This window comes from Streptomyces sp. NPDC017529, assembly GCF_044329785.1.
Classification (GTDB): Bacteria; Actinomycetota; Actinomycetes; order Streptomycetales; family Streptomycetaceae; genus Streptomyces.
The window spans coordinates 608,094-648,847 of record NZ_JBIRJY010000002.1; the positions used below are offsets into that span (position 1 = coordinate 608,094).

General features: G+C 72.4%; 35 protein-coding genes, 1 pseudogene and 1 riboswitch (1 of these 37 only partly in view). Of the genes and pseudogenes, 17 read left to right on the plus strand and 19 right to left on the minus strand.

Features of this window, described 5'->3' with window-relative positions:
• A protein-coding gene (locus ACH4K4_RS06500; RefSeq protein WP_398165220.1) for a hypothetical protein crosses the window boundary here: on the minus strand, nucleotides 1-530 show its 5' portion. 64 nt of this gene lie to the left of the window's left edge; 530 of the gene's 594 nt are visible here — the first part of the coding sequence; the start codon lies at nucleotides 528-530; its stop codon lies off the left edge, out of view.
• Nucleotides 531-704: 174 nt separating this feature from the next.
• On the opposite strand from ACH4K4_RS06500, the gene ACH4K4_RS06505 reads away from it, so the two are divergent.
• Together ACH4K4_RS06505 and ACH4K4_RS06510 are read left to right on the plus strand one after the other, a co-directional pair.
• Nucleotides 705-1,661, plus strand: coding sequence for a pirin family protein (locus ACH4K4_RS06505; protein WP_398165221.1), 957 nt, complete (start codon nucleotides 705-707; stop codon nucleotides 1,659-1,661).
• A 95-nt stretch (nucleotides 1,662-1,756) separates the two neighbouring features.
• On the plus strand, nucleotides 1,757-2,893 hold the full coding sequence (locus tag ACH4K4_RS06510; protein WP_398165222.1) for an AI-2E family transporter: 1,137 nt from the start codon (nucleotides 1,757-1,759) through the stop codon (nucleotides 2,891-2,893).
• Here ACH4K4_RS06510 and ACH4K4_RS06515 read toward each other — a convergent pair.
• Nucleotides 2,806-5,097: a SpoIIE family protein phosphatase gene (locus ACH4K4_RS06515; protein ID WP_398165223.1), complete on the minus strand. Its 2,292-nt coding sequence runs from the start codon at nucleotides 5,095-5,097 to the stop codon at nucleotides 2,806-2,808. The genes ACH4K4_RS06510 and ACH4K4_RS06515 overlap by 88 nt on opposite strands.
• 162 nt (nucleotides 5,098-5,259) lie before the next feature.
• Here ACH4K4_RS06515 and aspS point away from each other — a divergent pair, with 162 nt between their 5' ends.
• From aspS to ACH4K4_RS06530, 3 genes and pseudogenes are all read left to right on the plus strand, one after another.
• Entirely contained in the window at nucleotides 5,260-7,023 is a 1,764-nt protein-coding gene (aspS, locus tag ACH4K4_RS06520) for an aspartate--tRNA ligase (RefSeq protein ID WP_398165224.1), read from the plus strand.
• 70 nt (nucleotides 7,024-7,093) lie between these two features.
• Nucleotides 7,094-7,286, plus strand: a pseudogene (locus ACH4K4_RS06525) (Uma2 family endonuclease); the annotation flags it as partial.
• Between the two features lie 57 nt (nucleotides 7,287-7,343).
• Nucleotides 7,344-7,901 (plus strand): Uma2 family endonuclease, encoded by a 558-nt coding sequence (locus ACH4K4_RS06530; protein ID WP_398165417.1) that lies wholly within the window; start codon nucleotides 7,344-7,346, stop codon nucleotides 7,899-7,901.
• A 73-nt stretch (nucleotides 7,902-7,974) separates the two neighbouring features.
• Here the strand turns inward: ACH4K4_RS06530 and metG are convergent, their stop codons facing one another.
• The 5 genes from metG to ACH4K4_RS06555 all read right to left on the minus strand — a co-directional run bounded on the left by metG (nucleotide 7,975) and on the right by ACH4K4_RS06555 (nucleotide 14,556).
• Nucleotides 7,975-9,684: a methionine--tRNA ligase gene (gene metG / locus ACH4K4_RS06535; RefSeq protein ID WP_398165226.1), complete on the minus strand. Its 1,710-nt coding sequence runs from the start codon at nucleotides 9,682-9,684 to the stop codon at nucleotides 7,975-7,977.
• 94 nt (nucleotides 9,685-9,778) lie between these two features.
• The gene (locus ACH4K4_RS06540) at nucleotides 9,779-10,558 is read right to left on the minus strand and encodes a class I SAM-dependent methyltransferase (protein ID WP_398165228.1); all 780 of its coding nucleotides are present in this window, start codon (nucleotides 10,556-10,558) and stop codon (nucleotides 9,779-9,781) included.
• A gap of 64 nt (nucleotides 10,559-10,622) precedes the next feature.
• Complete coding sequence (locus ACH4K4_RS06545) at nucleotides 10,623-12,185, minus strand: MFS transporter (RefSeq protein ID WP_398165229.1); 1,563 nt, start codon at nucleotides 12,183-12,185, stop codon at nucleotides 10,623-10,625.
• Nucleotides 12,186-12,256: 71 nt separating this feature from the next.
• Nucleotides 12,257-12,949 carry a hypothetical protein gene (locus ACH4K4_RS06550; RefSeq protein ID WP_398165231.1) on the minus strand — a complete coding sequence of 231 codons (693 nt, stop codon included), beginning with the start codon at nucleotides 12,947-12,949 and terminating at the stop codon, nucleotides 12,257-12,259.
• A 380-nt stretch (nucleotides 12,950-13,329) separates the two neighbouring features.
• On the minus strand, nucleotides 13,330-14,556 hold the full coding sequence (locus tag ACH4K4_RS06555; protein ID WP_398165232.1) for a VWA domain-containing protein: 1,227 nt from the start codon (nucleotides 14,554-14,556) through the stop codon (nucleotides 13,330-13,332).
• 531 nt (nucleotides 14,557-15,087) lie between these two features.
• Between ACH4K4_RS06555 and ACH4K4_RS06560 the strand changes: the two genes are divergently transcribed.
• From ACH4K4_RS06560 to ACH4K4_RS06575, 4 genes are all read left to right on the plus strand, one after another.
• On the plus strand, nucleotides 15,088-16,374 hold the full coding sequence (locus tag ACH4K4_RS06560; protein ID WP_398165234.1) for an alpha/beta hydrolase: 1,287 nt from the start codon (nucleotides 15,088-15,090) through the stop codon (nucleotides 16,372-16,374).
• 123 nt (nucleotides 16,375-16,497) lie between these two features.
• Nucleotides 16,498-17,169: an ABC transporter permease gene (locus ACH4K4_RS06565; protein WP_398165235.1), complete on the plus strand. Its 672-nt coding sequence runs from the start codon at nucleotides 16,498-16,500 to the stop codon at nucleotides 17,167-17,169.
• Entirely contained in the window at nucleotides 17,166-17,840 is a 675-nt protein-coding gene (locus ACH4K4_RS06570) for an ABC transporter permease (protein ID WP_398165236.1), read from the plus strand. The genes ACH4K4_RS06565 and ACH4K4_RS06570 overlap by 4 nt, the downstream gene beginning before the upstream one ends.
• A complete protein-coding gene (locus tag ACH4K4_RS06575; protein WP_398165237.1) occupies nucleotides 17,837-18,790 on the plus strand; it encodes an ABC transporter substrate-binding protein in 954 nt (317 codons plus the stop codon). Before ACH4K4_RS06570 ends, ACH4K4_RS06575 begins: the two co-directional genes overlap by 4 nt.
• A 28-nt stretch (nucleotides 18,791-18,818) precedes the next feature.
• Here the strand turns inward: ACH4K4_RS06575 and ACH4K4_RS06580 are convergent, their stop codons facing one another.
• Nucleotides 18,819-19,976 carry an ABC transporter ATP-binding protein gene (locus ACH4K4_RS06580; protein WP_398165239.1) on the minus strand — a complete coding sequence of 386 codons (1,158 nt, stop codon included), beginning with the start codon at nucleotides 19,974-19,976 and terminating at the stop codon, nucleotides 18,819-18,821.
• An 86-nt stretch (nucleotides 19,977-20,062) separates the two neighbouring features.
• Nucleotides 20,063-20,998 carry a non-homologous end-joining DNA ligase gene (ligD, locus tag ACH4K4_RS06585; protein ID WP_398165240.1) on the minus strand — a complete coding sequence of 312 codons (936 nt, stop codon included), beginning with the start codon at nucleotides 20,996-20,998 and terminating at the stop codon, nucleotides 20,063-20,065.
• Nucleotides 20,999-21,269: 271 nt separating this feature from the next.
• Here ligD and ACH4K4_RS06590 point away from each other — a divergent pair, with 271 nt between their 5' ends.
• On the plus strand, nucleotides 21,270-22,211 hold the full coding sequence (locus ACH4K4_RS06590) for an NADP-dependent oxidoreductase (protein ID WP_398165241.1): 942 nt from the start codon (nucleotides 21,270-21,272) through the stop codon (nucleotides 22,209-22,211).
• Nucleotides 22,212-22,248: 37 nt separating this feature from the next.
• Here ACH4K4_RS06590 and ACH4K4_RS06595 read toward each other — a convergent pair whose 3' ends face one another.
• The 3 genes from ACH4K4_RS06595 to ACH4K4_RS06605 form a co-directional block, all read right to left on the minus strand.
• Nucleotides 22,249-22,602: a hypothetical protein gene (locus ACH4K4_RS06595; protein WP_398165243.1), complete on the minus strand. Its 354-nt coding sequence runs from the start codon at nucleotides 22,600-22,602 to the stop codon at nucleotides 22,249-22,251.
• 98 nt (nucleotides 22,603-22,700) lie between these two features.
• The gene (locus ACH4K4_RS06600; RefSeq protein ID WP_398165245.1) at nucleotides 22,701-23,816 is read right to left on the minus strand and encodes a cation diffusion facilitator family transporter; all 1,116 of its coding nucleotides are present in this window, start codon (nucleotides 23,814-23,816) and stop codon (nucleotides 22,701-22,703) included.
• A gap of 191 nt (nucleotides 23,817-24,007) precedes the next feature.
• A complete protein-coding gene (locus ACH4K4_RS06605) occupies nucleotides 24,008-24,241 on the minus strand; it encodes a hypothetical protein (protein WP_398165246.1) in 234 nt (77 codons plus the stop codon).
• A gap of 296 nt (nucleotides 24,242-24,537) precedes the next feature.
• Between ACH4K4_RS06605 and cbiE the strand changes: the two genes are divergently transcribed.
• The 3 genes from cbiE to ACH4K4_RS06620 are packed head-to-tail and all read left to right on the plus strand — an operon-like array spanning nucleotide 24,538 to nucleotide 27,210.
• Nucleotides 24,538-25,839 carry a precorrin-6y C5,15-methyltransferase (decarboxylating) subunit CbiE gene (cbiE, locus tag ACH4K4_RS06610; RefSeq protein ID WP_398165248.1) on the plus strand — a complete coding sequence of 434 codons (1,302 nt, stop codon included), beginning with the start codon at nucleotides 24,538-24,540 and terminating at the stop codon, nucleotides 25,837-25,839.
• A complete protein-coding gene (gene cobM, locus ACH4K4_RS06615; RefSeq protein ID WP_398165249.1) occupies nucleotides 25,836-26,591 on the plus strand; it encodes a precorrin-4 C(11)-methyltransferase in 756 nt (251 codons plus the stop codon). Before cbiE ends, cobM begins: the two co-directional genes overlap by 4 nt.
• Before the next feature lie 40 nt (nucleotides 26,592-26,631).
• Entirely contained in the window at nucleotides 26,632-27,210 is a 579-nt protein-coding gene (locus ACH4K4_RS06620) for a cysteine hydrolase family protein (protein WP_398165251.1), read from the plus strand.
• A gap of 3 nt (nucleotides 27,211-27,213) precedes the next feature.
• On the opposite strand, the gene ACH4K4_RS06625 is transcribed toward ACH4K4_RS06620, so the two are convergent.
• Nucleotides 27,214-28,383: a cobalt-precorrin-5B (C(1))-methyltransferase gene (locus tag ACH4K4_RS06625; RefSeq protein WP_398165252.1), complete on the minus strand. Its 1,170-nt coding sequence runs from the start codon at nucleotides 28,381-28,383 to the stop codon at nucleotides 27,214-27,216.
• Between the two features lie 17 nt (nucleotides 28,384-28,400).
• Here ACH4K4_RS06625 and ACH4K4_RS06630 point away from each other — a divergent pair, with 17 nt between their 5' ends.
• Nucleotides 28,401-29,201, plus strand: a complete 801-nt coding sequence (locus ACH4K4_RS06630) for a cobalt-precorrin-6A reductase (protein WP_398165253.1) — start codon at nucleotides 28,401-28,403, stop codon at nucleotides 29,199-29,201.
• On the opposite strand, the gene ACH4K4_RS06635 is transcribed toward ACH4K4_RS06630, so the two are convergent.
• The 3 genes from ACH4K4_RS06635 to ACH4K4_RS06645 form a co-directional block, all read right to left on the minus strand.
• The gene (locus tag ACH4K4_RS06635; RefSeq protein WP_398165418.1) at nucleotides 29,099-30,019 is read right to left on the minus strand and encodes a GyrI-like domain-containing protein; all 921 of its coding nucleotides are present in this window, start codon (nucleotides 30,017-30,019) and stop codon (nucleotides 29,099-29,101) included. The two genes, ACH4K4_RS06630 and ACH4K4_RS06635, sit on opposite strands and share 103 nt — an antisense overlap.
• 107 nt (nucleotides 30,020-30,126) lie before the next feature.
• On the minus strand, nucleotides 30,127-31,467 hold the full coding sequence (locus ACH4K4_RS06640; protein WP_398165254.1) for a hypothetical protein: 1,341 nt from the start codon (nucleotides 31,465-31,467) through the stop codon (nucleotides 30,127-30,129).
• A gap of 25 nt (nucleotides 31,468-31,492) precedes the next feature.
• Nucleotides 31,493-31,960: a hypothetical protein gene (locus ACH4K4_RS06645; protein ID WP_398165255.1), complete on the minus strand. Its 468-nt coding sequence runs from the start codon at nucleotides 31,958-31,960 to the stop codon at nucleotides 31,493-31,495.
• 63 nt (nucleotides 31,961-32,023) lie between these two features.
• On the opposite strand from ACH4K4_RS06645, the gene ACH4K4_RS06650 reads away from it, so the two are divergent.
• Nucleotides 32,024-32,473: a hypothetical protein gene (locus ACH4K4_RS06650; protein WP_398165257.1), complete on the plus strand. Its 450-nt coding sequence runs from the start codon at nucleotides 32,024-32,026 to the stop codon at nucleotides 32,471-32,473.
• A 28-nt stretch (nucleotides 32,474-32,501) separates the two neighbouring features.
• Nucleotides 32,502-33,047: a glycine-rich domain-containing protein gene (locus ACH4K4_RS06655; protein WP_398165258.1), complete on the plus strand. Its 546-nt coding sequence runs from the start codon at nucleotides 32,502-32,504 to the stop codon at nucleotides 33,045-33,047.
• A 160-nt stretch (nucleotides 33,048-33,207) separates the two neighbouring features.
• Here the strand turns inward: ACH4K4_RS06655 and ACH4K4_RS06660 are convergent, their stop codons facing one another.
• Genes ACH4K4_RS06660 through cobG form a run of 3 tightly spaced genes read right to left on the minus strand, consistent with a single transcriptional unit; the run spans nucleotide 33,208 to nucleotide 36,738 of the window.
• Complete coding sequence (locus ACH4K4_RS06660) at nucleotides 33,208-34,722, minus strand: precorrin-2 C(20)-methyltransferase (protein ID WP_398165260.1); 1,515 nt, start codon at nucleotides 34,720-34,722, stop codon at nucleotides 33,208-33,210.
• Nucleotides 34,719-35,351 carry a precorrin-8X methylmutase gene (locus tag ACH4K4_RS06665; protein WP_398165262.1) on the minus strand — a complete coding sequence of 211 codons (633 nt, stop codon included), beginning with the start codon at nucleotides 35,349-35,351 and terminating at the stop codon, nucleotides 34,719-34,721. Before ACH4K4_RS06665 ends, ACH4K4_RS06660 begins: the two co-directional genes overlap by 4 nt.
• 19 nt (nucleotides 35,352-35,370) lie before the next feature.
• On the minus strand, nucleotides 35,371-36,738 hold the full coding sequence (cobG, locus tag ACH4K4_RS06670) for a precorrin-3B synthase (protein WP_398165420.1): 1,368 nt from the start codon (nucleotides 36,736-36,738) through the stop codon (nucleotides 35,371-35,373).
• A gap of 105 nt (nucleotides 36,739-36,843) precedes the next feature.
• Nucleotides 36,844-36,916, plus strand: a riboswitch (cobalamin riboswitch).
• A gap of 56 nt (nucleotides 36,917-36,972) precedes the next feature.
• Here cobG and cobN point away from each other — a divergent pair.
• The gene (gene cobN / locus ACH4K4_RS06675) at nucleotides 36,973-40,644 is read left to right on the plus strand and encodes a cobaltochelatase subunit CobN (RefSeq protein WP_398165263.1); all 3,672 of its coding nucleotides are present in this window, start codon (nucleotides 36,973-36,975) and stop codon (nucleotides 40,642-40,644) included.
• The last annotated feature ends 110 nt before the right edge of the window (nucleotides 40,645-40,754 follow it).

The following is a 40,754-nucleotide window of genomic DNA, read 5'->3' on the forward strand; positions in this document are numbered from 1 at the left end:
CCCAGCCCGTCCGCCGAGGCGCAGGTGTAACCCGTCGCGGAGGTACCCGCGACGTCGGTGTCGGAGTTCGTCTCGCACGTTCCGGCGATGGCCAGGGCTTCCTCCAGGCTCATCCCGGTCCGCAGCCGGTCGTACTTCTCCTTCGTCATCGACCCCTTCCCGACCTTGTCGCCGCCCAGACCCACCTGGCTCTTGGCGGCCAGCCGGCCGTTGGTGAAGGTGAACGTCGCCGCACTGAAGGACTCGGCACCCTGGCAGGTCAGCACCTTGCCCCGGACGCCCGCCACCTCGTCCTCCGCCGAGGACTCGCAGGGGCCGGTGATCGCGGTGACTTCCCGCTCGGTCATGCCGGTACGGACCCGGTCGTACATCTCCTTGGTGATCTTGCCCTGGCCGGCGGACGTGGACTGCGTCGCCGAGGGGACGGATCCGCCGTTCTCCTCCTTGCCGCCGCCGGAGCCGCCGGCGGAGACGACCACGACGACGATGATGATCACCGCCACGACGGCCGCGGCGATGCCGCAGGTCATACAGCCCTTGCGGCGGTGGCGGTGGTGGAGTGGGGGAAGTGGTGTGCTCCGTACCGCTTCCGAGCCCGACGGCGGCGTGCTGTGCGGCGGCCGGGTACCCGGGGGAATGGTGGGTGCCTTGCAGGTTGTTCAGGGTTCAACTAAGTTGAACGGTGAACGTCCGAGGAGGCCGTCATGCCCGCAGTGACCGTAGAGAATCCGCTGACCTTGCCGCGCGTGGCGGCGCCCGCCGACGCGCGGCCGCGGGCCGTGCTCGCCGTTGCCACGGCGCCCGGCGGCTTCGAGGGGGAGGGCTTCCCGGTACGCCGTGCCTTCGCCGGCATCGACTACACGTACCTGGATCCGTTCATCATGATGGACCAGATGGGCGAGGTGGAGTACGCGCCCGGCGAGCCCAAGGGCACGCCCTGGCACCCGCACCGCGGCTTCGAGACCGTCACGTACCTGATCGACGGCAGCTTCGTGCACCGCGACTCGCACGGCGGCGGTGGCGTGATCAACGACGGTGACACCCAGTGGATGACGGCCGGCTCCGGCCTGCTGCACATCGAGGCGCCGCCGGAGGAACTGGTCATGACCGGCGGGCTCTTCCACGGCCTCCAGCTGTGGGTGAACCTGCCGAAGAAGGACAAGATGATGGCGCCGCGCTACCAGGACATCGGTGGCGGCCAGGTCAAGCTGCTGACGTCGGCGGACGGCGGCGCGCTGCTGCGGCTGATCGCGGGCGACATCGACGGTCACGAGGGGCCGGGGATCACGCACACGCCGATCACGATGATGCACGTGTCGGTCAACCCGGGTGCCGAGGTGACCATCCCGTGGCGCCAGGACTTCAACGCGCTGGCGTACGGGCTGGCCGGACGCGGTACCGCGGGTCCGCTCGGGCGCCCGTTCCGTACCGGGCAGTCCGTCGTGTTCGGGCCCGGCGGCGACTCGCTCACCCTCCGGGCGGACGCCACGCAGGAGTCCCGCAGCCCCAACCTGGAGGTCGTCCTCCTCGGCGGGCAGCCGATCCGCGAGCCGATGACGCACTACGGCCCGTTCGTCATGAACACCCACGCCGAACTGGCCCAGGCCTTCGAGGACTTCCAGGCCGGACGGCTGGGCAAGGTGCCGGCCGCGGGGCACTGAACACGGCACCGAACGGGACACCGAACCGGCACGGGACCGCTCCGCTCGCGGCGGAATGCCGCCACCGCCGGGCGGCCCCGTGATCCACTGGCGGGGTGCGAAACGATCTGAGTTCCCCGGACCGTCAGCCACTGCTCCCGGTCGCCGCCCGCCGCGCCGCGGCCTGGTGCGGCGTGGGCCTGCTCGTCGCCGCCGTGGCGGCCGTCGGCGTGTGGCTGTGCGTGACGCTGAGCACCGCCGTCACGCCCGTACTGCTCGCCCTGCTCGGCAGCGCGCTGCTCGGGCCGGTCTACCGGCGGTTGGTGGCCATGAAGCTCAACCGGTCGCTGGCCGCCGGGCTGACCTGCGCGCTGCTGGTCGTGGTGGTCGGCGGCGCCGGGTACATCGTGGTCAGCGCGCTGATCGACACCGGTGACCAGATCCTCGCCTCGCTCAAGGACGCCGCCAAGGAGGTGTCCCGGCACTTCGGCGCCGCGGGCACGTCACTGGACGACATCGTCTCCAATGCCAAGCCCTTCATAGGGAAGTTCGGCGGGACCGCGGCCAGCGGGCTCCTGGAAGGCGTCGGCGTCGTCGCCGCCACGATCGGCGCGTCCGTGCTCGCCCTGTTCCTGACCTTCTTCTTCCTGCGCGACTCGGACAAGGCCGTCCGCGCGCTGCACGACTGGGCGCCCGGCGACTCGGCGCCGCAGCTGGAGCAGATGGCCCGGCGCGGTTTCCAGGCCATCGAGGGCTTCATGCGCGGTACGACGCTGATCGCGCTGATCGACGCCGTCGGCATCACCATCGGCCTGCTGATCCTCCAGGTGCCCGGCGCGATCGGCCTCGGCGCGCTGGTCTTCGTCGGCGCCTACATCCCGTACCTGGGCTCGTTCCTGTCCGGCTCGGTGGCCGTGCTGGTCGCGTTCGCCGACGACCGCGGCCCGGCGATCGCCGTCTGGACGCTCGGGATCGTCCTGGTCGTGTTCTTCCTGGAGGGCCACATCCTCCAGCCGATGGTGCAGAGCCGTACGGTCCAGATGCACCCGGCGATCGTGATGCTGGCGATCACCGCGGGCGCCAGCGTCGCCGGGGTCATAGGGATGCTGCTGTCCGTGCCGCTGACCGCCGCGGCTTTCGGCGTGCTCTCCGAGCTGCGCCGGCACTACGCCGCGGGCTCGGGCAGCGAGTCGTCGGGAAAGGCGTCCAGGTCCGGCAGCGACGGCTCGGCGCCGCCCGCCGCGTCCTCGTAGAGCTCGAACCACGTCGACTTGCCGTCGCCGCGCGGGTCCACGCCCCAGGCGCCGGCCAGCAGCTCCATGAGCACCAGGCCGCGCCCCGATGAGGCCAGCTCGCCCGGGGTGCGGCGGTGCGGCAGCTCGTCGCTGCCGTCGGCGACGTCGACCCGGATGCGGCGGCTGCCCGTCTCGCCGGTGATCTCCGCGACCAGCAGCGCGTCGCCGTCGGTGTGCATCAGGACGTTGGTGACCATCTCGGAGACCATCAGGACGGCGGAGTCCACCTGGTCCTCGTCGGCCCAGTCGTGCAGCACGTCGCGGACCTGGTTGCGCGCCTCCGCTATCCGCTCGGGCTCGGCCTGCTTGACGGTGAGGACGGTACGCCGGACGGGCCGGTGGGCCGCCGACCCGCCGGTGCCGACTCCGCAGCTGCCGCCCGCGCGGCACAGCAGCAGCATGGCTATGTCGTCCTCGCGGCGGTCCACGAAGGGCCCTGTGGTGTGGTGCGAGGAGGGGCCGTGCACGGCCTGGACGAGGGCGTCGGCGAGTTTCTCCAGGCCGGCGGCGTCCTCCAGCGTCGGTACCGGCGTACGGCCGTCCGAGGTGGCCGCGCCGCCCGTGCCGACCACGGTGCCGACGCCGTCCGTGGCGGCTTCCTCCGCGGCGGCGGCGATGTCCTGCGCCCCGTACGTCTCGATGATGTGCCGCAGCCGCGCCCAGCCCGACTCCAGGTCGTGCCCGCCGGTCTCGATCAGCCCGTCGGTGCAGACGAGCATGGTCTCGCCGGGCTCCAGGACGAGCCGGGTGGTGGGGTAGTCGGTGTCCGGGACGATGCCCAGCGGCAGGCCGCCCGCGGTGGGCCGGACCAGTACGGTCCCGTCGGCCATCCGGATGGTCGGGTCGGGGTGCCCGGCCCGTGCGATGTCCAGCAGGCCGGTTGCCGGGTCCACCTCGATGTAGAGGCAGGTGGCGAAGCGCGGGTCCTCGCCGCCGAACTCGGTGTCGTTGATGCCGGACAGGAAGCGGGAGGCGCGGGAGAGCACCGCGTCGGGGTGGTGGCCTTCGGAGGCGTAGGCGCGCAGGGCGATCCGCAGCTGGCCCATCAGGCCCGCGGCCCGTACGTCGTGGCCCTGTACGTCGCCGATGACCAGCGCGATCCGGCCGGACGGCAGCGTGATCATGTCGTACCAGTCGCCGCCCACCTCCAGGCCGCCGCCGGTCGGCACGTACCGCGCCGCCACCGTCATCCCGGGGATGTCCGGCTGCACGGTCGGCATCATGCTGCGCTGGAGGCCGTCGGTCAGCTCGCGCCGCGACTCCTGGTCGCCGGCGCGGGCCAGCGCCTGGGCGAGCATCCGGGCGACGGTGGTGAGCACCGCGCGTTCGTCGGGCGTGAAGGCGACCGGCGTGCCGAAGCCCGCCATCCAGGCGCCGATCGTGCGGCCCGCGCTGACCAGGGGGAGGAAGGCCCAGGACGCCCGGTGGAAGGCGGCGGCCAGCGGCCAGGTGGCGGGGTAGCGGCGGCGGTAGTCGTCGGGGCTGGGCAGGTAGATGGCGCGGCCGGTCCGTACCACCTCGGCGGCCGGGTAGTCGGTGTCCAGCGGCATGTCGACGAAGGGCGCGATGTCGCCCTGCTTGTGCCCGTGGTGGCCGATGACGGAGATCCGGTCGCCCTCGATGCCGAAGACCGCCAGGCCGTCGGGGCTGAAACCGGGCATGGACAGGCCGGCGGCGACGCGCAGCACCTCGGCGGTGGAGTGCGCCTCGGCGAGCGCCCGGCCGGCGTCCAGCAGGAACGCCTCGCGGGAGCGGCGCCAGTCGCCGGAGGCGGGGGTGTGCGGGGAGGCGGTGCCGGGCTGCGTCTCGGGGATCTCCTGGAGGGTGCCGACCAGCTCGTAGTCCGTGTGGTCGGTCTCGCTGCGCAGGAAGGCGCGGGAGCGGCTGCGGACGGTGCGCAGCACCCGGCCCTCGCTGTCCATGACGCGCAGCCGGGCCTCGGCGATGGTGCTCTCGGTGACGGCGAGGTTGACGATGCCGGTGATCTCGGCGAAGTCGGCGGGGTGGAGGCGGGCGCGCACCGCCGCCTCGGACAGCTCGGCGGGCTCCGCGGGCAGCCCCAGCAGCCGGGCGGTCTCGGTGTCGAGGTTCACCTGCCCCGAGACGTTGTCCCAGCGCCACAGGCCGGTCGCGGTGGCGGCCAGGAGGTCCTTGGTGCGCATTGCATCACTTTATGTGGGTTTGAGGGGAGTCGACCAGCGCGGCGGGCAGGACCATCATCCCATGGTCATTCTGACGCGTATATGTCAACCGAGGGCGATGGGCCGACCGGTAACCTGGAGCGGAAACTGTCACATCCCCACTTGCGACGACTTGGATGAGCGATGCATCGGTACCGGTCCCATAACTGTGGCGAGCTCCGAGCCGCGGACGTCGACACCGATGTTCGCCTCAGCGGCTGGCTGCACAATCGACGTGACCTGGGCGGCATCCTCTTCATCGATCTGCGCGACCACTACGGCCTGGTCCAGCTCGTCGCCCGTCCCGGCACCCCCGCCAACGAGGCGCTCGGCTCGCTGACCAAGGAATCCGTCGTACGGATCGACGGCAAGGTCAGCGCGCGCGGCGCGGACAACGTCAACCCCGACCTGCCGACCGGCGAGATCGAGATCGAGGTCACGGCCGTCGAGGTGCTGGGCGCCGCCGAGCAGATCCCCTTCACGATCAACGCCGAGGACGGGGTCAACGAGGAGAAGCGCCTCGAATACCGCTTCCTCGACCTGCGCCGCGAGCGGATGCACCGCAACCTGATGCTGCGCACCGCCGTCATCTCCGCCATCCGGCACAAGATGACCGCGCTCGGCTTCAACGAGATGGCGACGCCGATCCTGTCCGCGACCTCCCCCGAGGGCGCCCGCGACTTCCTGGTCCCCTCCCGTCTGCACGCCGGCAAGTTCTACGCGCTGCCGCAGGCCCCGCAGCAGTTCAAGCAGCTGCTGATGATCGCGGGCTTCGACCGCTACTTCCAGATCGCGCCCTGCTTCCGCGACGAGGACGCCCGCGCCGACCGCTCACCGGGCGAGTTCTACCAGCTCGACGTCGAGATGAGCTTCGTCGAGCAGGAGGACGTCTTCGGCCCGATCGAGAAGCTGATGACCGAGCTGTTCACCGAGTTCGGCGGCGGCCGCACGGTCACCTCGCCCTTCCCGCGCATCCCCTTCCGCGAGTCGATGCTCAAGTACGGCTCCGACAAGCCGGACCTCCGCGCCGAGCTGGAGCTCGTCGACGTCTCGTCGGTCTTCGCCGGCTCCGGCTTCAAGGCCTTCGCCGGCAAGCACGTCCGCGCCCTGGCCGTACCGGACACCGCCGACCAGCCGCGCAAGTTCTTCGACCAGATGGGTGACTTCGCCGTCCAGCAGGGCGCGAAGGGCCTGGCCTGGGTCCGCGTCGGCGAGTCGAACGCCCTCACCGGCCCGATCGCCAAGTTCCTCACCGAGGACGACGTCAAGGCGCTGGTCGAGGCCCTGGACCTGAAGCCCGGCTCGGCGGTCTTCTTCGGCGCCGGCGAGTTCGACGAGGTCTCCAAGGTCATGGGCGCGGTCCGCGTCGAGGCGGCCAAGCGCACCGGTCACTTCGTCGAGGACGAGTTCCGCTTCTGCTGGATCGTCGACTTCCCGATGTTCGAGAAGGACGAGGACACCGGCAAGATCGAGTTCTCCCACAACCCGTTCTCCATGCCGCAGGGCGGCCTGGAAGCGCTGGAGACCAAGGACCCGCTGGACATCCTGGCCTGGCAGTACGACATCGTCTGCAACGGCGTGGAGCTGTCCTCCGGCGCCATCCGCAACCACGAGCCGGACGTCATGTACAAGGCGTTCGCCATCGCCGGTTACGACAAGGAGAGCGTCGAGGCCGAGTTCGGCGGCATGCTCCGCGCCTTCAAGTTCGGCGCCCCGCCGCACGGTGGCATCGCCCCGGGCGTGGACCGCATCGTGATGCTCCTCGCCGACGAGCCCAACATCCGCGAGACCATCGCCTTCCCCCTCAACGGCAACGCCCAGGACCTGCTGATGGGCGCACCGACGGAGGTCGAGGAGTCGCGGCTGAAGGAGCTGCACCTGTCGATCCGCAAGCCGCAGGTGAAGTAGTTCGTTCGTACGTGTGGAGGGCCCGCGATCGTGTGATCGCGGGCCCTTTCGCGTGCCACGCTCCGGAAACTTCGTCGGTCAGGGTGAGTGGGCGGATGCCGAGGGAGTGCTCATGGCCGTTGAGGTGACTTCCCGTGACTACGACACCAGTCGCCGGGACCGCGAGGAGAAGCCCAAGGCGTACGCCGAGACCGGCATCCCGGTGTACCTGCTGATCGACCGGGGACACCTGCGAGGTCAAGGCGCACTCGCAGCCCGACGGCGTGTGGTGGCGGCCCTATGCTGGGCCGAGAACGGGCGGGGCGGTGGAAGGAACTCCGATGGACAACAACGCACTCATCAAGATGTGGCACGAGTTGGACGTGCCCGATGGCCTGCACGTCGAACTGCTCGACGGCGAACTTGTCATGCAGGCAAACCCCGGTCACTTCCACGACCTCCCCGGACGCACCTTCGTACGCCACACTCCGGAGCCTTTCGAGGCATGGAACGAGCGAGGGCTGCTGGTGGCCGACGACTACCGGCCGCGGGCCGATGCCGTCGTCATCCGGTCTGCTGACTGCCCAGCCGACAACGAGGCCGACTGGCCCGCGCAGATCGTCCTCGCGGTCGTCGAGACGGTCTCCACGACTCGTGCGGCCATCCGGCGCGACTGGGACGAGAAGCGGGAGCGCTATGCGCAGGTGGGAATCCCCGTCTACCTGGTCGTCGACCCCAACGACGCCACATGGCACATCCTCCAGCTCGACGGCCGCCATTACGTCGAGACCGCGAAGGGCATCTTCGGCCAGGAGATCCCCATGCCGGAGCCGATGGGCTTCACGGTACGGACGGCGGGCTGGCACCCGTACGGCGGGACCGGCGGTACGTCCGCGTAGGCGCCGCCCGCTCATGCCGAGGGCCCGGAACCGGTGACCGGTTCCGGGTCCTCGCCCTACGTCGTCGGCCCGCCTACTCCGCCGCCCCGAACCGCTCCCGGTACGCCGCCAGGTCATCCTCCGTGATCTTCGCGAAGAGCACCGGCGGCACCGTGAACGCCGTACCGGCCGGGACCGAGGCCAGCGCGCGGGCCTCGTCCGCCGTGACCCAGGCCGCCGTGTCGCCGTCCAGCGCGAACGCGCCCCGCATCGCCTTCGCCGCCGCCGGGATGAACGGCTCCGAGACGATCGCGTACAGGTGGATCAGGTTCATCGCGGTCCGCAGCGTCAGCGCCGCCGCTTCCTGGTCGGTCTTGATCTCCAGCCAGGGGGCCTTCTCCTCCAGGTAGGAGTTGCCCGCGCTCCACAGCGCGCGCAGGGCCGCCGCCGCCTTGCGGAACTGGAGGGCCTCCATGTGGCCCTCGTACTCCGCCAGCAGCTCGGCGATCTGCTCGCCGAGCTTCCGCTCGGCCTCACCGGCCGCGGCGCCCGCCGGCACCTCGTCGCCGAAGCGCTTGCGGGAGAAGGACAGCACCCGGTTGACGAAGTTGCCGAGGGTGTCGGCCAGGTCCTTGTTGACCGAGGAGGAGAACAGCTCCCAGGTGAAGGAGGTGTCGTCGGACTCCGGCGCGTTGGCGATCAGGAAGTAGCGCCAGTAGTCGGCGGGCAGCAGCTCCAGCGCCGTGTCGGTGAAGATGCCGCGCTGCTGCGAGGTGGAGAACTTGCCGCCGTAGTAGGTCAGCCAGTTGAACGCCTTGAGGAAGTCGACCTTCTTCCACGGCTCGCGGGTGCCCAGCTCGGTGGCCGGGAACATCACCGAGTGGAACGGGACGTTGTCCTTGGCCATGAACTCCGTGTAGCGCACGTCGTCGGCCTCGTACCACCACGACTTCCAGTCGCGGGTCGCCGGGTCGGCGTCCGCCCACTCCTTCGTCGCGCCGATGTACTCGATCGGCGCGTCGAACCAGACGTAGAAGACCTTGCCCTCGGCGGCCAGCTCCGGCCACACGTCGGCCGGGACGGGCACGCCCCACTCCAGGTCACGGGTGATCGCCCGGTCCTGGAGGCCCTCGGTCAGCCACTTGCGCGCGATGGACGACGCCAGCGTCGGCCAGTCCTCGCTGCTGTCGTCGATCCACTGCTCGACCTCGCCCTGGAGCTTGGACTGGAGCAGGAAGAGGTGCTTGGTCTCGCGCACCTCCAGGTCGCTGCTGCCGCTGATCGCCGACCGGGCGTCGATCAGGTCGGTCGGGTCCAGGACGCGGGTGCAGTTCTCGCACTGGTCGCCGCGGGCCTTGTCGTAACCGCAGTGCGGGCAGGTGCCGACGATGTAGCGGTCCGGGAGGAAGCGCTCGTCGGTGACCGAGTAGACCTGCCGGATGGCGCGCTCCTCGATGAAACCGTTCTCGTGCAGCTTGCGCGCGAAGTGCTGGGTCAGCTCCACGTTCTGCTGCGAGGAGCTGCGCCCGAAGTGGTCGAACTGCAGGTGGAAACCGTCGTAGATCGCCTTCTGCGCGTCGTGCTGCTGGGCGCAGAACGCGTCGACGGGCAGCCCCGCTTCCTTGGCCGCCAGCTCGGCGGGCGTGCCGTGCTCGTCCGTCGCGCAGATGTAGAGCACCTCGTGGCCGCGCCGGCGCATATACCGCCCGTACACGTCGGCCGGGAGCATGGACCCCACCATGTTGCCCAGGTGCTTGATCCCGTTGATGTACGGAAGGGCGCTGGTGATGAGGTGTCGAGCCATTGCCGGCTGCTCCCAAGTCGCTACGGTGAGTGAGGTTTTGTTCTACGGAACGTCAATATCGTACTGGACGTGCCCCGGGCCGCCGCGCCCCGTTTTACGGTTCGGGATCGTCACGGCGGGCGGTTTCCTTGCGTGCCACCAGCAGCCGCCAGCCGGGGCTGCCGTCGGGGCGGCGGGCGGCCCCCGGTACCGGGCGCAGGACCACGGTGAAGCCCGCGGCGAGCAGGTCGGCGCGTACGTCGCGCAGCCGGCAGGTCCGGTAGTACATGACGAACGGCGGACGCCACAGCAGGTTGCGTACGCGCATCACCGCGTCGAAGCCCGACAGCGTCCAGTACAGCGCGGAGCGCGGGTGCGGGGGCGCGGCGACCGGGAAGGCGAACGTACCGCCCGGGCGCAGCGCCCGGTGGACGCCGGCGAACACCGCGGCGCGCTCGCCGGGCAGGAAGTGACCGAGCGCACCGAAGGTGACCGCGAGGTCGAAGCCGCCGGTGAAGGGGAGGGCGCGGGCGTCGGCACGGACGTAGCGGGTGGTGGGGGAGGCGGTGCCGGGGGGCGCTGCCGTGTTCTCACCGGTCTTGTCGGCCTCCTGGGCCGCGGCCAGCATGCCGGCGCTGAAGTCGACCCCGGTGACCCGCTCCCGGCACAGCGACCGCAGTACGCCCAGGCCCGCGCCGGTGCCGCAGCAGACGTCGAGGCCCGAGGCGAACGGTCCGAGGCCGCGCAGTGCCTCGGCGGTCGCGTCGAGGACCCGGTCGGGCGTGCGGAAGGGCGTGTGATCGAACTTCGGGGCCAGCAGGTCGTAGCCGCGCTCCACGGAGGAGAGCGCCTGCGCGGTCAGCTCGCGGAGCGTCGGGCCCTGGGGGGAGAACACGGGGCCAGGGTACTGAGGCGGGGGCGCGGGCGTACGGGAGGGCGCGGCAGCGCGCTGCGCTCCGCTACCGGGCGGGCGCTTCCGCGTCCTCCGGGGCCGTCCCTGAAGCCCCGGCGCCCGGTGCGTGACCGGACGCCTTCCCGTTCACCATGACGCCCGCGACCACCGCCGCCAGCAGCATGATCCCCGCACCCCACCCGATCGCCACCGTGAACCCGTGCACGACCCCGTCCTTCACGACGCCCTCCCGCATCCCCGGCGTGAGGCGCCCGCCCGCCTCCTTCGCCGCGTTCGCCAGGTGGCTGCCGATGTACGTCGCGCTCGTGGACGTGGCGATCGTGTTGAGCAGCGCCGTACCGATCGAACCGCCCACCTGCTGCGCCGTGTTGACGGTCGCGGACGTCACCCCGGAGTCCTGCGGCGCGACCCCGGACGTGGCCGTGGCCATCACCGGCATGAAGATCAGGCCCATGCCGAGGCCGACCAGCAGTTCGGCCGGCAGTACGTGTGACGCGTACGCGGGCTCGGCGGTCAGGAACGTCAGGTAGAACAGCCCCGCGGCGGCGAGCACCGTCCCCGGGACCATCAGGACGCGCGGCGGGAGGAGGTGCAGCAGCCGGGCGGATATCTGCGTCGATCCGATGATGATCGCCACGGTCAGCGGCAGAAACGCCAGGCCGGTCTTCACCGGCGAATACCCGAGGATCACCTGTAGGTAATACGTCATGAAGAGGAACATCCCGAACATGGCGACGACCGCCAGGCCCATGGTCAGGAACGCCCCGGCACGGTTCCGGTCCCGTACGACGTGCAGCGGCAGCAAGGGGAACCGCGCCCGCCCCTGCCACCAGGTGAAGAGCGCCAGCAGCGCCACCCCGCCCACCAGCAGCCCGATGACCAGCCCGTCTCCCCACCCCCGCGGCTGCGCCTCGCTGCACCCGTAGACGATCGCGACCAGTCCGCCGCACCCCAGCACCACGCCCGGCACGTCCAGCCGGGCGCCGCCGTGCCCCCGGCGGTCGTGCAGGAAAACCCACGCCCCGGCCAGCGCTATGAGCGCTATCGGCACATTCACGTACAGGCACCAGCGCCAGTCCAGGTACTCGGTCAGCAGGCCGCCCGCGATGAGTCCGATGGCCGAACCGCCGCCGGCGATGGCACCGTAGATGCCGAACGCCTTGCCCCGCTCTTTCCCGTCCGTGAACGTCGTCGTCAGCAACGACAGCGCGGACGGCGCGAGCAGCGCCGCGAACACGCCTTGCAGCGCCCGCGCACCGAACAGCAACCCCTGCCCGGTGGCCGCACCGCCCAGCGCCGACGCCACCGCGAACCCGACGAGCCCCACCGTGAAGGCCCGCTTGCGCCCCACCAGGTCGGCGATCCGCCCGCCCAGCAGGAGCAGGCCGCCGAACGCGAGCGTGTACGCCGTGATGACCCACTGCCGGTTCGCGTCCGACATATGCAGTTCCCGTTGCGCGGAGGGCAACGCGATGTTCACGATCGTCGCGTCCAGCACCACCATCAGCTGTGCCAACGCGATGACGACCAGTCCCCACCACCGCCGGGGATCCGGCGCCCCGGCCGTTCCGGTCCGCCCCTGCGGCGTCCGGCTCTGGCTCTGGCTCATAGCGACCCGCCTCCGCGACTCGACAGCCGGCGGCCACCCCGTGAAGCGGGCGGCCGCAGCACCCGTCCAGCCTAGGCGCCGGTCCGGTCCGCTGCCTGTCGGCCGCCCGCCGCCTTCGCCCCGCCGTCGAGCGGGACCCGCACCTCGCCGCGGATCTTCACCGTCTTCTGCGCGAGCGCGTTCAGGTCGACCGAGTAGGGGTCGGCGTCGATGTGCTCCCCGTCCGTCTCCAGGACGTTGCCCGTCGTGCTCGAATCCGCCCATATACAGAACGGCACGGTGATCTTCTGGCCCATCTGGCGCTTCACCATGACGCCGCAGTCCACCGAATCCTTGGTGCCGCCCGGGCTGTACTTGGAGTTGGGCACGGCGACCTCGGCCCCGTCACCCTTCTTCATCCCGGAGATGGTGGAGTCGATCGTCTGGCGCGGGTCGCTGATGTCCCCGTACATCGTCATCAGCACCAGGGCCTTGGCCCCGGACGCGTACTGACCGCCCGCCACCTTCATGTTGCGCGCGTACGCGCCGTCGTGCGGCACCTTCGCGCCCACCGAGTCGCTCAGGTCCTTCGCGAGGGTGTACTCCCCGCCCAACAGCGACTTCGGTACGACCGTTTTGTACTTGGGACCCGCGTCGGCACCACCACCGCCACCGTTCGTGGCCACCACCGCCACGATCGCGCCGACCACGGCGAGCGCCACCACGCCGCCGATGATCCCCAGCACCTTCCCGGTGTTGCTCTTCGGCGGAGGCGGCGGTCCCATGGGCGGCCCCATCGGCGGCGGGCCGCCCCAACCCCCGTACCCGGGCGCCTGCGGCAGCTGCCCGTAAGGTGCCGGGCCCCCGGCCGGCTGCTGAGCGCCGTACGGCGCCTGCGGCTGCCCGTAAGGAGCCTGCGGCTGTCCGTACGGGCCTTGCGGCGCGCCCCCGTACCCGTGACCGGGCTGTGGCGGCTGTGGCGGCATGCTCATGCGTTTTCCACTTCTTCTTACGCGGACCCCCGCTGGTCTCCACCCCGTGTGGTGATTGCCGTAACACCTTTGCACACGGCGCTGACAGTGCCGCCCGAGACCTTGGGCAAAAGCACCGGCCGCGGCGGGGCCGACCGGCCCGGCCGCGGCCGGTGAAAGGGGAATACAGGTGGTCAGGAGGGGAGGATGCCCGCGGTGCGGGCCTCGGTGAGCCACTCGGGGAACTCGACCATGAGCTGCTGGTAGAGGTCGGCGTCGGCGAGGGACCTGGGGTCGCGGCCGGCGTGGAAGAAGCCCGCGTTGTCCACCACGCGCTTCTCGGGTACGGCCAGGTCGTCCAGCTTGCGGAGGAAGTCGAAGCCCTTGGCGTCCGGGTCGCCGAAGCCGACGAACTGCCAGAAGATGGGCAGCTTCGCGGCCTCGCAGAGGGCCTTTTCGGCGGCCGGCTTGGAGGTGGGGGCGCCGTCGGTCTGGAAGATGACGAAGGCGGGGTCGGTCGCGCCGGACTTCTCGTAGTGCTCGATCACGGCGTTGATGGCCCAGTGGTAGTTCGTACGGCCCATGTGACCGAGGCCCGCGTGCAACTCCCCGACGCGGCCCTCGTAGTTGGCCAGGTCGATCTCGGCGGTGCCGTCCACGTCGGTGGAGAAGAAGACGACGGGTACGGTGCCGTCGTCGTCCAGGTTGGCGGAGAGGCCGAGGGCCTGCTCGGCCAGGTGCTGGACGGTGCCGTCCTTGTAGTAGTTGCGCATCGAGCCGGAGCGGTCGAGGACCAGGTAGACGGCCGCGCGCTGGGTGCCGAGCCCCTGCTTTTCGAGGGAGACCCGCGCGGCCTTGTAGAGGCTGACCAGGCCGGGTGCCTGCGACTCGACCTTGGCGAGGGAGACGCTCGCGGCGGGCTCGGTGACCGCTACGGGCTCCGGCTCGGGCTCGGGCTCGACGGCGGGCTCGGTCTTCGGCTCGGTGGCCGCCACAGGCTCCGGCTTGGCGGCCTCCGGCTCCGGCTCCGGCTCCGGCTTCGCCTCAGCCTCCGGCTTCGCCTCGGCCTCCTCCGTACGCTCCGGCTTCGGGGTGTCGAAGGCCTGGGTGACGAGGTCGGAGACCGGCTCCTGGGAGGGGGCCGGGACGGTGGCCGGGTGCGGGGTGCCGGTGGAGGGGGCGTCGTCCGGGTTGCGGTCGGCCGGGGTGCCCTGGGCGGGCAGGGAAGCGGCCGGTGCGTCGGTGGGGGCGGTGCGTGCGGTGGGGACGACGGGTGCGGCGGGTCCCGGGGCGGCCTCTTCGCGGGCCTCCGGGATCGTCGCCGCTTCCGGCGTCCGATCGCCGCTCTCCGCCGCGTTCGATTCCTCGCGGGCCGCCTTGGAGCGACCGAAAGCGTTGCGCAGCAGACTCCGAATGCCCATCGGCGTACCTCTCTAGCGTGTGTGGGGTGCGGCGAATGTCCTAGAAGCGCGGACATGTCCCTGACCAGGCCGGACACGTAAGGGTAGCCGCCTGGCCCGGTCCCATCGTGGGACCCCGCGTGTCTCGCCGCATGCCCCGTTTGGGTGTTTTGTCACCAGGGGTGGCGTAAAGGTGGGGAAGGCGGGCGGGCCCGCGGCAAAGGGGCGGAGGGGCGCGAGGCGGGGCGGGGACGGCAGCCGGAACAGTCGGACGTGCGTGCGGGGGCGGTTCGGTGACGAGGCGTCGGTGGTGTGGCGCGTGATCGTTCCGTACCGGCTCGGATGACCGTTCGCCCACGTCACGCGGAGGGTGGGCGCGCCGCGGGCCGCGCGGGACGCGGGGCGAGCCCGGTACGGAGCGGGCCGCCCGCGCTCCCGGAGGCGGAACACCTGCGGCGCGCGCGGTGACCATAGGCCGGGCCGCCCGTTGACCCTGGCGGCGGCCCGGCTGAACCGGGCAACCCTCGTACGGGTGACGGGAGATGTGAGCGCATGGGGCTGACCAGTCAGTCGCTCGAAACCGCGGTGGTCACGCTGGCCGTGGTCTTGGTGACCCTCACGGTGTGGCTCTGGCCGCGGCTGTCCGGGCGCGGCGTGCTGCCCGTACTGGGCAGGCTCGGGTCCATCGTCGTCACCCAGGTGGCCATCGTCTGCTCGCTCGCCCTCGCGGTGAACTCCAGCTTCGAGTTCTACAGCAGTTGGGGCGAGCTGCTGGGCAGGACCGAGCAGGCGCCGGTGGCGGTGAACGAGGGCGGCGGCGCGCGGTACGCCGACGCGGGCAGTCTCCGCGGCGGCCTGGTGCAGCCCGCGGGCCCGCAGGGGCTCGACCGGGTGACCGGATTGCCGAAGGGGGCCCCCGAGGAGGTCGGCAAGGTGGAGTCCGTACGGATCGTCGGGCGCCGTACGCGGGTGATCAACCCGGCCTTCGTCTACCTGCCGCCGCAGTACTACCAGCACCAGTTCCGCCGCCAGCGCTTCCCCGTCTCGGTCGTCATCAGCGGCTACCCGGGCGGCATCATGAACCTCGCCCAGCACCTCAAGATCCCGCAGACCGCGGGCCGGCTGATCGCGGCGGGCAGGATGCAGCCGACCGTGCTCGTCATGGTGCGGCCGACGATCGCGCCGCCGCGCGATACCGAGTGCGTGGACGTGCCGGGCGGTCCGCAGGCCGAGACCTTCTTCACCAGGGACCTGCCGGAGGCCGTCAAGGCGGCCTACCGGGTCGGCCACGACCCGAGTGCCTGGGGCGCCTTCGGCTATTCGTCCGGCGGTACGTGTTCGCTGCAACTGGCCATGCGCAGCCCCGGCGTCTACACCTCCGCCGTCTCCCTCTCCGGTGAGTACGCCATCCAGGACGACCTGACGACCGGCAAGCTGTTCGGCAGCGGTGCCGAGGGCGACCGGCGGCAGCGCGGGCACGACCTGCTGTGGCGGCTGCGGAACCTGCCCGCGCCGCAGGTCTCCGCGCTGGTGTCCAGCAGCCGCCTGGGCGAGCCGAACTACGGCGACACCCTGCGGTTCATCCGCGCGGTGAAGCCCCCGATGACCGTCGACTCGATCATCCTGCCGCGCGGCAGCCACCAGTTCTCGACCTGGCGGCGGGAGGTGGCGCCGGCGCTGGAGTGGCAGAGCCGCCGCCTGACGTTCCCGCAGGACGTGGAGGCCGCGCACGCGCCGCCGAAGCGGCCGGGAGCGGCCTCGGTCCCGTCCGCCGCTCCTTCCGTGCCGCCGTCGGCCGGCCCGTCCCGCAACCGGTACCGCCCCACCCCGCACCTGTAAGCCGTACGCCCAGCGCCGCCCGGGGACAGCACACCCAGGGCGCCCAGGGTGCCCGAGGCCGTCCTTCACCCGTCCGGCCCACCCGGCAGGACACCCCGCCCCGCGCCGGGGTGGACTCGTACCGTGACCGCGCCTCCGGACGACTGCCTGGCCCGCAACGACTGGATCTGTGGCGACTACCTGGCCACCCGCCGCCACATCCTCCTCGACGCGGTCCTCCAGCACCTGCACCTCACCGTGGTCTCCGTGCTGCTCGGCCTGGTGATCGCGCTGCCGCTGGCGGTGGCCGCGCGCCGGTGGCGCTGGGCGGCGGGCCTGGTCCTCGGCTTCACCACCGTGCTCTACACGGTGCCGTCGCTGGCGATGTTCTCGCTGCTGCTGCCGCTGTACGGGCTGTCCGCGACCCTCGTCGTCGTGGGCCTGGCGCTGTACTCCCTCACGCTCCTGGTGCGGAACATCCTGGCGGGGCTGGAGGGCGTACCGGAGGAGGCGAGGGAAGCGGCCCGCGGCATGGGGTACGGGCCGTTGCGGCAGCTGCTGGCCGTCGAACTGCCGCTGGCGCTGCCGGCCGCGATGGCCGGGCTGCGTATCGCGACCGTCTCCGCCGTCGCGCTCACGACGGTCGGCGCGATCGTCGGCCACGGCGGCCTGGGCAACCTGATCTACGCCGGAATGAACTCGTTCTTCAAGGCGCAGGTGCTGACCGCTTCCGTGCTGTGTGTCGTCATCGCCGTCGTCTTCGACGTGCTGCTGCTGGGACTGGAACGGCTGCTCACTCCTTGGCGGCACGCATGAAGACCCTCGCGAACGTCTGGACCTGGCTCGCCACGGGCGCGAACTGGGCCGGTGAGAACGGCGTCTGGCACCGTCTGGCGGAACACCTGCTGCTGACCCTCGGCTGCCTGCTCGCCAGTTGCCTGATCGCGCTGCCCGTCGCCGTCACCCTCGGGCACCTCGGCCGCGGCGGGGCCTTGGCGGTCAACCTGGCCAACGTCGGCCGCGCCGTGCCCACCTTCGCGGTGCTGGTGCTGCTCCTGCTCACGCCGCTGGGGCGGCACGGGGACTGGCCGACGTTCATCGCGCTGGTGCTGTTCGCGATTCCGCCGTTGCTGACCAACGCCTACGTGGGGATGCGCGCGGTGGACCGGGACGTGGTGCAGGCCGCCCGCGGGATGGGGATGTCCGGCTGGCAGCTGGTGTGGCGGGTGGAGGTGCCGCTGGCGTTCCCGCTGGTGCTGACGGGCGTACGGATCGCCGCGGTGCAGCTGGTCGCGACCGCGACGCTGGCCGCGCTGGTCGGCGGCGGCGGGCTCGGCCGGATCATCACCGCGGGGTTCAACCTGGCCAGTACGCCGCAGGTGGTCGCGGGCGCGGTGATCGTGGCGGTGTTCGCGCTGCTGATGGAGGCGGCCTTCGAGGGGGTACGGCGGCTGGGCCCGTCCCGGGCGCGGGGACGGGCGCGATGAGGTGGCGGCGGGGCGTACGGGTGTGCGTGGCGGCGCTGCTGGTGTCGTCGTCCGCCGCCGGCTGTGCCACCGGTCCCTCCCTGGAGAACCGCGGCCAGGTCACCGCGCCGCCCGGCGACAGCCGTCACCTGTCGATCGGCTCGGCGGGCTTCACCGAGAGCGAGCTGCTGGCCCGGATGTACGCGGCGCTGCTCGGCAAGGCCGGGTACGAGACCGACATCCTCACCGTCGGCAACCGGGAGCTGTACGAGCCGTCCTTGGAGAGCGGCCAGATCGACGTCGTCCCCGAGTACGCGGCGACCTTCGCCGACTGGCTGAACGCCAAGACCAAGGGCGCCGACGCCGACCCCGTCGCCTCGCCGGACCTCGGCACGACGATGAAGGTGCTGCGCGCCCTCGCCGGGCCCCGGGGCCTGACCGTGCTGCCGCCGGGCCGGGCCGTGGACCAGAACGCCTTCGCCGTCACCGCCGCGTACGCGCGCCGGCACGGCCTGAAGACCCTCAGCGACCTGGGGCGGTCCAAGCTGCCGGTGCGGCTGGCGGCGGGCGACGAATGCGTGCAGCGGCCGTTCTGCGCGCCGGGCCTTGAACGGACGTACGGCATCGACATCACGGCCGTCGACCCGAAGGGGGTGGGCACCACGCCCGCCAAGCAGGCCGTGCAGAACGGGCAGGACCAGATGGTGCTGACGACCAGCACTGACGCGACGGTGGAGCAGTTCGGGCTGGTGTTCCTCGCCGACGACAAGAAGCTCCAGAACGCGGATTACGTCGTCCCGGTGGTCAACCGGGCCCGCGCGGGCAGCGCGCGCGTCGCCGCCGCGCTGGGCAAGCTCAACTCCGTACTGACCACGGAGGACCTGGCACGGCTGAACCAGCGGGTGGACAGCTGGCGGCGGCTCCCCGAGGACGTGGCGTCGGCCTACCTGAAGGCGAAGGGCCTGCTGTAGCCCCTCGGCCTGTGTGCCGTACGCCTCCTCACTCCGTGGGCACCGAGTCGACCTCCGCCTCCTCGCGCGGTACGCCCTGCTCGTCCGACCCGATCGCGCGCCGCAGCGCCTCGTGCAGCGTGACCGGCGTCAGCACGCCCAGGAAGCGGGGGCCGTCCACGACCGCGACCCAGCCCGCGTCGTACTTGAGCATCTCGCTGAACGCGTCCTTGAGGGAGCCGCCGACCGGTACCCACGCCTCCATCCGGCGCGCGTGCGCCGAAACGTTTCCTGACGCGCCTGCCGACTCTTCCGTGCCCACCCAGCCGTGCAGCCCGCCCTCGTCGTCCAGGACGACGGCCCAGCGGGCGCCCTCCGCGCGCAGCCGGGCCGCGGCCTCGGCGGCGGGCTCGCCGAGGCGGGCGAAGGGCGGGTGTTCCAGGTCGCCCGGTTCGATGCCGGTGACCGACAGCTGTTTCAGCGCCCGGTCGGTGCCGACGAACTCGGCGACGTACGGGGAGGCGGGCGCGCCCAGCACGCCCGCCGGGGTGTCGTACTGCTCGATCCGGCCCTGCCCGTAGACCGCGATGCGGTCGCCGAGCCGGACCGCTTCCTCGATGTCGTGGGTGACCAGCAGCACCGTCTTGTGCAGGGACGCCTGGAGCCGCAGGAACTCCTTCTGGAGCCGGTCGCGGACGACGGGGTCCACGGCGCCGAACGGCTCGTCCATCAGCAGCACGGGCGGATCGGCGGCCAGCGCGCGGGCCACGCCGACGCGCTGCCGCTCGCCGCCGGAGAGCTGGTCCGGGTAGCGCGGCCCGTGGACGGCGGGATCCAGGCCCACCAGCTCCAGGAGTTCGGCGGCCCGCGCGCGGGCCTTCGGCTTCTTCCAGCCGGTCAGATAGGGGACGGTGGCGGTGTTGTCGAGGACCGTGCGATGCGGGAAGAGGCCGGTCTGCTGGATGACGTAGCCGATGCGGCGGCGCAGGCGTACGGGGTCGGCCTCCGCGATGTCACGGCCCTCGACGAAGATGCGGCCGCCGGTCGGGTCGGTGAGCCGGTTGACCATCTTCATGGTGGTCGTCTTGCCGCAGCCGGACGGCCCGACCAGCGTCACCAGCTCGCCCTCGGCGACCTCGAAGGAGAGGCCGTCGACGGCGGTGGTGCCGTCCGGGTAGCGCTTGGAGACGGACTCGAACCGGATCATTGGTCCATTGAAGCCCGCGGCCCGCACCCGGGCGCCTTATACGGGCAAACGGGCCCTGTGCCCCGGGACGATCGATCGGGAACGCCCTAGTCCTCCAGCGCCTCCAGCCGCTCCCGTGCCGCCCGCACCGAGCGGCCGCGCCAGGACAGTCCCGCCCACGGGTCGTCCTCGGCGAGGCGGTCGGGGATGGTGGACACCGTCCACCGCTGCGCCGTCAGTTCGGGGTCGTCCAGTTCGTCGCGGCTGATGGGGGTGGCCACCGGCGCGCCCGGCTTGGCCCGTACGGAATAGGGCGCCACCGCGGTCTGCGCGTACGCGTTGCGCTGGACGTCCAGGTAGACGCGGCCGTCGCGCGCGGCCTTGCGCTGCTCGGTGGTGAGCCGGTCGGGGTGGCGGGCGGCGAGGCGTTCGGCGGCCAGGTGGGCGAAGTCGCGCACGGTGTCGAAGCCGGCGCCGGCGTCCAGCGGCGCGATGACGTGCAGGCCGCGCGACCCGGTGGTCATCAGGCGGGCGGGCAGCTTCAGTTCGTCCCACAGCTCGCAGACGCGGTGGGCGGTCCACCGTACGTCCTCGAAGTCCGCGCCCTCGGCCGGGTCGAGGTCGAAGATCAGCAGGTCGGGGTGGTCGGGGCGGTGCTCGCGGGAGAGCCAGCGGTGGACGGTGACGCTCGCCTGGTCCGCGAGGTAGACGAGGGTCGCCGCGTCGTCACAGACGACGTGGGTGACCTTGCCGCCCTCCTTGGCCTGCACGGAACGCCGTACCCAGTCGGGGAAATGGTCGGGCGCGTTCTTCTGCATCAGGGGCCTGCCGCCGATGCCGTCGGGGTGCCGTTCCATCATCAGCGGCCGGTCGCGCAGGTGCGGGACCGCGCGCCGGGCGACCGCCTTGTAGTGCTCGGCCAGGTCGCCCTTGGTGATCCCGTCGTCCGGGAAGAGGACCTTGCCGGGACGGCTGATGCCGACCGTGCGCCGCCCCGCCTTGATGGTGCGTGTGTCGTCCGCGCCGCCGCTTTTGCCGCTCATGACGAGGACGGGTAACCGGCCGGGCCGCGCGGCAAACGCGGCCGGCGGTGGCACCTCTTCGGCGGGGGGCCGTACGAGTTGCTTCCGGGGCACCGCCCCTCGTCCTGCCGCGAACCGCCCCGCCCCCGTGCTTACGATCCTGGGGGCCGTCGTCAACGTGGCGCCAATTCACCCCGAAAGCGGGCCGTGGCGGGCGCCGCATTGACGGCAGTGTCCCTTGCCCTGCCATCGGTCGGGAGGGTGGGCCGTACGGGTGGAAGGGAGCGCGACGATGAAGGCCGTAGCAGTCACCGCATTCGGCGAACAACCCCAGCTCATGGACGTGCCGGAGCCGGAGCCCGGACCCGGCGAGGTCCTGGTGCGGATGTCCGCTGCCGGGCTCAACCCGGTCGACTGGAAGATCGCCGACGGCCTGCTCAAGGACGCGGTGCCGCACTCCTTCCCGCTGGTCCTGGGGTCGGACGGCGCCGGCGAGGTGGTCGGCGTCGGCACGGGCGTGCGCCGCTTCCAGGTGGGTGACGCGGTGTTCGGCCAGTTCCAGCGGCCGGGGCGGGGCGGCGGCTCGTACGCGGAGTTCGCGACGGCCGAGGAGAAGTCGCTGGCCGGTGCCGCGCGCAGCGTCCCGTACGCGGTGTCCGCCGCCGTGCCCACGGCCGGGATGACGGCGTACAACCTCGTGGAGGAGACCCGCGTCGGGGAGGGCAAGCGGGTGCTGGTCATCGGCGGGACCGGGGGCGTGGGCACGTTCGCGACCCAGCTCGCGGCCGGCCGGGGCGCCGAGGTGATCGTCACCGCGCGGCCGGCCCTGGCGGACCTGATGCGCACCCTGGGCGCCGCCGAGACGGTGGACCACGCGGTGGGGCCGGTGGCCGACCAGGTGCTCGCCGCCCACCCGGACGGCGTGGACGTGCTGCTGGACCTGGTCGGCGGGCCGGCCGCGTTCGGCGAGGCGACCCGGACGGTACGGGACGGCGGTACGGCCGTCTCCACCGTCGGGTCGGCCGACGCCGACGTCCTGACCGAGCACAACCTGCGCGGCTTCAACTTCCACAACCGGCCCTCGCCCCAGCTGCTGGAGATCCTCGCCGGGCAGCTCGACGCGGGACGGCTGACCGTGCCCATCGGGAGCGAGATCGCCCTGGAGGACATTCCGGAGGCGCTGGAGCTGAGCCGTACGGGGCACGCGCAGGGCAAGACGGTCGTCACCTTCTAGTGCCGTCACCTTCTGGCGGCGGCACCCTCCGGTGCCGTCACTGCCTGCTGGAGCCGAAGATGCCGATGCCGGCGTCGGCATCGCCGTTGGTATCGACATCGTGATCGGGATCGACGTCGCGAGTGAAATCGATGTCGGGGCGGTCGGCTCCACCACATTGGTTGAAGGGGCTGCCGAACGGCAGTCCGGCGAGGTTGCCGGAGGCCGAGCCGCCGCTGGCGGCGGCGTCCCCGGCCGCGAGGGACTGGTGGCGGTTGAGGCAGGTGGTACCGAACGACGGAGACACAAAGGCCCCAACGCCTCCGGCGGCCGCGGGCGTGGCCGTGAACCACCCCGCGCCGAGCGCCGCGGTCGTGAGCGCCAGTGCTGCGGTCGGTCTGCGCTTGTTCATGGGTTGCTAACGACACCGGACTCCGAAGGACGCTCCCCGCATCAGAAGACTGGTGCGGATGGCCCTCCCGCGCCGGGAACGTCGACGGCCCCCGCCCCTCAGTGGTCGTGCGGCCCAGGCCGGTGCACGGGCCCGTGGGTGTCCTCGCAGTGCGGGGACGCGAGGGCGGCGGCGTCCGGGCCCGCCGCTATGTGCAGGATCTCGCCGGGCGGTGTCTGCTCGCCCACGTGGTCGACCTGGAGGGTGGCGTGGGTGATGCCGTATTTCAGGTTCAGCAGTTCGTGCAGGCTGCGGCGTACGGCGTGGCAGTCGCCGCCAGGCGCCACCAGGATGTGCGCGGACAGCGCCGGTTCGCCGGAGGTGATCTCCCAGATGTGCAGGTCGTGGACCTCGACGACCTGGTCCGTCTCGACGAGGTGGTCGCCCAGCGCGTCCGGGTCCACCCCGCTCGGCGCGGCCTCCATGAAGATCCGGCCGGACTCGCGGACCAGGCCGGTGCCGGCGCGCAGCATCAGGACGACCACGACGAGCGAGGCGATGGCATCGGCCCGCGCGAAGCCGGTGGTCAGCACGACCGCACCGGCGACGGCGGTGGCGATGAAGCCGAACAGGTCGGTCAGGATGTGCTGGTAGGCGCCCTCGACGTTCAGGCTGCTGCGGTTGGCCTTGGAGATGCACCAGGCGGCGGCGATGTTGACGACCACCCCGGCGAGCGCGGTGACCAGGACCAGGCCGCCGGTGACCTCGGGCGGGGAGACCAGGCGGGCGATGGCCTCGTACCCGAGCCAGACCGACAGCACCAGCAGCGTGATGCCGTTGGCCTGCGCGGACAGGATCTCGGCGCGCTTGAGGCCGTACGTGTAGCCGCCGCGCGCGGGCCGGGCGGCCAGCCGCATCGCGACCAGCGCCAGCACGATGGAGGCGGCGTCGGTGAGCATGTGGGCGGCGTCGGAGATCAGCGCCAGTGAGCGTGCCAGGAAGCCGATCACCACTTCCACGGCCATGAACACGGTGATCAGCGTGAGCGCGGCCCGCAGCCAGCGGCGGTCGGCGTCCGGTGAAAGGGCGTGCGAGTGGGAGTGCCCGTGTCCGGGCCCGTGCTGGTGCCCGTGCCCGTGCCCGTGTCCGGGCTCGTGCGAGTGGGCGGGCGCTGGTCCGTGGGCGTCGGGCGGGTGCCCGGAGGGGGTGTCGGCGGCGTGGGCGTGCTCGGTCATGGGCGCGCTCCTTCCTGGGGCGTCCTCAAGGACGTGCGCAGGAAGCAAACCGCACTTCGCCCCGAGATCCAAAGGCTGCACCGGTGACCGTTGTCATTACCGCCGGGCGGCGCGTTGTTGCTGGTCACAGCGGTGAGTTCGGTACGCCGTGCGGGCGGCCCGGCCGACGCCCGGGCCGCCCCGCGGCGCGGTCACCGATCCCGGCCGGTGCGGCGCAGGGCGGTGGCGAGCCGCCGGGCGACCTCGGGGGCGCAGCGCCCCAGTTCGACGAGCGGGCGGGGCGCTTCGGAGGCCAGCGAAGGCCCGTCCAGCCCCAGGGACGGCAGGGTGATGCCCACTCCGGCCAGCGCGTCCCGTAGTTCGTCCCGTGCGGCCTCCGCGTCGGTGATCGTCTCGTCCGCCGTCGCGCGTTCCACTGTGTCCATGATCGCAGCGCCTTCCCTCGGTGCCCGTGCCGTGCTTCCACCGAAGAGTTTCGGTCGGTGAACTCACGATTACTAGGAGTAGCCAATTATGCGCCCGTGAAACGAATTCGGAAGCGGTTCTGCGGGCGCCGTGCGAACCGGTGCCCAGAGCCCGCCGGTGAGGCCGCCGGACACCGCCTCTTACCCTTGAAACGCGCCGGCCGGGTGTCCGCGCCCGGTTGACTTCCCGGTCCGCCGGTCCTGTCCTACCGCCCCGCACCACCACCGACCCACCCGAAGCCCCGAGGTAACCGGCAGTGAGCACCGCCCCGCCCGCAGCGTCCGCGCCGCGTACCCCCGCCCGCGTCACCGTCGTCGGCATCGGCGCCGACGGCTGGGACGGGCTGCCGGACGCCGCACGCGCGGCGCTGCGCGGCGCGGAGACGCTCGTCGGCGGCGCCCGGCAGCTCGCCCTGCTGCCCGCCGCGTGCGCGGGCGAACGGGTCCCGTGGCCGGCGCCGCTGCGGCCCGCCGTGCCGGGGCTGCTCGCCGCGCACGCCGGGCGCGAGGTGTGCGTACTGGCCAGCGGCGACCCGATGTTCTACGGCATCGGGCGGACGCTCACCGAGGTGCTCGCCGAGGCCGGTGCCCCGCCGCCGCGCGTGCTGCCGCACCCGTCCTCCGTCTCGTACGCGTGTGCCCGGCTCGGCTGGCCGGTCGAGGAGACGGAAGTCGTCACCCTCGTGGGCCGGCCCCTGACGGGCCTGGCGGGCGCCCTGCACGACGGCCGCCGCCTCCTCGTCCTGTCCGCGGGGGCCGAGACTCCCGCTCAGGTCGCCGGGCTGCTGCGCGACCGGGGTTTCGGGCCGACCCGGATGCGCGTACTGGAACAGCTCGGCGGGCCGGACGAGCGGCAGTCCGAGGGCACCGCGGCCGACTGGCCGCCGCCCGCCGGCGGCACCGACCCGCTCAACGTCATCGCCCTGGACTGCGCCCGCGCCCCCGACGCCCTCCGCCTCGCCGCCGCCCCCGGCCTGCCGGACGCCGCGTACGAGCACGACGGCCAGCTGACCAAGCGTCACGTACGGGCCGCCACCCTCGCCGCCCTCGCCCCCGCACCCGGCGAACTGCTGTGGGACGTCGGCGGCGGCTCCGGCTCCATCGGCATCGAGTGGATGCGTACGCACCGCACCTGCCGCGCCGTCGCCGTCGAGCGGGACGCCGTACGGGCCGGGCGCATCACCCGTAACGCGGACGCCCTCGGCGTTCCGGCGCTGCGCGTGGTCACCGGGCCCGCGCCCGAAGCGCTCGCCGGGCTCCCGGCGCCCGACGCGGTGTTCGTCGGCGGCGGGCTGACCGCGCCCGGCCTCCTGGAGGCGTGCTGGGCGGCGCTGCCGCCGGGCGGCCGGCTGGTCGCCAACACCGTCACGCTGGAGTCCGAGGCGCTGCTCGCCGACTGGTACCGGCGCCACGGCGGCGAACTCGTCCGGCTCGCCGTCGCGCACGCCGTACCGGTGGGCGGCTTCACCGGCTGGCGGCAGGCCATGCCGGTCACCCAGTGGTCGGTCACGAAGTCCTTGTCCCCTGCCGCCCCCTCTGCCCCTGGAGACGCACAGTGACCGTCCACTTCATCGGCGCCGGACCGGGCGCCGCCGACCTGATCACGCTGCGCGGCGCCCGGCTGCTGGCCCGCTGCGAGGTGTGCCTGTACGCGGGCAGCCTGGTGCCGCGCGAACTGCTCGCCGAGTGCCCGCCCGGCGCCCGCCTGGTCGACACGGCCGACCTGGACCTCGACCAGATCACCGCCGAGCTGGTCCGCGCCCACGAGGCGGGCCGGGACGTGGCCCGGCTGCACTCCGGCGACCCGTCCGTCTTCAGCGCCGTCGCGGAGCAGATGCGCCGCCTGGACGCGGCGGGCGTGCCGTACGAGGTCGTCCCCGGCGTACCGGCGTTCGCCGCCGCGGCGGCCGCCCTCAAGCGTGAACTGACCGTGCCCACCGTCGGCCAGACCGTGATCCTCACCCGCGTCGCCCAGCAGGCCACCGCGATGCCCGAGGGCGAGGACCTGGCGACGCTGGGCCGCAGCCGCGCGCTCCTGGTCCTGCACCTCGCGGCCCGTTACGTCGACCGGGTCGTCGGCGAACTCCTGCCGCACTACGGCGCCGACTGCCCCGCCGCGGTCGTCGCGATGGCCTCGCGCCCCGGCGAGCTGGTGCTGCGCGGCACGCTGTCCGACATCGCGGACCAGGTGAAGGCGGCGGGCGTGGTCCGTACCGCGGTCATCATGGTCGGCCGCACGCTGGGCGCCGCGCAGTTCCGCGACAGCCACCTGTACTCGACGGAACGGGAACGGCCGAACCGGGCCGGATAACCGGTTGATCGGGGACGCCGGGAGCAGCAGGATCGGCCGGATGAGCGAGAGCGTGCGGCCTGTAGAGGCACTGATCGTCGTCGACGTCCAGTCGGCGTTCTTCGAGGGCGAGGAGGCGGCACCGCACGCGGCGGCCGTCCAGGAGCGCATCGAGGGCCTGATCGGCCGCGCCCGGACCGCCGGCGCGCTGATCGTCCACCTCCAGAACGACGGCGCGCCCGGCATGCCCGACGAGACGGGCACCAAGGGCTGGGAGCTGCACCTGCCGGTCGTCCCCGGCCCCCGCGAGGTCGTGATCCGCAAGACGGAGGACGACGGCTTCCACGAAACCCCGCTGGGCGGCCTGCTCACCGAGACCGGCGTACGGTCCCTCGTCGTCTGCGGCGTGATGTCCGAGATGTGCGTCCTGGCGACCGCGCGCAGCGCCTTGGAACGGGAGTACCGCGTGGTCCTGCCGCACGACGCGCACGGCACGTACGACATCCCGCCCGCGCCCGGCGAGACCGAGGGCGTCCCGGCGGCGATGGCGTCGCGGGTGGCGGAGTGGGCGCTGGGCGACGAGGTGGAGATCGTCGCGTACGCGAAGGACGTCGCCTTCGGGGCGCCGCCCGCCGCGTAACGTCTACAGGTCGCTCCGCGGCCCGCGCGGCCCGGCCCGCCCCACCACGTTCCCCGCCCGGTCGATGCAGATCACGTCCACCGCGACCGGCGCCCCGCGCAGGACCGCCAGGGCCTCGTCGCGGGCCGTCGCGGCGACGAGGTCACCGAGCGGTACGCCGCGCGCCGTACAGAGCTGGAGCGCGGCCAGCCCCGTGTTCGCTCCGGCGACCTCGGCCGCCAGCTCCTCGTCCGCGCCGCCCTGCCGGGCCAGCTCCGCCAGGAACCCCTTGTCCACCTGCGACCGCGCCGAATGCAGATCCAGATGGCCCGCCGCCAGCTTGGACAGCTTCGCGAAGCCGCCGCAGACCGTCAGCCGGGGCACGGGATGCCGGCGTACGTACTTCAGCACCGCGCCCGCGAAGTCCCCCATGTCCAGCAGCGCGTCCTCGGGCAGGTCGTGCTCGGCGACCACGACCTTCTCCGAGGTCGAGCCGGTGCACCCGGCCACGTGCGTACGCCCGGCCGCGCGCGCCACGTCCACGCCCCGCCGGATCGAGTCGATCCACGCCGAGCAGGAGTACGGCACCACGATCCCGGTCGTCCCCAGGATCGACAGCCCGCCCAGGATCCCCAGCCGCGGGTTCCACGTACTGCGCGCGATCTCCTCGCCGTGATCGACCGACAGCTCGATCTCGACGTCGCCGCCGCCCCCGTACCGCGCCGCGACCTCGGCGACATGCTCCCGCATCAGCTGCCGCGGCACGGGATTGACGGCCGGCTCGCCCACGTCCAACGGCAGCCCGGGACGCGTGACCGTACCGACGCCCGGCCCAGCCCTGAACACCACGCCACTCCCCGCCGGAAGCCGCCGCACCGTCGCCCGGACCAGCGCCCCGTGCGTCACGTCGGGGTCGTCCCCCGCGTCCTTCACGACGGCTGCCATGGCCCTGGCGCGGTCCTCGGCCAGCTCCTCGGCAGCCAGCGCGAAGGCGGGCGTCTGCCCCTTCGGCAGCGTGATCGTCACCGGGTCGGGGAAGTCCCCGGTCAGCAGCGCGGTGTACGCGGCCGTGGCCGCCGCGGTCGCGCAGGCGCCGGTCGTCCAGCCGTGCCGCAGCCCGGTGTGCGCGAGCTGCGCCGTACGCCCGCCCGCCGCGCCTCCCGTACCGTTCGTCTCCGTACCCGCCTCACCCATGGAGAAGCCCGCCCGCCATGACCGTCCCCGCCGGCCCTGCCGGGCCCGTACACCGCCCGCACGTCCTGATCCTCGGCGGCACGACCGAGGCCCGCCGGCTGGCCGCCGACCTGGCGGACCGGCTCCCCGCACTGCGCGTCACCACGTCCCTCGCCGGGCGCGTGGCCGCGCCCCGGCTGCCGGCCGGCGAGGTCCGCATCGGTGGATTCGGAGGCCCGGACGGCCTCGCACACTGGCTGCGCGAGCACGCGGTGGACGCGCTCATCGACGCCACCCATCCCTTCGCCGGCACGATCAGTTTCAACGCGGCGCAGGCCGCCGCCACCGCCCATGTTCCCCTGCTCGCCCTCCGCAGGCCCGGCTGGGTCCCCGGCCCGGACGACGACTGGCACCCGGTCGCCTCCCTCGCCGAGGCCGCCGCCGCCCTCCCCGCCCTCGGCCACCGCGTCTTCCTCACCACCGGCCGCATGGGCCTCGCCACCTTCGCCCACCTCACCGACCTCTGGTTCCTCGTACGTTCCGTAGACGCGCCCGAGCCGCCGTTCCCGCCTCGGATGGACGTCCTCCTGGACCGGGGCCCCTTCACCCTCGAAGGCGAACGCGACCTCCTCCGCCGCCACCGCATCGACGTCCTCGTGACGAAGGACAGCGGCGCGGCGGCCACGGCCCCGAAACTCACGGCGGCGCGCGAGGCGGGGGTGCCGGTCGTGGTCGTTCAGCGCCCGCCCGTCCCGCCCGGCGTCCCGGTGGCGGCCACCCCGGAGGAGGCGGTCACCTGGCTCCGCTCCACCGGGATCCACAGCTCCGCATCCGCCTGAGCCCCGCCCGCCGACAGCCGGGTACGCAGGATCTCCGGCCCCGGCCGGCTCCGGTACGGGTTGGACGGGAACCACTGCGTGAACACGTCCCGCCACATGTACTGGAGCGTCTGCGGAAACGGCCCGGAGCTCTCGAAGACGGCCCACGTCCCGGCCGGGACGGCGAGCGCGTCCAGCCCCTCGGGAGCCTCCGCGCCGGTCACCACACCGTGGTAGTAATCGAGCTCCGTCCCTTCCGCCCGGCTCGGGTCGAGACCGTCACTCACCGCCACGATCCCCTCCGGCACCTGATCGGACAGGCTCTCCATACGCCGCAGCGTCTCCCGGCCGATGCCCCGGACGAACTCGGCGATGGCCGGATTGCCCCCCACATGCACCAGCGGCACGCGCGCCTTCCTGCCGACCACCCGGAACGCGTCCTTCTCCACAACCCTGTACCGCATGCTGCCACTCCCTTCGACAACGAGGCGAAAGGACATCCGGGGCTGGGACTGCAAGCTCGCACCGGTCCGCCGCGCCTCGCCGGGCCCGACCCCGTGCATGGCACGGAACGCCCGCGCGAACGCCTCGCCCGAGGTGTAGCCGTACCGCACCGCGACATCCAGCAACGTCCGCTCCCCGGCGAGCACCTCGGCACCCGCGACCGTCAGCCGCCTGCGCCGGATGTACTCCGAGAGCGGCAGCCCCGCGAGCGCGGAGAACAGCCGCCGGAAGTGGTACTCCGTCGTCAGCGCGACACGCGCCAGCTCGGCCACGTCGATCCGCCCGTCAAGACATTCCTCAATGCGGTCCATAGCCAGATTGAGCCGCTCCAGCACCACCCCGGACTCCTTCCCTTTCACCCATCACGCCAGGAAGAGACCACCTTGCCGGACCCGATGATGTGTGTCCGGTTCGGTCGGGTGATTCGGCCGGGCGGCAAGACTCAGCCCTGCTGCATGGTGAGGAGATGGTCGTCCAACTCCGCTACGAAGCGTTCGCTGTGCCAAGGACGGAGCGCGTGGCGGGCCCTGCGCAGGCGCAAGGCGGGGACCCGGCCGCCCATGGCGGCCACTTCATCGGCGCAGGTATGCAGGAGCGCGGTGCCTGAGACGGGGTCGCCCAGGCGGATACGCGCAAGGGCTTGGTCGGTCGTGATGATGGCGCGCTGGAGACGGTCCCGCGGGCGGGTGAGGGCTGCTGCCGCCTCGGCGAAGTGGGTGTCGGCTGTTGAGGCGTCTCCTGTGTGGAGATCGCAGAGCCCCTCGAAACCTCGGAGGTGATAGGAGGAGAAACCGGAAGAAGGCGGGTTGCCCTCCTGGGTGCCGTCGATGTCGTACCGGGCCAGGGACAGTGCGCTCAGTGCCTGGCGCCGGTCGCCGGAGCGGGCGGCGATCTCGGAGTGCAGCGCGTGGGCGCGACCGCGTACGGCCGGATTGTCTCCCGTACGTGCGCCCCGGACAGCGGCCTCTACGAGGACGCGCGCGGCGTCGGTGCCGGGTGTGGAGTAGAGCACGACGAGGGCGTGGCTCATGTGCACGACCGCGCGGTGCCACGAGGGGAGCGGTTCGGCGGCCTCGGTTGCCGCGGCGTACAGGGAACCGGACGCACCGTCATCGTACGTTTCGAAGGCGATACGGCCGGCGAGGGTGAGGGCCTGGGATGCGACGGTGCGCAAACCGGGAAGCAGCGGGGTCGGGACCTCGCTACCGAGCAGACGCTGACAGGTTTCGACGACGGGGAAGAGGAGCAGTTGGAGGCGCGCGAAGGGGAGTGAGCCCACCTGGCGGTTCGCGTTCTCGACTGCGGCGTGGAGGCCGTGCAGCAGCGTGGCGTCGATGCGTGCGGGGTTTTCGAGAGCACTGGTGACGGTGGTTCCGACGTGTGGGCCGAGAAGAGCGAGCAGGCCCTCGTTGCCGGTGGTCACCGAGCGGGTGACCAAGGAGCGCAGTTCACTCAGTTGGTGGTCGCTCTCCCCGTGATGAGCCAGCGCGGTGAGCAGTTCGGAGAAGTCACTGCCGGGACCGAGGCTCAGGGTGCCGGACGCGTTTCGCGCGTAGAGGTGAGCCAGCAGGAGCTGGTAGTGGTGACTGGGGCGTACGGGTGAGGCGGCGCATTCCCAGCGTGCGACGCTGCGCTGCACGCTGGTGATGGGAACGGGGAGGGAAATGCCCCGCTGAGAGGCGACGTTGGCGAGGGAATGGGAGAGACCGGCCAGGGACCAGCCTCGGGACTTGCGCAGGCGCTTGAGCGTGCGGGCGCCGACGCTGGTGTCACGCGCGTTCATGGCCACATGATGCCTGTACGGGGCGTCAAGTCGGGACTATCAAGCGGGGCTTGCTCAGGGAGGCCGTATAGTCGAGAGTTTGCCAGGTACCGGTATGCGAAGGTGCGGCAGCGGGTGTTTCGAGGGGAAACCCGATGGTCATTTCGCTCCGGTCCACCATCCAGCGGTTACGGGCGTGGTAGGCGGAAGCTTCGAGTTCGGGTGCCTGTAGTTCCACGATCTCGGTGATGCGGTTCCGGCAATGTTCGACGGCCAGTCGGGCTTCTTCCGGCTGTTGTGCGACCGTTCCCGGAACGACCACGGACAGTTCGGAACATGTGTGGGTTGCCAGCCAGCGGAGGGCGAGAGAATCGATGCCTTTGGCGCCACCAGTGAAGAAGTGCGCTGTGGGTGTGGCGAAGGGAGCGAGGTAGGCAGCGAAGGCCGCCTCGTACCACTGCGCCGGGTGGTGGGTGGTGGAGCGGGTGCCGGTGATCGTGATGACTTTGCGCAAGATCAACTCCGTGTCACAGGTTGTCGTCTGCCGAATCCGTCACCACCGCGCTGAAATCGGTGCATGCACACAAAAGCACCGCCGTTGCGCGGCACGGCCGCTTGCAACGAAATCCTTCCGATCGGAACAGCGCGGCCGGCTTCGCCGCTCGCGTTCGTCTACGACCGTAGCGCTACGAGGTCTCACAGCCTCCTCGACCTGCGTCTCGTCGGCTGTCAGAGCTACGCCGCCGGGTGGGGCTGGGAGGTGGCGGGTACCTGGGTCGACCTCGGTGATCACGCCCTCGACCTGCAACGGCCCCAGTTCGGCGAGCTTCTCGGCGCCATGTGGAAGCAGGCTGACCACCGAAAAGTGCTGTGTCTGGTGCACAACTGGGGACGGCTGGCCCAGGATGCAAGCGTGCGTCTTCGTCTGCAGAACAAGGTGGTGCGGGCGGGCGGGTGGACCGCGACGACCTTCGACGAGTCGGACGAACGGTGCCGAGGCGTGTCGTCCCTCGTCGGCTGTTGGTAATCGCGGACATCAAACAGAAGGAGCGTCCATGGAACACGCTGCTCGCGCACTACTGCCCGCGTCGGAATTCCTGGCCGTGAGCGAAACCGTCGCGACCGGAAATCGCGGAATGCCCCTGCGCACGGCCGAGCGGATTCTCGTACAAGCTCTCGCGTTTGTGGCGACCGCGGCCAGGTGCCGGTCCGCGGCCATCGCGCCGTCGCGTGTCGTCGACGAGGGCTGGCATGCCCTGATCCTGCACACGGAGACGTATGCCGCCTTGTGCGCGCGCCTTGGTGGCTTTGTGCACCATTACCCGCAGCCGCCGGACCCGCAGCGGCAGCGGCAATCGGTCATCGACCGCACCACGGCACTGATCGGAGAGGCAGGGTATGTGATCGACGGAGAATTGTGGCGCGTTCCTGCCGAGGAGACCGTGCCGGTGGCCGCCGACTGCGGGCATACACCGCCCGGCGGTTGCGGGCCGATCGGACCTTCTCCGCAGCCTGGACCGATGCCCAGGAATCCGGGGCAGTTGCTGCGCGATACAGGCAGTCAGGAGGCGGCAGATGGAGTGGATCGATCCCCGCTATGAGCAGGTTGTTGCGGACCTCCGGTCCCGGCAGCATGCCGAGGCGGAAGAAGGCCGCCCGCCCCGGCCACTGAGAGGTTTCGTCATCTCGCTGCCGGAGCGCGGGGGCAAGGACTGAACGGGTGGGCGGGTGGGCCCGAGGGCGCACCCGCCCGTCAGGCGGTCACCCCTCCGGATACCTCCGCGGCGTCCAGACCGTCTCCCGGTCGTCCTCCCCGCGCCGTACCGACTCCGTCTGGGAGGAGCCGATGAGGAGGATTGTGCGCATGTCGACTTCCTCGGGGGCGAGGGAGGCGAGGGGGACCACGCGGATGGACTCCTCGGGGCCGCCCACGTCGCGGGCCAGGACGACCGGGGTGTCCGGGGAGCGGTGTTCCAGGAGGAGTTCGCGGGCCTTGGCGACCTGCCAGGTGCGGGTGCGGGAGCCGGGGTTGTAGAGGGCCATCGCCAGGTCGGCGGAGGCGGCGGCGTGGAGGCGGTCGGCGATGACTTCCCAGGGCTTGAGGCGGTCGGAGAGGGAGATGACCGCGTAGTCGTGGCCGAGGGGCGCGCCGGCGCGGGCCGCTGCCGCGTTGGCGGCGGTGACGCCGGGGAGGACCTGTACGGGGACGGACGCGTACGGGGGCTGGGCGGCGACTTCGAGGACGGCGGTGGCCATGGCGAAGATGCCGGGGTCGCCGCCGGAGACGACCGCGACGCGGCGGCCGCGGCGGGCCAGGTCGAGGGCGAGTTCGGCGCGTTCGGACTCGACCTTGTTGTCGGAGGCGTGGCGGGCCTGGCCGGGGCGTACGGGGACGCGGTCCAGGTAGGTGGTGTAGCCGACGAGGTCGGTGGCGGAGGCGAGGGCGCCGCGCGATTCGGGGGTGAGCCAGCGGGGGCCTGCCGGGCCGGTGCCGACGACGACGACCGAGCCGGTGACCGGAGCGGGGGGCGGGGTGGCGATACGGCTGGGGACGACGGCGACGGAGAAGTAGGGGACGGTGGACGGGTCCACCTCCGACAGGGGCGCCGTGCGTTCGCCGGGCATGGTGGCGCGTTCGACGTAGTCGGCCTCGGGGAGGCGGCCGGAGTCGGTCAGTGCCTGGTGCACGGAGGGGAAGGTGCGGCCGAGCTTCATGACGACGGCGGCGTCGGTGGCGGCCAGGCGGGCGGTCAGTTCCTCGGTGGGGAGGGTGCCGGGGAGGATGGTGAGGACTTCGTCCGCTTCGCAGAGCGGCTTGCCGAGGCGGGCCGCTGCCGCGCTGACGGAGGTGACGCCGGGGATGACCTCGGTCTCGTACCGGTCGGCCAGGCGCTGGTGCATGTGCTGGTACGAGCCGTAGAAGAGCGGGTCGCCCTCGGCGAGCACGGCGACGGTGCGGCCCGCGTCGAGGTGCGCGGCGAGGCGGGCGGCGGCTTCGGTGTAGAAGTCGTTGAGGGCGCCCCGGTAGCCGTCGGGGTGGTCCGTGGACTCCGTGGTGATCGGGTAGATCAGGGGTTCTTCGTGGTGGTCCGGGCGGATGTGGCGCTCGGCGATGGAGCGGGCGATCGAGCGGCCGTGGCGGGCGCTGTGGTACGCGATCACGTCGGCGGACGAGATGACCTCGACGGCGCGGAGGGTCATCAGGTTCGGGTCGCCGGGGCCGAGGCCGACTCCGTACAGGCGGCCCGGGCCGGGGGCGGTGTGCTGCTCGGTCACTCTTCCACGCTCGCTATCGCGTTGATCGCGGCCGCGGCCATGGCGCTGCCGCCGCGCCGTCCGCGTACCACCAGGTGTTCCAGGCCGGAGGGGTGCTGGGCCAGCGCGTCCTTGGACTCGGCCGCGCCGATGAAGCCGACCGGGATGCCGATGACGGCGGCCGGGCGGGGCGCGCCCTCCTCGATCATCTCCAGGAGGCGGAAGAGCGCGGTGGGGGCGTTGCCGACGGCGACCACCGCGCCGTCCAGGCGGTCGCGCCACAGTTCGAGGGCGGCGGCGCTGCGGGTGGTGCCCATGCGCTTGGCCAGGTCCGGTACGGACGGGTCGGCGAGGGTGCAGACCACGTCGTTGCCGGCGGGCAGCCGCTTGCGGGTGACGCCGCTGGCGACCATGTTCGCGTCGCAGAGGATGGGGGCGCCGTTCCGCAGGGCCTCGCCCGCCCGCGCGACGACCTTCGGGGAGTACGCCAGGTCGCGTACGAGGTCGGTCATGCCGCAGGCGTGGATCATCCGGACGGCGACCCTGCTGACGTCGTCGGGCAGGTCCGCGAGGTCCGCCTCGGCGCGGATGGTGGCGAAGGACTGGCGGTAGATCTCCGCGCCGTCCTTCTCGTAGTCGAACTCGCTCACTGTGCCTCGTTGCCCTCGGTCATGTCGTTGTGCGGTCGGCCGCGCGCGCCGACGCGACGGCGTCGGCGAGGCGGTCGGTGTCGGTCAGGGGGATGGTGGTCGCGGTGTCCGCCTGGTCCCGGGTGCCCCGTACGGCCACGTCGTAGCCGTCGCCGGTGGCCACGACGTCGACCCACGCGCCGTGCGGGTGGCCGCAGCGGCGGGCGCAGCCCGACCAGTGGACCGGCAGCCCGGTGCCGCCCTGGCGCAGGGTGGCCACGGCGTCCGCCCGTACGTCGGACAGGGACTTGGCGCAGCCGGGGCGGCCGGTGCAGGCGCCGAGGCCGTACCAGGGGGAGGCGGGGTCGGTGATCAGGCCGGCCGCGGCCAGTTCGCGCAGCCGGGCTCCGGCCGCCTCGGGGGACAGGCCGGGGACGACCACGCCGCGCCAGGGTGTCATACGCAGTTCGGCGGAGCCGTCGTGGGCGCCGGCGGCCAGCTGCCGGAGCTGCGCGGTGGTGAGGCGTCCGAGGGGGGCGAGTAGGGAGAGGGCGTGGGTGCCGTCGGGGGAGACGACCACTCCCGGGCGGGGTGGGGCGGGTGTCGGCACTGGAGGCGGGGGAGTCGTCGGGTACGGCTGGGGGAGGCGCGTACGGAGCAGGTCGCGGACGGCCGCGGCGCCGTGGCCCGGTGGGAGCTCCCGTACGCGCCAGGAGCCGTTGCCGGTCTCGCGGGCGACCGTGAGGAACGCTTCGGCGGCGGTGCGGGCCGCGCGGGGGGCGTCGCCGCCGGGGAGGCGCAGGGCCTGGTCGTCGTCGCCGACGCGCAGCAGCGCCGTGCCGCCGGATTCTGCGATCAACGTCACATCGGCGCCGAGCGGGGCCACGTCGCCGCGGCCGTCGTCCAGCGCGAAGAGGAAGCGGCCGGAGAGCGCGGGGGTCGTGTCGCTCGCGCACAGGAGACGGTCCAGCTCACGGGCCCATTCCTGTACGGCGGCGCCGCCGTCGGCGCCCTGGCCGTCGAGGCCGGCGAGCGGCGAGGCGACGATGTTGCGTACGCGTTCGTGGCGGTCGGAGGGGAGGAGTCCGGCGGCGCGCAGCAGGTCCGCGAGGATCGTGGCGCAGTCGTCACCCAGACCGCGCAGTTCCGCGTTGCCGCGGGAGGTGAGGGAGAGGTGGCCGTCGCCGAGGCGGTCCGCGGCGTCGGCCAGGGCACGTGCCTGACGGGCCGTCAGCAGGCCGGCGGGCAGGCGGAGTCGGGCCAGGAAGCCGTCGGCGGCGGAGTGCAGCCGCAGCGCCCCGGGACAGGCGTCGCCGCGGTCCCGTACGCAGGCGTCACCGCGGTCCCGAATGAGGGTTTCGTCCCGATGCGGGGGTATCGCGGGGGTGGGCGGCATGGCGGCGAGCATACCGACGATGGCCCGGACGGTCCGCCGCCCCGTCACCGGGCGCAGCCCTTACTATGCAGGTCGGTGGGTCAGCTGGCCCACCGGACGCCAGCGACGGCGCCAAGGGAGGAAGCCCGGTGAGAACCCGGCGCGGTCCCGCCACTGTGAGCCCGGCCACCGCCGGGCGAGCCAGGAACTCCCGCCGTCCGTGAACACCGCCCGGGGCGCGGACCCCGAGGAAGGCCAGACGCCGCAATGATCCTGCTGCTGTCGACGTCCGACACCGACCTGCTCAGCGCCCGTGCGGCCGCCGGTCCCGTGCCGTACCGGCTCGCCAACCCCGCCCGGCTCGACCTCGCGGAGCTGCCCGCGCTCCTGGACGGCGCCGACCTGGTCGTCGTCCGCCTCCTCGGCGGCCTGCGCGCCTGGCAGGACGGCCTGGACCAGCTCCTCGCCGCCGACCAGACCCGCCCCGTCGTGGTGCTCACCGGCGAACAGGCCCCGGACGCGCAGCTCATGGAGGCGTCCACCGTCCCCATCGGCATCGCGGCCGAGGCCCACGCCTACCTGGCGCACGGCGGCCCCGCCAACCTGGACCAGCTCGCCCGCTTCCTGTCCGACACCGTGCTGCTGACCGGCCACGGCTTCGACCCGCCGGCCGCCGCGCCCTCCTGGGGCCACCTGGAGCGCTCGAAGCACCTGGCGGCCGAGGCGCGCACCGGCGCGGAGGTCGTGGCCCGTACGGACGACACGGGCGCCGCGACCGGCCCGCTGGTCGCCGTGCTCTACTACCGCGCCCACCACATGAGCGGCAACACCGGCTTCATCGAGTCGCTGTGCGAGCGGATCGAGGAGGCCGGCGGCCGCCCGATGCCGCTGTTCGTGGCCTCGCTGCGGGCGCCCGAGCCGGAGCTGATCGAGGAGCTGCGGGCCGCCGACGCCATCGTGACGACCGTGCTGGCGGCGGGCGGCACCAAGCCCGCCGAGGCGTCGGCCGGCGGTGACGACGAGTCCTGGGACGCGGGCGCGCTGGCCGCGCTGGACGTGCCGATCCTCCAGGCCCTGTGCCTGACCGGGCCGCGTAGTGCCTGGGAGGAGAACGACGAGGGCCTGTCCCCGCTGGACGCCGCCAGCCAGATCGCGGTGCCGGAGTTCGACGGCCGGCTGATCACCGTCCCGTTCTCCTTCAAGGAGACCGACGAGGACGGCCTGCCGGTGTACGTCGCCGACCCCGAGCGCGCCGCCCGGGTCGCCGGCATCGCCGTACGCCACGCCCGGCTGCGCCACATCGCCCCCGCCGACAAGCGCCTGGCGCTGGTGCTGTCCGCGTACCCGACCAAGCATTCGCGGATCGGCAACGCGGTGGGGCTGGACACTCCGGCGAGTGCTGTTGCCCTGCTGCGCCGCCTTCGGGAAGAGGGGTACGACTACGGCGACGAGCCCGTACCCGGTCTGGAGTCCGGCGTCGGCGACGAGCTGATCTACGCGCTGATCGAGGCCGGCGGCCACGACCAGGAGTGGCTGACCGAGGAGCAGCTCGCCCGCAACCCGGTCCGCATCCCCGCCGCCGACTACAAGCGCTGGTACGGCACGCTGCCGCGGGAGCTGCGCGAGCAGGTCGAGGAGCACTGGGGCCCGCCGCCCGGCGAGATGTTCGTCGACCGGAGCCGGAACCCGGACGGCGACATCGTGCTGGCCGCGCTGCGCCGCGGCAACCTGCTCATCCTCATCCAGCCGCCGCGCGGCTTCGGCGAGAACCCGATCGCGATCTACCACGACCCCGATCTGCCGCCCTCGCACCACTACCTGGCCGCCTACCGCTGGATCGCCGCCTCCCAGGAGGACGGCGGTTTTGGCGCCGACGCCATGGTGCACCTGGGCAAGCACGGCAACCTGGAGTGGCTGCCCGGCAAGAACGCCGGCCTGTCCGCCGCCTGCGGCCCGGACGCGGCCCTCGGCGACCTGCCGCTGATCTACCCGTTCCTGGTCAACGACCCGGGCGAGGGGACCCAGGCCAAGCGCCGGGTGCACGCCACGCTCGTCGACCACCTCGTCCCGCCGATGGCCCGCGCCGAGTCGTACGGCGACATCGCGCGCCTGGAGCAGCTGCTCGACGAGTACGCGGCGATCTCCGCCATGGACCCGGCCAAGCTGCCCGCCATCCGCGCCCAGATCTGGACGCTGATCCAGGCCGCCAAGCTGCACCACGACCTCGGCCTGGAGGAGCGCCCGGACGACGAGGGCTTCGACGACTTCCTGCTGCACGTCGACGGCTGGCTGTGCGAGGTCAAGGACGCGCAGATCCGCGACGGGCTGCACGTCCTCGGCGGTGCGCCCGCCGGTGAGGCGCGCGTCAACCTCGTGCTCGCCATCCTGCGCGCCCGGCAGATCTGGGGCGGTACGTCCTCGCTGCCGGGCCTGCGCGAGGCGCTGGGCCTGGACGAGTCGGCCGCGACCCGGACGACCGCCGACGCGGTCGAGGAACGCGCCCGCGGCCTGGTGCAGGCCATGGACGACGCGGACTGGGACCTGGCCGCCGTCGAGCGGGTCACCGCGGAGCTGCCGGAGGACCAGCGCGAGCCGGTCGCGGCGATCCTGGCCTTCGCCGCCCGCGAGGTCGTCCCGCGCCTCGCCGCCACCACCGACGAGATCGACCACGCCGTGCACGCGCTGGCCGGCGGCTTCGTCCCGGCGGGCCCGTCCGGGTCGCCGCTGCGCGGCCTGGTCAACGTCCTGCCGACCGGACGCAACTTCTACTCGGTCGATCCCAAGGCCGTGCCCAGCAAGCTGGCCTGGGAGACCGGCCAGGCGCTCGCCGACAGCCTCCTGGAGCGCTACCGCACCGACCACGGCGACTGGCCGACCTCGGTGGGCCTGTCCCTGTGGGGGACGAGTGCGATGCGTACCTCCGGTGACGATGTGGCCGAGGCGATGGCGCTGCTCGGTATCCGGCCCGTCTGGGACGACGCCTCGCGCCGCGTGACCGGCCTGGAACCGATTCCCGCCGACGAACTGGGGCGCCCGCGCATCGATGTGACGCTGCGTATCTCCGGCTTCTTCCGTGACGCGTTCCCGCACGTCATCGGCCTGCTGGACGACGCCGTACGGCTCGCCGCCTCCCTGGACGAGCCCGCCGGCGTCAACTACGTGCGCGCCCACGCCCAGGCCGACCTGGCCGCGCACGGCGACGAGCGCCGCGCCACCACCCGCATCTTCGGCTCCCGCCCCGGCACGTACGGCGCGGGCCTGCTCCAGCTCATCGACTCGCGTGACTGGCGTACGGACGCCGACCTCGCCGAGGTCTACACGGTGTGGGGCGGCTACGCGTACGGGCGCGGCCTGGAGGGCTGCCCGGCGCGCGAGGAGATGGAGACCGCGTACAAGCGCATCGCGGTGGCGGCGAAGAACACCGACACCCGCGAGCACGACATCGCCGACTCGGACGACTACTTCCAGTACCACGGCGGCATGGTCGCGACCGTCCGCGCGCTCAAGGGCGCCGCGCCCGAGGCGTACATCGGCGACTCGACCCGCCCCGAGACGGTCCGCACCCGCACGCTGGTCGAGGAGACCTCCCGCGTCTTCCGCGCCCGCGTCGTCAACCCGCGCTGGATCGAGGCGATGCGCCGCCACGGCTACAAGGGCGCCTTCGAACTCGCCGCGACCGTCGACTACCTGTTCGGGTACGACGCCACGACCGGCGTCGTCGCCGACTGGATGTACGACAAGCTGGCGCAGACGTACGTCCTCGATCCCGAGAACCGCGCCTTCCTCCAGGAGGCCAACCCCTGGGCCCTGCACGGCATCGCGGAACGCCTCCTGGAGGCGGAGTCGCGCGGCATGTGGGCCGAGCCGGACAAGGAGACGCTGGCGGCGCTCCGGGAGGCGTTCCTGGAGACCGAGGGCGACCTGGAGGACAAGGGCTGACGCCCGCTCCTGTACCGACGGCGGCCGGGGCGGGGGGCGGGTCGGCGCGCCACCCGCGCCGGGCGCCGCCGCGTGGGGCGCAGGGCCCAAACCCCCCCCACCGCACGCCC

Excerpts from the sequence above, each read along its gene's own strand:
- ACH4K4_RS06505 (WP_398165221.1), top strand. The coding sequence starts at position 705 with ATGCCCGCAGTGACCGTAGAGAATCCGCTGACCTTGCCGCGCGTGGCG.
- ACH4K4_RS06550 (WP_398165231.1), bottom strand. The coding sequence starts at position 12,949 with ATGGGACCGCCGCCTCCGCCGAAGAGCAACACCGGGAAGGTGCTGGGG.
- ACH4K4_RS06530 (WP_398165417.1), top strand. The coding sequence starts at position 7,344 with ATGGACAACAACGCACTCATCAAGATGTGGCACGAGTTGGACGTGCCC.
- ligD (WP_398165240.1), bottom strand. The coding sequence starts at position 20,998 with ATGAGCGGCAAAAGCGGCGGCGCGGACGACACACGCACCATCAAGGCG.
- ACH4K4_RS06605 (WP_398165246.1), bottom strand. The coding sequence starts at position 24,241 with ATGGACACAGTGGAACGCGCGACGGCGGACGAGACGATCACCGACGCG.
- ACH4K4_RS06570 (WP_398165236.1), top strand. The coding sequence starts at position 17,166 with ATGAAGACCCTCGCGAACGTCTGGACCTGGCTCGCCACGGGCGCGAAC.
- ACH4K4_RS06560 (WP_398165234.1), top strand. The coding sequence starts at position 15,088 with ATGGGGCTGACCAGTCAGTCGCTCGAAACCGCGGTGGTCACGCTGGCC.
- ACH4K4_RS06630 (WP_398165253.1), top strand. The coding sequence starts at position 28,401 with ATGACCGTCCCCGCCGGCCCTGCCGGGCCCGTACACCGCCCGCACGTC.
- ACH4K4_RS06590 (WP_398165241.1), top strand. The coding sequence starts at position 21,270 with ATGAAGGCCGTAGCAGTCACCGCATTCGGCGAACAACCCCAGCTCATG.
- ACH4K4_RS06595 (WP_398165243.1), bottom strand. The coding sequence starts at position 22,602 with ATGAACAAGCGCAGACCGACCGCAGCACTGGCGCTCACGACCGCGGCG.
- ACH4K4_RS06640 (WP_398165254.1), bottom strand. The coding sequence starts at position 31,467 with ATGAACGCGCGTGACACCAGCGTCGGCGCCCGCACGCTCAAGCGCCTG.
- ACH4K4_RS06515 (WP_398165223.1), bottom strand. The coding sequence starts at position 5,097 with ATGCGCACCAAGGACCTCCTGGCCGCCACCGCGACCGGCCTGTGGCGC.
- ACH4K4_RS06555 (WP_398165232.1), bottom strand. The coding sequence starts at position 14,556 with ATGGGCATTCGGAGTCTGCTGCGCAACGCTTTCGGTCGCTCCAAGGCG.
- ACH4K4_RS06575 (WP_398165237.1), top strand. The coding sequence starts at position 17,837 with ATGAGGTGGCGGCGGGGCGTACGGGTGTGCGTGGCGGCGCTGCTGGTG.
- ACH4K4_RS06600 (WP_398165245.1), bottom strand. The coding sequence starts at position 23,816 with ATGACCGAGCACGCCCACGCCGCCGACACCCCCTCCGGGCACCCGCCC.
- ACH4K4_RS06650 (WP_398165257.1), top strand. The coding sequence starts at position 32,024 with ATGCACACAAAAGCACCGCCGTTGCGCGGCACGGCCGCTTGCAACGAA.
- aspS (WP_398165224.1), top strand. The coding sequence starts at position 5,260 with ATGCATCGGTACCGGTCCCATAACTGTGGCGAGCTCCGAGCCGCGGAC.
- ACH4K4_RS06625 (WP_398165252.1), bottom strand. The coding sequence starts at position 28,383 with ATGGGTGAGGCGGGTACGGAGACGAACGGTACGGGAGGCGCGGCGGGC.
- ACH4K4_RS06545 (WP_398165229.1), bottom strand. The coding sequence starts at position 12,185 with ATGAGCCAGAGCCAGAGCCGGACGCCGCAGGGGCGGACCGGAACGGCC.
- cobN (WP_398165263.1), top strand. The coding sequence starts at position 36,973 with ATGATCCTGCTGCTGTCGACGTCCGACACCGACCTGCTCAGCGCCCGT.
- ACH4K4_RS06655 (WP_398165258.1), top strand. The coding sequence starts at position 32,502 with ATGGAACACGCTGCTCGCGCACTACTGCCCGCGTCGGAATTCCTGGCC.
- ACH4K4_RS06580 (WP_398165239.1), bottom strand. The coding sequence starts at position 19,976 with ATGATCCGGTTCGAGTCCGTCTCCAAGCGCTACCCGGACGGCACCACC.
- ACH4K4_RS06620 (WP_398165251.1), top strand. The coding sequence starts at position 26,632 with ATGAGCGAGAGCGTGCGGCCTGTAGAGGCACTGATCGTCGTCGACGTC.
- cobG (WP_398165420.1), bottom strand. The coding sequence starts at position 36,738 with ATGCTCGCCGCCATGCCGCCCACCCCCGCGATACCCCCGCATCGGGAC.
- metG (WP_398165226.1), bottom strand. The coding sequence starts at position 9,684 with ATGGCTCGACACCTCATCACCAGCGCCCTTCCGTACATCAACGGGATC.